The sequence below is a fragment of the Psychrobacter sp. NPDC078631 genome (assembly GCF_050268165.1).
In the GTDB taxonomy this organism is placed as follows: Bacteria; Pseudomonadota; Gammaproteobacteria; order Pseudomonadales; family Moraxellaceae; genus Psychrobacter.
In genome coordinates this window covers 1-56,769 of record NZ_JBNNGG010000004.1, presented here as the reverse complement: position 1 = coordinate 56,769, position 56,769 = coordinate 1, and the positions used below count along the sequence as shown (strand labels likewise).

Genomic DNA, 56,769 nt, shown 5'->3' with positions numbered 1-56,769 from the left:
AATCGGGTGCCCATCGCCTAAAGAGCCACAAAGCGAGCTTGAAAGGATTGGGTTTACGCCGTATTAATCATACTGTAGTAGTAGAAGATACTCCTTCGACTCGTGGTATGGTCAATCGCGTTAACTACATGGTAAAAGTGGAGGAAGCGTAATGGGTCTTAGATTAAATGAATTATCACCAGGTGTTGGCGCAAAGAAAACTGCCCAACGTCGTGGTCGTGGTATCGGTTCAGGTCTTGGTAAGACTGGTGGTCGTGGTGTAAAAGGTCAGAAATCTCGTTCAGGTTCTAGCATTCGCTCAGGATTTGAAGGTGGTCAGATGCCTCTATATCGCCGTCTACCAAAATTTGGTTTTACCAGTAAACTGGCTATGAAGACTGCTGAAGTACGTCTTTCTGAACTGAATAAAATTGAAGGCGATGTAGTTAGCCTTGAAACACTTAAAGCTGCTAACCTTATCCGTCACGATATGAAACGTGCTCGTGTAATGCTATCAGGCGAAGTCACTAAAGCTTATACTTTCAAAGGTATTAAAGTGACTAAAGGTGCTAAGCAAGCTATCGAAGCTGCTGGTGGTAGCATCGAGGAGTAGTAACGTGTCAAAACAATCAATGTCATCGGCTGGTATACCGCTTAATCCATTCGCATTTATACGTAAGTATGATGAGCTATGGACGCGTTTATTATTTTTAATCGGCGCATTGATTGTTTATCGTTTAGGGTCACATATTCCAGTTCCGGGTATTAACCCAGTTAACTTGGCTGATCTGTTTTCGCGCAACGAAAACACCATTCTGAGCATGTTTAATATGTTCTCAGGTGGTGCGCTAGAGCGTATGTCTATCATGGCGCTTGGCATTATGCCATATATCTCAGCATCGATTATCGTACAGATGATGTCTGCAGTATTGCCATCGCTTGAAGCCCTCAAAAAAGAAGGTGAAGCGGGACGACGTAAGTTAAACAAGTATACCCGTCAGGGAACACTTGCTTTAGCACTAGTACAGTCATTAGGAATGTGTGCTGGCTTAATCAGCCAAAACCTTACTTTATCTACTGGTCTTACCTTTTATATTCCAGCTGTTACTTCTTTAGTAGCAGGCGCAATGTTCTTAATGTGGCTTGGTGAGCAGATTACAGAACGCGGCGTAGGTAATGGTATTTCAATGCTCATTTTTGCGAGTATTGTGGCTGGTACGCCAGGTATGATTTCGCAGTCTATTGAACAGGTCAATCAAGGTCAGATGAACTTGATTGTTCTATTTATTTTTGTACTGCTAGGTATCGCGGTTACTGCGGGTATCGTTTATATTGAACGTGCTCAACGCCGTGTTCCTGTGAACTATGCACAAAAACAGCAACAAGGTCGAAAAATTTATGCTCAGCAGCAATCACATTTGCCGCTTAAGCTAAATATGGCAGGGGTTATCCCAGCTATTTTTGCCAGTTCTTTGTTATTGTTTCCTGCAAGTTTAGGGCAGTGGGTTGGTCAATCGACTGATCCTACCTTTGTACAGAAAATACTTCAAAATATGGCATTGGTGTTGTCTCCAGGACAGCCGCTATATTTAGTACTGTTTGGCGCAATGATTATTTTCTTCTGTTATTTTTATACGGCATTGGTATTTAGTCCGCGTGAAGTAGCAGAGAACCTTAAACGTAGTGGTGCGTATATCCCAGGTATTCGCCCAGGACAACAAACTCAGCGTTACCTCGATCATGTATTAAACCGACTGACCTTTATTGGCGCGATGTATATGACGGTTATTTGTTTAATGCCAATGGTCGTCCAGTCATCGTTTGGTGTGCCGTTTCAACTCGGTGGTACGTCTTTACTGATTATGGTGGTTGTGGTAATGGACTTCATCTCGCAAATTCAAGCGCATTTGATGACCCATCAATATCATGATCAGACGTTAATTCAATCGCCCACTCAACCTTAAATGAGCGGTACGATATTTCAAGGAGCATGCTATGAAAGTTCAAGCATCAGTTAAAAAGATTTGTGGTAGCTGTAAAGTTGTGCGCCGTAAAGGCCGTGTACATATTATTTGTACAGCAGAACCTCGCCACAAGCAACGTCAAGGTTAATATTTAGTATTAGAAAACATTTAGTTTTCGCTGCTAATTAAATTAATACTTGAAAAATAACGGCGGATGCGATATCATCCGCCACTTGCCGTGTTTATACAAAATCTTTTATAATAGAATCGATGAGCAGACTTATAGTCAAAACATCGATAATGACTATAAAAGCTCTAGTATTAACAGCAACAAATCTGAAGAGTAAAGCCTTATCGCTAGATAACGCTTATTTTTCTTTAATGGAGAGAAATCAATGGCTCGTATTGCCGGCGTAAACATTCCGGATAATAAGCATGCTGTTATTTCACTAACTTACATCTTTGGTGTAGGTCGTACCACTGCTCAGAAAATCTTAGAAGCAGTTGGCATCGCCCCTACTACTAAAGTCAGTCAGTTAGATGATACACAGTTAGATGCTATCCGTGCACAAGTTGCAAACTACATGACCGAAGGTGACCTTCGTCGTGAAGTTTCAATGAACATCAAGCGTTTAGTTGATCTTGGTTGTTACCGTGGCATCCGTCATCGTCGTAACCTACCAGTTAGAGGTCAGAACACCAAGAACAACGCTCGTACTCGTAAGGGTCCGACACGCCCTCTCAAAAGATAATTAACTTAGGAAGCTAAAAGATGGCAAAAGACACTCGCAGTCGCAAAAAGGTGGCTCGTCGTTCAGTATCGGAGGGCATTGCCCATATCCATGCGTCTTTTAATAACACCATTGTTACGATTACCGATCGTCAAGGTAATGCATTGGCTTGGGCCACTTCAGGTGGACAAGGCTTCCGTGGTTCACGTAAATCTACACCATTTGCAGCTCAGGTTGCAGCTGAAGTCGCTGGTAAAGCGGCCCAAGAATATGGTGTTAAGAATATCGATGTTTTGGTCAAAGGACCAGGACCGGGTCGTGAGTCTGCGGTAAGAGCACTAGGTGCATTGGGTTATAAAGTTAACAGCATCTCTGATGTAACCCCAATCCCACACAATGGTTGCCGTGCGCCGAAAAAGCGCCGCGTCTAATATTAAAGACGAAGCTTTTTATACTAAAAGCTTATAGGAGACATAACAATGGCCCGCTATATTGGACCAAAACTGAAATTATCACGTCGTGAAGGTACGGATTTAGGCCTTAAGTCTGGCGTTAAACCGTATGACGTAAAAACGAAGAAAGCTGGTCGTCCACCAGGTCAGCATGGCGTAAGCCGTAACAAGACCTCAGAATATGCTCTACAGTTGCGTGAAAAGCAAAAAGTTAAGCGTATTTATGGTGTACTAGAGCGTCAATTCGCGAACTACTATAAAGAAGCTGCTCGTAAGCGTGGCGCTACTGGTGAAAACTTGCTAGCAATGCTTGAGAGCCGTCTAGATAACGTTGTATATCGCATGGGCTTTGGCTCAACTCGCGCAGAAGCACGTCAGCTAGTCAGTCATCGTACTGTTATGGTAAAAAAAGCTGGCCGTGATGAGTTTGTTCGTGTGAACATTCCTTCAATTCAGCTTCAAGATGGTGATGTCATCGCTATCCAAGAGAAATCTCGCGAACAGCTACGTATTAAAAACGCTATCGAATTAGCGACACAACGTGGTATTCCAGAATGGCTTGATGTTGACCACAGCAAACTACAAGGCACGTTTAAACATGCGCCTGATCGTATTGATCTACCTGCTGAAATCAACGAAAGCTTGATCGTTGAGCTATACTCTAAGTAATGACGTAATGCTCAATGTTATGAAAATGGCATTGAGCAATTAACGTTAATTAAACCAGTTTAATAAATCGAGGTGACATCATGATGCTAAATGCAACTGAGTTTCTAACGCCGAATGCCATTAATGTGGATACGGTTAACGAAACGATTGCGAAAGTCACGCTCGAACCGTTAGAACGCGGCTTTGGGCATACCCTAGGTAATGCTCTGCGTCGCATCTTGTTATCTTCATTACCTGGTGCTGCAGTCATTGAAGCTGAGATTGATGGTGTTGACCATGAATACTCAACGCTTGAAGGCCTGCAAGAAGATGTACTTGATTTGCTTTTGAACCTAAAAGGCTTAGCAATTACACTTCATGACCAAAATGAAGTATTTTTGACCTTGGATAAACAAGGTCCAGGCACTATTACTGCTGCAGACATCGCGTTGCCGCACAATGTTGACATCATCAATCCAGAATTGGTCTTGGGTACATTGAGCGATCGTGGTCATCTTAAGATGCGTTTGCGTGTAGTGATGGGTCGTGGATATGAGCCAGCAAACCAGCGCCGTGAAGATGGTGATACTAAAGCAATTGGACGCCTAAAGCTTGATGCAAGTTTTAGTCCTGTGCTTCGTGTTGCTTATCAGGTTGAGAACGCTCGTGTAGAGCAGCGTACTGATCTTGATCGTCTTATCATTGAGCTTGAAACTAATGGCACTATAGATCCAGAAGAAGCAATTCGTAAAGCAGCCACTATTTTACAACAACAGATTTCTATCTTTGTTGACCTAGAAGCTGAAGAAGCGCCTGAGCCTGTGAAAGAGAAAGAAGAGGTTGATCCGGTGCTATTACGCCCTGTGGACGATCTTGAACTAACGGTTCGCTCAGCCAACTGCTTGAAAGCTGAAAACATTTACTATATCGGTGATTTGGTACAGCGTTCAGAGACTGAACTTCTAAAAACCCCAAATCTTGGTAAGAAATCATTGACAGAAATCAAGGACGTATTAGCGTCTAAAGATTTAGAGCTCGGTATGCGCCTAGATAACTGGCCACCAGCTGATTTACGTGTTGATGATCGCTTTTCTTATCGTAGCCGTTAAACTTTAAGGATTTTTGACTATGCGCCATCGTAAGAGTGGAGTCAAGCTGGGTCGTACCGGCAGTCATCGTAAGGCAATGTTTCAGAACATGACTAACTCATTATTTGAGCATGAACTGATTAAAACAACTTTACCAAAAGCTAAAGAACTACGTCGCGTTGCCGAGCCATTGATCACTATGGCTAAAGAAGACAGCGTTGCTAACCGTCGTTTAGCATTCAGCCGTATGCGTAGCAAAGCTATGGTAGGCAAATTATTTGGCACGTTAGGTCCTCGTTACCAGACGCGTCCAGGTGGTTATTTGCGTATCGTAAAATGCGGTTACCGTGATGGTGACAATGCGCCAATGGCTTATGTAGAATTGGTTGATCGCGACTAGTTTTACACCTAAGACATATTCCATAAAAAAGCTCCAATGCAATTGGAGCTTTTTTTTGTCTTAAATTTGACTAAATATACTAGTAGCTGTTTAGAGCAATAATTAGCTGCTTAGAGTAATAAGGAATGGACATCAGCCGCACCTTGTCTGATAACTTCAGGAACGCTGCTAGTCATATCTACGATAGTAGTAAGCTTGGTCGTCTTTATACCTGCATTGATCAATCCATCGATTTGGTTACCTAGTAAGTCTTCAATCTCAAACGGGTCATCCAAAATATCGTCTCGATTAGGCAAAATCAGTGAGCTGGTTAAGATAGGTTCATCCATCGCTTCTAATAATGCTTGAGCAATAGGGTTACTAGGCACACGAATACCAATGGTCTTTTTCTTTGCATGCGCCAATTTTCTTGGTACGTCTTTAGTAGCATTAAGAATAAAAGTAATCGGGGCAGGGGTGTGGGCTTTCAACTGTTTAAATTGCACATTATCAACTGTTGCATAATTGGCAATCTCGCTTAGGTCACGGCACAGTAGAGTAAATTGATGCTTATCATCGAGTTCACGGATTTGCTTAAGCTTAGCTAGGGCATCCTTTGCACCCAAACGGCAACCAAAAGCGTAACTGGTATCAGTTGGGTAAATGATTAACTGATCTCTGCGCAATAGGTCAGCGGCTTGCTCAATGAGACGTGGCTGCGGATTATCGGGGTGAATATAGAAGACTTCCATAATGGTTCCTTATTTTATAATTATTGGTTTTTAATTGAGACAAATTCTTCATTGATTAGATGTAGTTCAATCATAAGTTATATTAGAAAAACTATTCTAGAACTAAAGCAGATCGATATCTTCAAAATACCACTTCAGTTACCAGTATAGCTCAAAGTAGATATAAGTTTAGTGGCAAGGCGTTACCAACCGTAGAAAATCGTTAATAAGTAGGAACGCTTAGTAATTTAAACTAAGCGCTGATCTCAGATGGAAAAATGCAAGCGCTAAGTAACGCAGTCAGTAAAGTCTTAGCGTCACGCGGCAGAGTATGAGGTTTGGCTATATAGCCTTCTACCTGCTGATAGACATCAATAGCAAAGGTGCTACTGCTAGTGTCGAAGTCGGCAAACAAGTTATCTTGTGAGACTTGGAAATTTCGCCCACACGCCAAGGTGAATAAACACTCTAATGCTTGAGGTTTGATTTCTACACGCTCAAATGCCTGCTGCTGCGCCGCTGATCGTCCATCTGGAGCATACCAGTAGCCAAAGTCAGATAGTTCTCTACGAGCGTCACCAGCTACGCACCAATGGCTAATTTCATGTAAAGCACTGGCAAAAAAGCCATGAGCGAACTCAATTCTGGCAGGCTTATCATTTTGAGCTGGAAAATACTCGGGTTCGTCATTGCTACGAACCAATATAACTTGCTGATCAGCGAATAAAGTATTAAATAGCTGTATGAGCCAATCGGTAGTTAATCGTTCGCTATCAACTACCAATTCTGCTGTATGAGTATCGTCAGATTGATTACTAGACAATTCTTGCCACTGACTCCTTAATTCATTTAAATACTTATCTTTATCAAGATGCAGTTTGTTATTGGCTGAATTTTCAGTATGATTCCCCAACTGAGTAAGCTGTTGTAGCAACGAACTTGCTTCAGTAGGAGAAAGTAAATCAGAAAAATTAATTTTATTATCGGATAGATTCATAGAGAAGACATTGACTTAATAAATACTAAAGACAAAAAACTTTAGGTAAAAAGGTAAGTAGTAAAAGAGCTTAAACAAATTTATTATCAAAAAATCTTAACATACTAGCGCTAGCAGAATATGGCACTTTCCGTTAGTATGGCAGGCAATATTATACACCGTTTTTATGAATGAGGCCGCGCATGTCAAGCACTCCAGAAACTAAACCGTCAGCACCTCACGCTGACAATAAAAAAGCGCCTGTATCTACTGGCATGCCTGAGCACATCTCTTTAGATAAGTGGGCAGACACTGGTTATGAATGGTCAGGAGAGGTCAAACCAAGCTCGTTTGATCGTCTTGCTACTACTCTGAGCACTGAACATGAGCAGTCAGATATACAGCTCAACGCTAACTTGTATCGTCGCAACAACGTCTTGCATTTAGCATTTACTTTAACAGGTGATGTTTGGCTAACTTGTCAGCGCTGCTTACAACCAATCGCGATAGACTTATCTGATGATTATGACATCGCGCTACTAGAAAACGATAGTCAGGTTCGCCTAGTTAAAGATGAACAAGATTATTTATTGCTGGATGAAATTGTTACCGAGCAATCTCCAGAGCGCCTGTTACCATTTAAGAAGTTGGTAGAAGACGAGATCTTGCTCAAAACACCAATGGCACCAAAGCATGACGATTGTGAGATGTCTGTTGAGCAGTTTGGTGAAATACCAGAAGAAGAGGAAGGTGAAAATCCTTTTGCTGCTTTAGCCTCGCTAAAAGGCAAACTATAAGCGTCAAAATTATCTACTCAATGCATTTAAAAAACCTTTTATCAGCTTTGTACAGAAGAGTGCAAGGCAGGGCTTTATTAATTTAATAAACATGCGTATAATGTCCGGTTTATTGCATTCGAGCAACCTGTTGCTTGCTGATAGAAACTGACTGGGTAAATTTTTTATAGGATTCAGCCTTGGTCAGTGCTTTATGTGAGTGGCAATCTATTTAACTAATGATGCTTAAGACTTAGGTTGTTATGATTATATAGCCTCTGTCAGTATCGACTTAAGCTGAATTTCAAGCTTATCCCTTTTAAGTATAGGAGCTATATCATGGCTGTTCAAAAAAGTCGTAAAAGCCGTTCTCGTCGTGACATGCGCCGTTCACATCACCGTATGGAAATTGCTGAACTAAGCGTAGATGCTACTACTGGTGAAAAACATCGTCGTCATCACATGACTAAAGATGGTTTCTACCGTGGTCGTCAACTGTTCAAAGTCAGCCAAGACGCCTAAGACATTGGCTCTATGATAGCTTAGGCGAAGATAATAATAGTACTGGTGACTATTATTATTTTTGCCTAGTTATCATTAGTCAATAAGCTTTGAGCTGAAAAAAGCCAAGTTATTTCGCTATCATATATTATGTGGCTGGATAACTTGGCTTTTTGTTATTTATAGCTAGACTTATTGCTTAATTCGCTTGTTATGTTTAGTAGATTTAAAAATGTGCTGATATAATCTGCTCCTTTAACTTGGGCAGCGTTACTCTTGCTGTTTGGTTTGCATCCGCTATGATAATCGTGTCTGTCAGTGTATAGTTTACTGACAATCCGTTTTCTTGCATAAATACTTGAAGTAGCGGCTTTGTATAACATCTAATAATATAATACACCCCATTGTTTTTAGGGATATTTCTAATCAGATAAGGAATATTGGTTATGGCTTCTGTACCCGATATGGTAAAAAAGCAACCCGCTCGTATCGCGGTCATTTTTCCTGGACAAGGATCTCAAGCAGTCGCAATGACGAGTGAGCTTGCTGAAATCTATCCAGAGATACGCGATACATTTACCGAAGCGAGTGATGCGCTTGGTGAGGATTTGTGGGCAATCTGTCAGGACGAAGAAAAACTCAATCAAACCCAATATACTCAGCCTGCGCTTTTGACAGCTAGTATTGCTATTTGGCGTGTCTTACAACAAAAAATAGAAGAGACGCCTTGTTATTTAGCTGGTCACTCTCTAGGCGAGTACAGTGCCCTGTGTGCTGCCAATGTGATATCGCTTGGTGATGCCGTCACTTTAGTACATAAGCGCGGTCAGTTGATGCAAGAGGCCGTTGTAGGTGTAGATACTGCTATGGCTGCAGTATTAGGACTAGAAGACAACCGAGTCGAAAACCTGTGTGAACAAGCAACCGAACACGTCGAAGATGCAGTAGTCGGTGCAGCCAATTTCAATAGTCCAGGACAAGTGGTTATCTCGGGTAACGCTGCTGGTGTTAATGCTGTTATTGATAAAGTCAAAAATACTGGCAAAAAATCTGTTCCTCTAAAAGTGAGTGTGCCGTCTCATTGCGCACTTATGGAACCTGCCAGCAATGCATTGGCTGAGATACTAGCGGGTATCAAGTTTGATCAGGCAACCATTCCTGTTATACAAAATCGCTATGCACGCGTCGAAACCAGTGCGGTCGGTATCAAGCAAGCATTGACCGAACAGCTGAGCGAGCCAGTACTGTGGTCAAAAACCATGCAAGAGCTGGCTGACAAGCAAATCAATATCTTAATTGAATGTGGCAGTGGTAATGTACTGAGCAATTTGGCGAAGCGTCAGGCGCAGCCAATCGCCAGCTATCCTACTGACAAGCCTGCCCGTCTAGAAAAATTATTGGAGGTGTTATCATGAGCCGTACGATTACATTAGTGACTGGCGCTAGCCGAGGTATTGGCAAAGCAGTGGCCAAACGTTTTGCCAAAGAAGGACATTTTGTCATTGGAACCGCGACCACTGAAAAAGGCGCTGAGCTTATCGATGACTACCTTCATGACACTGGTGGTATTGGTCGTGTTTTAGACGTACGTGATACTGCTCAAATTGACAAACTGTTTGAAGAGATCGAAAGCGTCTATGGCGCGGTGCAAGTATTGGTTAACAATGCAGGTATCACCCAAGATGGTCTACTGATGCGTATGAAAGATGAAGATTGGGAAAATGTCATCGATACCAATTTGACATCGGTATATCGCATGAGTAAACGTGCCGTACGCGGTATGATGAAAGCACGCCGTGGTCGTATTATCAACATTACCTCTGTCGTCGCTCAAATGGGCAATGCAGGCCAATCTAACTATGCGGCGACCAAAGCTGGCGTAGAAGGGTTTAGCCGTACGCTTGCCCGTGAGATTGGTTCACGCCAAGTGACCATTAACTGCGTGGCACCAGGCTTGATCGAAACGGATATGACAGATGAGCTTGATGAGCGCCTATTGAACTCTATGTTAGATGCTGTACCTATCAGCCGTCTTGGTCAGCCAGAAGACATCGCTGCAGCGGTACATTTCTTGGCTAGCGACGAGGCCAGTTATATCACAGGTGCTGTCATTCCTGTCAATGGCGGCATGTATATGTAGTCAATATACGAGCGTTACATAGTTATAATAAAAAACTGTGTGAACGAGTGTAAACTATAATAAAGGGTGCTATAATGACGGATACTTTTGAGTCAAAGCCCTGTATGATAACAGGGCTTTATTAGACATCAGACAAACTGTATAACATGTCATAGAGTACTCAGACAGCATTGCTGGTCTGGCAAACGCATTTTATATACCATGCTATAGCGTTAAATAAGGCGATATAGCAGTTTATTAAAAATAATAGATGATAACGGAGTGATCTACATGAGTAATGATATCGAGCTAAGAGTAAAAGCAGCAGTAGCTGAGCAACTAGGTATGAATGTTGAAGACATCAACAACGATGCTTCATTCATGGAAGACCTAGGTGCAGATTCTTTAGACCTAGTTGAATTAGTTATGTCATTTGAAAGTGATTTTGGTATCACTATTCCTGATGAAGATTCTGCAGAATTGACTACTGTTCAAAAAGCAATCGATTACGTACAAGCCCAACTATAATTTGCTACTTATTTAGCAGATTTATAATGCCGCTTATCTGATTAGATAGGCGGTTTTTTTATGGGCGTGTGATTATTATCTTTAAACGCAGCAATCGAATTTAACATTGACTACGTCAATTCAACATTATTCAACATACTATTACTATCTACATCGACTCACTTTATCTATACTCGTAACAGTAAGTCGTAGAAAAAGATGCCAGTTAGACATTTAAAATATTGTTTGATTGCGTGTTTTATTAAAAGAATGACAAATAATAATATTTCAAGGAGTAGATATATGGGTATGTTTAGCTTTGCAAAAGATATCGGTGATAAGATTTTTAACCGTGATGACGAAAAACATGATGCTAAGACAGAAACGAAAGCAGATGCTAATACACCAGTACAAAGTAGCGAGCCGAGTGCACAATCAGTGGCTAATATTCTGTTGCGCCGTATTCAGCAGCAAAACCTCAATATCAGTAACCTAAAAATTAAATATAACGGTTCTACAGATACCGCAGAAATCAGTGGTAATGCTAAAACTCAAGCTGATCGTGAAAAAGCAATTATCGCTATCGGTAACGTGCAAAACGTTGCAAAGGTTATTGATAACATCGATATTGAAGAAGATGCGCCTGAATCTACGATGTACACGGTAAAGTCTGGTGACAGCTTATCTAAGATTGCTAAAGAAGTTTATGGTTCATCTGGCGATTATATGAAGATATTTGAAGCAAACAAACCAATGTTATCTGATCCAGATAAAATCTATCCAGGTCAAGTATTACGTATTCCAAAGCCATAATTCTAGAAGAAGCGTATAGAAAGATAATATTTTAAATGTGACATTCTAATCAAAAAAGCCTCTTATTATTAAGAGGCTTTTTTTATGTTGTACACTTCAAATAACCATTTTATCTCAGGGATATTTGATAGTTATTAAGTGCTTGGTTAATTGGTTGAGTCTAGCCTACTATGCTGCTCAGCTAGAGCCCATTCGATATGCTCATCTAGCATGTCATTATGTATGGTTAATTTAGATTTTAACTGTTCAACTATTTCTAAGCTGGCATTAGCATTGCCAAGTCCGATAGCGATATTACGTAAAAAATTCACATAGCCGGTGCGTCTTAGCGGGCTACCTTGAGTGTTCTTCATAAAATCGGCTTCTTGCCACTGCCATAGTTCAAGCAAGCTACTATTATCCAATCTGTGCCTTGGTGCGAAGTCGTCAACGGTCGTAAGATTGGCATAACGATTCCATGGACAGATTAACTGGCAATCATCGCAGCCAAAGACCCTATTGCCAATCGCGCGTCTATATTTGGTATCGATGACGCCATCATGCTCGATAGTCAAATAAGAGATACAAGCAGAGGCGTTGAGCTCATGGGGCGCTACAATTGCTTGAGTAGGACATATATCAATACAAGCGCTACAACTACCGCAATGCTCCTTGACTGGTTTGTCGTCGGGCAGCTTAAGGCTCAAAAATAGCTCACCGAGCACAAAAAACGAGCCAGCTTGCTTATTTATCAGTAGTGTATGTTTACCTGTCCAACCGAGACCTGCTGCATCTGCAATAGGCCGCTCAAAGATAGGCGCCGAATCGCTAAAAGGTCTAAACACAAATTCTTTTTCTAAACCGATTTCCAAATGTTGCCATTCAGGAAGCATTGTTTCTATCTTTAAAGCCAATTGCTTTAAACGACTACGCATTGTTTTATGGTAGTCACGCCCTCTTGCATAACGCGCAATGATGCCTTTATTAGGGTGATCGTTATCAGTGACAGCACGCGGTGTGGGTGCTTGAGTTAGATAGTCCATACGTACGCTAATGATGGTCTTTGCGCCCTCGACTAGCTGATCAGGATGAGCGCGCAGATCATGATTATTATGCATAAACTGCAGTTGACCTTCATAACCTTTATCTAGCCACTTCTGTAGTTGTTCAATCTGCTTAGTAAACAAAGGATGATGTACGGATAAAAAACCACAATCAGCAAATCCTAGTTCCTGTGCTTGTGCTGTAATCCACTGCTTAACATCAGCTGTGGTTGTAAATACAGTTGGATTGGTAATGGTAATTTTGTTTTTATCAGTAGGCATAGAGAGTAGGTGCTTATTAGATGTTTTCTCGTTTGTTTTAATCAGATTATTCATATCTGACAATCAGAGATAATGTAAATACCGCTATGATAAGCCAGTGAGCAATGAGTGCAAGTATAAAAGAAAATAAACTCACATTCATATTGATACATAAGTCGAGGTAAGCTTTTGCTAAGCTGATATGAGAGATGAGCAACCAACTTTAGATAAAATAAAAAATGAGTAGAAACATCAAGGATAAGTTATGAGAAATAATACCAATTTATCACCTATAAAAAATACAAAACCTATTGCGCTATATAATAGTGAGCAGGTTTATGCGATGGAGCACGCTTGGTTTGCACAAGGATACGACAGTTTTGGTTTGATGAAACAAGCCGCTTGGCAAATGACACAGCAAATAGAACAGGTTTATGAGCGAAAAACCGTCAGTGCCAACCATTCTACTAATACTAACGTTTATCACCGTAGTGTTCATCCTCGTCGAGCAAGTATCTGGGTAGGGAAAGGTAATAATGGTGGTGATGGCTGGTTTATCGCTCATTATTTACAGCAAGTTGGCTGGCAAGTAGAAGTAATAACGGTTGGCTTTAGTAAAGATGATTTGATTATCGATGACCAACCAGTAACTTCTAAAACTCCTAGCAATAAAGATAGCGATAGTGGAAATATAACGGACGCGACAAAGGCATTACAGATAGCCCTAGCTAGCAGCTGTCACTATAAATGCTTTGAAGACATTATTAGTCACCATGATGCGGATAAAGGAAACTTGCCAGCTGATGTTTATATTGATGCATTATTTGGTATTGGCTTAGATCGTGCACCAGAAGGTATTTATGAATTAGCTATCAATACCTTCAATAGTCTTACTCAGCAAAATAACGCACTGGCAATAGCAGTTGATATTCCGAGTGGGTTAGTGGCCTCTACTGGTGAAGTTTTCGAGCGCATAGCGATACAAGCTGACGTAACTCTATGTTTGATTGCGCGTAAGTTTGGTCTGCATACTAAAGATGGTACAGACTATAGCGGAGACATAGTCGATATACCGTTGATACCTCATCAAATGGCATGTCCGCAAACAGCTAGCCATTATATGGTAGCTCAGAAAAATGCCAGTCAAGTATTTGAGCCAGTTGCCACGCTGCTGACGGCTGCGCATAGTATGAAGCCACGTCGCCAGAACAGCTATAAAGGTAGCTATGGTCATGTGCTAATTATTGGTGGAAATCGCGTTGATGGCTCTCAAGGTATGGGCGGTGCTGCCATACTGTCTGCGGCCAGTACGATGGCGACAGGTGCTGGTAAAATAACAGTTGCCTGCCATGAGGCTTTTCATGGGTCACTATTGACCTCATTGCCAGATGCGATGACCATTAATCTACATGACGCAAGCGGCATAAAAGGTTTGATTAAGCAGGCTAGTGTCGTTGCCATTGGGATGGGCCTTGGCCGTGATAAAAAAGCCAAAGCATTATTTATTGATTATGTACAGGCTGCTATAGAGAATGAAAAATCAATCGTGATCGATGCAGATGGACTTTATCACTTAGCATCGCTGCACATGGACAGTCATGAACTGGCGACAAAGCTACGAGAATATAGTGCTAATCATCGGGTTTGCTTGACGCCGCATAGTGGGGAAACAGCTAGATTACTTGAGCAAAAGATAAGTGAGATTGAGTCCAATAGACTGCAAGCTATAAAACAGTGCGCTGCAACATATGGTGGTGACTGGGTATTAAAAGGGGCAGGATCGTTAGTGTTAGAACAAGAAGAGGGAAAAGAAAGAGTATATGTCTGTAATGTGGGTAATGCTGGTATGGCAACCGCTGGCATGGGTGATGTGCTATCTGGGGTAACCGCTGGACTATTAGCACAGCAAGATTTATCAGCAGAGGCACGTAGCTTGCATCAAGCGGTTCTTATACATGGGTTTGCAGGAGATGTATTAGTCAATCAAGCGAATAGCGACACCAATACATTGCTAGTGGGGCAACGAGGGCTACAAGCTCAAGATATGCTAGCAGCCATTCGTCATGTAATGCAGCTTATGATAGTTTGATGTATTGCTTGAGATAGAGAGTTAAGTAGAAGAGTTAGCACAGTATTGATCAATCGCCTGCTGTACACGCTCGCGCTTAAGCTCAATTTCACGACCATCTAGATATTGACGCTTACCGTTGGCATCCATTTCATAGATACGGCCGCCGACATTGAGGTTAGTTAAATTGTTACGTAGTGATTGGCAGCGCTGAGCATTTTCTTTTGCATCTTGCTCTTTAATACGTGCTTCTAGTTGTGCAATTCTTTGCTCTTCTGCAGTTTGGGCATTATTACTCTGGTTGGGATCTGTTTTTCCTGCCATTTGGCCTGCGTTACTTTGTCTACCGTCACTACGAAATTCAATCAGTTCGATATTTTTACCGATCTGAGGGGCATGTTGACTATATTTAACTTCGCCATGCGCTCCGATAGACTTATAAACCTGAATAGCCTGACTGGCGTTCATAGACAACATTAGCATACACGCGGTACTCGTTAATAATTTGGCTGCGGTATTTATCTTAGACGCATATGCCATAATAGCAATCCTCTCATGTAGTAAAAATCAAATGTATATAGGTGTAAATATAACACTTGAGCGTTTAATTAGTAGTAATAATGTATCTACTTCTGATTCTAGCAAATAATACTTATCAATGTATATTATTTAATAACTAATAGTTTGGGATAGGCTTTAGAAGTTTTTCTTGACAATAACTCGTAAACCATCGAATATAATAGCAGTTGATTGGTCAGTGAGCGGCTTTTACGATGTTGCCGTGGCACTTGAGAATGAGAACTACGAGTTACTTATCGGTAGCTTACGCAGTTTTATTTCCTTTGTGATAATGATATAGCAAGCATAGTGGCACAACGACTACTATTGATAGCGATACATTGTCTCCGGACTTATCTGTCTACAATGACTAAGATAAACTTATTATTTGAAATGTGCTAAATGTGTTTTTAGCAGTTGTATCAAACGCGATATAGTACGCCGTTAAGAGGTTTCACCAAAGCCTATTGTAAGTTCTAAAGATCTTATAATTTGGCATTGGCTATGAAGTTTTTTTGCTTGTGTATATCGATACATCTGTACAAATAAAGTCACTATAGGTACTTGCTAGTATCGAATCTCAATAATAAGCGTCTTCTTTTATAGATGCACTCGCATCTTGTCACTGTATGTCGATAAACATCCATCACAAAGCTGACCTAAAATACACTGCTATGTTTGATTAGTATTGTCCTATGAGACAGTGTTAATTAAACCTATTGGGCAGATATTCTTGATATGGACAAGAATTAGCGATCATTCAGTAAGTAAAAATAACGACGGTAAGTAGTTATTTTTACTCATGGAATCCCGCAAATTCTCGCCGCAAAAAAAGGTGATGACAGTGACGCAAACCACGCAAAGTCCGAACATGACGGGACATACCCAAACGGGTAATGCCGCCAAAAATTTTGAACAAAAGCAACAACGTCTTGCAGAAGGTAGTGCACAGCCTGTGATGCTATCGGGCGCTGAAATGCTGGTGCAAGCACTGACTGACGAAGGTGTCGAATACATCTTTGGCTATCCAGGTGGCGCGGTCCTACACATTTATGATGCGCTGTTTCAGCAAGAAAATATTGAGCACATCTTAGTACGTCACGAGCAAGCAGCGGGCCACATGGCCGATGCTTATTCGCGAGTGACTGGTAATACTGGCGTCGTCTTGGCCACATCAGGCCCTGGTGCGACCAATACCGTGACAGCTATTGCTACTGCCTTTATGGATTCTGTACCAATGGTTGTAATCGCAGGTCAGGTGCCAAGCAGCCTAATTGGTGAAGATGCTTTCCAAGAAACAGATATGGTAGGCGTATCACGTCCTATCGTTAAGCATAGCTTCCAAGTACGTCATGCTAGCGAAATTCCAATGATTGTAAAAAAGGCATTTTATATTGCCCAGACTGGTCGCCCAGGCCCTGTCGTCATTGATGTGCCAAAAGACATGACTGCGCCTAGCGAAAAATTTGCTTACGAATATCCAGCAGAAGTTTTTATACGCTCTTATCAGCCTTCACTCAAAGGCCATAGCGGTCAAATCAAAAAAGCAATTGAAACGCTATTAGCAGCGCAGCGTCCTGTTGTATATGCAGGCGGCGGTGTGATTTGGAGCAATGCGCACGAAGAGTTAACAGATCTTGCACATCGTCTGAATTTACCAGTGACCAATACTTTGATGGGTCTTGGTACATTCCCTGGCTCTGATCGTCAGTTCTTAGGTATGCTTGGCATGCACGGTACTTACGAAGCCAATATGAGTATGCATCATGCTGATGTGATTTTGGCTGTCGGCGCGCGTTTCGATGATCGTGTGACCAACAACGTCAAAAAGTTCTGCCCTAATGCAACCATCATTCATATCGATATCGATCCTGCGTCAATTTCAAAAACGATTCTTGCGCACATTCCTATCGTAGGTGATGTGAAGTCAGTCTTAACGGACATGCTAGATATTGTTGGTCAAGACAAGCAGTTAGAGCAGCACGCATTGCTCGATTGGTGGTCACAAATTAATGAGTGGCGTAAGCGTCATGGCTTGCGCTATGACACCAGCACAGATAATGGTATTAAGCCACAAAGTGTCGTGCAAGCTTTAGATAAAGTGACTAACAGTAACGCTATTATCACAAGTGACGTCGGTCAGCATCAGATGTTTGCGGCGCTTTACTATACTTACAATGAGCCACGTCAATGGCTGAATTCAGGTGGTCTTGGTACCATGGGTGTTGGTCTGCCATATGCAATGGCTGCCAAACTTGCCAATCCTGAGCGTGATGTGGTTTGTATTACTGGTGAAGGCTCTATTCAGATGAATATCCAAGAGCTATCGACCTGCTTGCAATATAACTTACCAGTTAAAATTCTGAACATTAACAATGCGCAGCTTGGTATGGTGAAGCAGTGGCAAGATATGCTGTATGAAGGTCGTCATGCCCAGTCTTATATGAACTCCTTACCAGATTTTGTCAAATTGGCTGAAAGCTATGGTCATGTCGGTATCAAAATTACTGACCCTGCGACTATGGAAGCACAATTGGCTGAAGCAATGGCTATGAAAGACAAACTGGTATTTATCGATGTTTACGTCGATCGTAATGAGCATGTATATCCAATGCAAATCGCTGGACAGGCCATGCGTGATATGTGGTTAACAAAAGGGGAGCGTACCTAATGCAACAACAACATCTGATTTCGGTATTGATGGAAAACGAAGCGGGTTCGTTGTCGCGGTTAGTCGGCTTGTTCTCACAACGTGGCTACAATATCGAAACTTTGAACGTCGCGCCTACTGATGACCCAAGTATTTCACGTCTAACGGTTACGACCATTACGTCACCTGAAAGAATTGAGCAGATCACCAAACAATTGCATAAATTGATTGAAGTGGTTAAAGTGCTTAATCTGACGGAGAACGTACACGTTGAGCGTGAATTGATGCTCATTAAAGTCCGTGCAACAGGCGGTGTTCGTGAAGAGATCAAACGTAGCGCAGATATTTTCCGCGCACAAATCGTCGATGTAAATTCGAACTTATATACGATTCAAATCGTGGGCGACAAAGCCAAACTTGATGGTTTTATCGATGTGATTGGCCGTGAGCGCATTATGGAAGTGGTTCGCTCAGGTGTTATCGGTATTGCCCGCGGTGAAAAAACCCTAAGCATTTAATTATTTATCAAAACCAGTTTAAACCAATAGTTATTTATCTAATCAACAAAGCGCTTATCTTAGTTATTATATCGACTACAGCATAAGCGTTTACTATCCATGGCAAGCCATGATTGAGAACAAGGACTCTATTTATGAACGTTTATTATGACAAAGATTGTGACCTATCTATTATCCAAGGTAAAAAAGTTGCTATTATCGGTTACGGTTCACAAGGCCATGCACACGCGCTTAACCTACAAGATTCAGACGTCGATGTAACTGTTGGTCTACGTGCAAACTCAAGCTCATGGAAAAAAGCTGAAAATGCTGGTTTAAAAGTCGCTGAAGTAGAAGAAGCGGTAAAAGCTGCTGACGTTATCATGATTTTGACGCCTGATGAGTTCCAAAAAGAGCTTTATAATGATGTGATCGAGCCAAACATTAAAGAAGGCGCGACATTAGCTTTTGCTCACGGTTTCGCAATCCATTACAACCAAGTTGTCCCACGTGGCGACCTTGATGTCATCATGGTTGCACCGAAAGCACCAGGTCATACTGTACGTTCAGAGTTCGCTAAAGGCGGCGGTATTCCTGATCTTATCGCTATCTATCAAGACGCTTCTGGTCAAGCCAAACAGTTAGCATTATCGTATGCTGCTGGCGTTGGTGGTGGTCGTTCAGGCATCATCGAAACAACGTTCAAAGATGAGACTGAAACGGATCTATTCGGTGAGCAAGCCGTACTTTGTGGTGGTGCAGTAGAGCTGGTTAAAATGGGCTTTGAGACGCTAACAGAAGCGGGCTATGCACCAGAAATGGCTTATTTCGAATGTCTACATGAGCTAAAGCTTATCGTTGACTTGATGTATGAAGGCGGCATCGCTGACATGAACTACTCAATCAGTAACAACGCTGAATACGGCGAATACGTTACTGGCCCTGAAGTTATTAACGAGCAGTCACGTGAAGCCATGCGTAATGCACTAAAACGCATCCAGTCTGGTGAATACGCGAAGATGTTCATCTCTGAAGGCGCAACCAACTATCCATCAATGACTGCGCGTCGTCGTAACAACGCCGATCATCAAATCGAAATCACTGGTGCTAAGCTACGTGGCATGATGCCATGGATCGGTGGTAACAAAATCATCGATAAAGACAAAAACTAAGTTTTATACAGATAAAAGTCTTATTCAGATAAAAATCTGATTTAGATGAAATAGCCCATGTTATCACTTGATAGCATGGGTTTTTTTATGCAAAGTATTTGATAGATACTTTTCGCTTTGATTTGAATCTGGGTTATCGGTTGAAAACCATTAATTGCTGCCCAATATAAGCAGGCACCTTAACATTGGCCAAAGCGCCTTTGCGATTAACATTCATCATTGTTCTTACCCGTTTCTAAGTATTCGAAGCGGGCGGATGCTTCATTCTCACTTTCTATAAATAATAGGTTGTATGCTGTGCAAATATCTTATTCAGACTGGCTAACGCCGCAATTCGTATATATTACTCTTAGCGCTGTGGTAGCAGTTTTAATTTGGATAGAAGGGGAGATGCTCAAACAGACCGATGGTAAACTGCCTCAATCTAAATTCTTCAAAGTCAGTTCATTGTTAGATACTCTATGGTTCTTTATATCGGTAGTGATTTTATACGTTATTGATTTGACCCCGTTAGCTATCGCAGTGCCTGCTGCATATGGCATATACACGACCTTTGGTTGGATATATGGCACCAAGCTACTGAAACGCAAAGGCATCCCTGACTCTCCTAAAGACTTGGTCATTCCAACCAAGTATATTGCCTATAGTCAGTCGTTTTCACTGGTGTTTTTTGCGTTATGTTTGCTCGTATTGAGTTCAGCATGGCTACCAACATCGCCATTGCAGTGATTGACATTCCAACCTACTATCATCTATGTTGACTTATTTAATTAGTGGTTTACTGATGAATTTGTATTACGTCTATAAATAAAAACTATTTTATATCAATAAGATATGGAACTGATTACTATCGATGTTAACTTGCAACAATGGTTAGTATTTATTTACAAAAATCAGCAATTTAGACTGTTCCTACCATGGAAAACTGTTATAATCAGACTGTACTCAAAATATTTGAGGCAAAAAATCCAAATTTTCTTTAAGATTATTTAGCATTTTTGGTCGCCGCATTTAGCAGAAAATATTAGGGTATATATCAATTAATCGGTGATGACACAAGTCTCGCCAACAGTTAAAGAGTCAGGAAAATTTATGTCAGATAAAGTTGAAGGCACTGTAAAGTGGTTTAATGAAGCTAAAGGTTTTGGTTTTATCGCTCAAGATAACGGCGGACAAGACGTATTCGCTCACTACAGCGCTATCCAAGGTAACGGTTTCAAAACTCTAGCCGAAGGCCAAAAAGTGTCTTTCATCTTAGGTGATGGCAAAAAAGGCCCACAAGCTGAGCAAATCGAAGCTATCTAATCTCATTTATTATCAAGCTAACTGTTTGCCAGTAAGCTTGATAACAACAAGATTATCAATATGCATTGATTACTTTGTTTGTTAAAACAATAAAAATACTGTATCGACTTTAAAAAGAAGCAACCTCTTATCAGGTTGCTTTTTTTATGGGATTTTTTTGGTATGCCAAAGTGTTGCTAATGTAAAGTGCTATTGATTTTGACAGTCAATATCATCAGGTAATAACGAACAATAATTTAATAAAGATGAAATAGATAAGGTTGTATTATGAAGTGGGAAAACTGGCTTTCAATTGACTGGCAACAAGTGCTCGGTATTTCTTTATCTGCAGTAGGCTTTTATGTAGGGCTGATGTTGTTTACTCGATTGATGGGTTTACGCAGTTTTTCCAAGTTATCAAGCCATGATTTTGCAATGACCGTTGGTATTGGTAGTATATTGGCGTCGACGGTATTGTCAGATAAACCCTCTCTATTTCAAGGGTTATTTGCTGTTGCGGTGTTATTTTTAATTCAGGGCGTTATCTCAGTTATCAGACGTAAGATAAAGCCATTAAAAGCTCTGATAGATAATCAAGCTATTATCCTAATGGCTCATGGTGAGTATCTAAAAGACAACTTAAAAGAGGCCAATCTTAGCACCAGCGATGTCCAAGAAGTGCTGCGTAAAAATGGTATCAAAGCGAAAACAGAAGTGTTTGCAGTGATTATGGAGACGACAGGTGATATGAGTGTCATCAAGAATAATGACGTTGAACCTGATTGGTCTTTATTTGATGATATACGTGATAGTGAATTATTGCTTGGTGCTAGTAAGAATGGTAATTCGCAGATCTGACTCGATTAACTATTCTTATCCGTTAACTTTGAAGAGATAAATAATAACAAAATATTAAGTAAAGCTAAGTCTTAGAATGCTATAAAGGGTATGAGTATTTTAAGCTACTGAACCATGAAAATCATGAAATGATGCGCTTATAGACTATTTATTATAGAGTGTTGACAAATTTATGACGCATTATTCACGGCGTTGTCTTGACCTTATCTGCCTGCTGACGCAAGATACATAGGTCTGATAATAACGGTTGGCTTAGCTTTAGCAGATTTCATTAGTAAGAGATACAATGCTAATATGCTCTTAGATATTGGCTCATCTTTCTTAGTTAACAATATTCTGTTGATGTAATAATAACCTTGAGCAGTATTTTGAACGACAATTTGAACCACAACGAACCTTTGGTTCTTAACTGACAATTTTTAACTCATAACATTAATAAACGAGGAACGTATGAAAGCATTAGTAGCGGTCAAGCGTGTCATTGATTATAACGTAAAAGTTCGTGTAAAAGCCGACAACTCTGGCGTTGACTTATCAAACACTAAAATGTCAATCAACCCTTTTGATGAAATCGCAGTAGAAGAAGCGGTTCGTCTGAAAGAAGCTGGCGTCATTGATGAGATCATTGTTGCTTCAATCGGTCCAAAAGAGTCACAAGAGCAGATTCGTGCAGCCCTAGCGCTAGGTGCAGACCGTGGTGTGTTAGTCGTAAGTGACGAAAAACCATATCCACTACAAGTTGCTAAGATTCTAAAAAGTATTGCTGAAGCTGAAAGCACTGATATTATCTTATTAGGTAAGCAAGCGATTGATGATGACAACAACCAAACTGGTCAGATGCTAGCGGCATTGATGGGTATCGGTCAGGGTACATTTGCATCAGAAGTAAAAGTTGAAGGCGACAAAGTAAACGTAACGCGCGAAATCGATGGTGGCCTACAAACTGTTGCTCTTGATTTGCCGGCGGTTATCACGACTGATCTACGTTTGAATGAGCCACGTTATGCTAAATTGCCTAACATCATGAAAGCGAAGAAAAAGCCACTTGATGAGAAAACGCCAGCAGATTTCGGTGTTGATATGACATCTAAGCAAGAAATTATTAAAGTCGTGCCACCTGCTGACCGTAAAGCTGGTATTACAGTAGGGTCAGTTGATGAGTTGGTCGATAAGCTAAGAAACGAAGCAAAAGTCATTTAATGTTTTAATGATTGGATACTTCGCTACGGCATATCCTGTACAAGGCTATGAGTTTGACTGCTTTATCTTAGATTAAACGATAGTTGCTCAAGCAGCTTTGTACACAAACAACCGCATGAATAGATAATACGAATATATAAAGGATTAAAACCATGGCAATTTTGGTATATGCAGAACATGACAATGCCAGTCTAAAAAAGGCAACTTTAAACACGATCGCTGCTGCTAAACAAATGGGTGATGATATCCATGTATTGGTTGCTGGTAGTGGTAGCCAAGCTGTAGCTGATGAAGCGGCAAAAGCAGAAGGCGTGACTAAAGTACTATTGGCTGACAATGCTGCTTATGAGCATCAATTGGCAGGTAACGTGGCGCTGTTGGTTGCTGATATCGCTGGTGATTACAGCCATATTCTAGCGGCTGCGACCACGACTGGTAAAAACTTTATGCCACGCGTTGCTGCGTTACTTGACGTCAGCATGTTGTCTGAAATCTCCGGTGTGGTAGATGCGCAAACGTTTGAGCGCCCTATCTATGCAGGTAATGCAACAGCGACAGTCAAAACGACAGAAGATAAAGTCGTACTAACAGTACGTACTACTGCGTTTGACCCAGTGGCAAGCGAAGGCGGTTCAGCTACTGTTGAAACTATCGATAACGTACAAGAAACTGGTAAAGCTAGCTTCGTTAACGAAGAAATGGCTAAGTCTGATCGTCCAGAATTGACCTCAGCTGGTATCGTTGTTTCTGGTGGTCGTGCATTGGCAAACGGTGAAAACTTCACCAAGTATATTGAGCCATTGGCTGACAAGCTAGGCGCTGCTGTTGGTGCATCACGTGCTGCTGTTGATGCAGGATATGTACCAAACGATATGCAGGTCGGTCAAACGGGTAAAATCGTTGCACCGCAGCTATATATCGCAGCTGGTATCTCGGGTGCAATTCAGCATTTGGCTGGTATGAAAGATTCTAAAGTCATCGTTGCTATCAACAATGATCCAGAAGCACCTATCGCTAGCGTTGCTGATTACTTCTTAGAAGCTGATTTGTTCGAAGCATTACCTGAGCTAACTAGCAAGGTTTAATATATAGTCACAGAACTACTAAACGGCTACAGCGTTACCTTCCTTAGATGTACTACTTGTATAATCTGCAGTTGGTTGCCTTGTATCCGTTTTAGACTTCTTTAACTATATCAGTAGTAGACAGATAATAAAAAACCCACTATCAATTGATAGTGGGTTTTTTTATGCTTGATAGATAGGGTTTTAATAGCAATTACAAATGGAGACTAAGAGTATCGTCTTTGGCGTAAGGTTTCATACAGACATAAAGACCCTGCAATCGCTACATTTAAGCTCTCTTGACCATTTGGCTGCGGTAAGGCTATTGGCGTGGCACATTGCATTAGCTCATCGCTAACGCCTTGACCTTCATGACCCATAATCCATGCCACAGGCGCAGATAAATCGTGCTCGTAGATGATAGTATCTGTATGTGAGCTAGTCGCCAAAAGCGGCACTTGTACGTGATCCAAAATATCTTGCGTACTCAAGTCTTCATAAATAGTCAGCGCAAACTGTGCCCCCATACCTGCTCGTAGCGTCTTGGGAGACCACGCTTGAGCGGTCGCACTGGTGCATAGGATGTTTCGGATACCAACGGCTGCTGCTGTGCGTAGTAGCGTACCAACATTCCCACTATCCTGCACGTCGTTCAAGATTAAGCAGTCTTCATCGATCATCGATAGACTAGGCGTTGGTACTTTGATTATCGCCATGATATCGATGCCAGTACCCAAGCTACGAATACTCTCATAGAGTGCGTCTGACAAAGCAAGAATAAGCGTATAAGTGGGCAGGCGAGTCAATACCTGTTGAACTTCAGGATGGTTATGCGCTGACTCAGACAATAGTATCTGAGCGAAAGGATAGTCACTACGTAGCGCAGCATCTATCAAATGGACGCCTTCTATGACTGTCTGACCGTTCTTTTTACGCTGGCGTGCTTGGGACAACAGTGCTTTTACAAGCTTCACTGTTGTGTTCTTATCTGAGGTAATCAGCTCGGTGGGATTTAATACCATAGTGGATCGCTTAGAGAAGAGTAAAGGAGTTGTTTAAATAACCAGCATAATGCCTATTATTGATTTAGCATTATGTTGGCTACTCTTAACAGGTGCGTCAATCAATTATTTTTCAGAATAATTTACGTGTAAGTCTTTCACGTAATTGACTTCGTTTTTGCTACCGAGTACCACAGGAACACGCTGATGAATATCAGTCGGTTCGATATCCAGGATACGATTGACGGCGTCTGTCGCACCGCCACCTGCACGTTCAATCAATAGGCTCATTGGGTTGGCTTCATACATCAAGCGTAGTTTACCCGCTTTATGAGCATATTTGGTATCAAACGGATAGGTGAACAGACCACCTCGGCATAAGATGCGATGAACGTCACCAACCATGGCAGCTACCCAACGCGTATTGAAATCGCGTCCACGTACACCTGTCTCGCCAGCGATTAACTCATCAATGTACTGTTGCATCGGTGCACGCCAGTAGCGATAATTTGAGCTATTGATAGCATACTCGCTGGTATCGGCATCGATTTGCACGTTGTCTTCTATTAGCACATAGTCAGAAGTCTCTGGATCTAGGCTAAACATCACGACTTTATCAGCGATGGTTAGCGCTAGGACAGTAGAGGTACCATATAGCAGATAACCGGCTGCTAGCTGTTTATTGCCTGCTTGCAAATAGTCGCTATTTTCACTGGTTTGACCTTGGCGCTCATACGGTAAGATAGAAAAAATCGTACCCACTGCCATATTGATGTCGATATTTGATGAGCCGTCTAATGGGTCAAATAGTACCAATAGGCTACCATCGTCATTAGCAGGGGTGGCATCATCGAGCTCTTCTGACGCAACACCGGCACAATGTGTATTTTTTGCCAATGCATCTAGCAATAAGTCATTAGCCAGTACATCTAGTTTTTTCTGATCTTCGCCTTGGACGTTTTGATTACCAGCTTCGCCCAAAATGTCTGCTAAAGCACCTTTTCTGAGCAATTGTGAAATTGTCTTGCCGACATCAGTGACGGTGGTAATCACGTCGTTAAGTGCAGGGCTAGTGGCATGTTGGTTTAGATAGTCTGCTAAGGTCGTCATAAGGCTTCCTAATAAAGGGTATGGAAAGTAAAAGAATGGATAGGTGTCAAAGTAAAGAAGTAGGAGGCATTTAGCACACCTGAAATAGGTAAATTCTTAAATAGCTAATACGGCATCTTTGTCCCGACCACAAAATCGGCTACACTATATCTATTGTTATTCATTTATAGTTTTGTCAGAATTATTCTCTATGAGAGTACAGCATGTCTACTCACGCTTTCTGATTGTCTGCTGAGGCTATTTTTCGGTCGAATTTGATTACGGTAAATTGTAGCAAATAAGCGTCAAAATGTCCTTTGTATCTATGCCTATCAGTGATAAATGATCGAACAAAGATGAATAAGTGATTACTATAGACTCATATAAACCCACAATAAAGACTCGCCATTATGTCAAATTCTATCGATAGTAGCGCTACACAACCAGTCTCACCGACTGATTATGCAAAATTTGATCCCAATACGATTCATCAAAGGCTCAATACGTCACTAAGTCGTCCGCAGCTCAATACCGATGGCAGTATCAGGCATTTCTTAGGTGTTGAAGGTCTTAATAAAGCACAGCTCAAAGCAATTATCGCAAAAGCAGAGACTTTTTTTGATGAAAATGGACAGCTAATCAATCGTCCTGAGTTAGACGGCTATACGGTCATGAATTTGTTCTTTGAACCATCGACGCGTACCCGGACGACATTCGAGGTCGCCGAAAAACGCTTGGGTGCCAATGTACTCAATATCGATATCGAACGTTCTAGTACTAAAAAAGGCGAGAGTCTGCGCGATACGCTGTGGAATCTACAGGCGATGACGGCAGATATTTTTGTGGTACGCCATTCAGCATCAGGTGCCGCGCATTTTATGGCGACAGAAGTGACGCCTGATATCGCTATCATTAATGGCGGTGATGGCTGGCATGCGCATCCTACTCAAGGAATGCTCGACATGTTGACCATTCACCGTGAAGCTCCGCGCCCATTTGAAGAGCTGTCTATCGCGATCGTTGGTGATATTAAGCATTCACGCGTGGCACGCTCTGATATCAGTGCACTGCAAACACTAGGTGTGACAGACATCCGTGTTTGTGCGCCGCGCACTTTACTGCCCAAAGGTATTGAGCGTTTCGGTGTACAAGTATATGAAAACATGGATGAGTGTGTCACTGACTGCGATGTGATCATGGGATTAAGAATACAAAATGAGCGTATCGGTTCGCCGCTATTGGCTTCATCAAGTGAATATTACAAGCATTATGGAATCACGCCAGAGCGAGTAGCTCTTGCCAAGCCTGATGCACTGGTGATGCATCCGGGGCCGATGAATCGCGGTGTTGAGATTGCCTCTAGTGTGGCTGATGGCGCACAATCCGTTATCTTAAAGCAAGTAAATAACGGTATTGCCATTCGCATGGCGGTCTTATCGCTTGCGATGGAAGGTCAACGTGCTCATCAAGCGGCTGGCAAGTAACAGGCTGCCGAGCGACTTATTCTCATTTATTTCATTTTATTGATACGGTAATAACGTTATGTCTACCATGCTTAATACGGATGCACCCATTCTTGACCATTTACCAAAAGTATTTAAAGATGCATTGCCGCAAACTGCAACAGAAAAACTGTCTACACTCGATTCTGACCGTGAGATGTGGTTATTGCCACCACTAGTAGATCTATGCGCGCGCTTGCGTGAGCCAGGCCAGCAGCAACACGGCACGCTAAAATCAGAAGGCAGCGCAGCTCGTGGTAATGGATTTTTGCATGTAGTCACACCTCCTGATACCAATCCTATTTTAGAAAATGGTTCACTTTTAAAGGGCTTGCGTGAGCGTGCCTTAAGTGATGGCGGGATTTACTTACATATTTTGGGTGCATTGACCACAGGGTTAGAGGGCGAACGACCGTCTAACATTGCAGGGCTTAAAAAGGGCGGCTGTATCGCAGTATCCAATGCGCGTAGACCGTTTCGCAATGATTTGGTGCTGTTACGTACCCTAGAATATGCAGCGACCTTTGGTATGAAGGTGTTCTTTTATCCTGATGAGGCAAGCCTGTCTGGAGATGGGGTTGCACATGAGGGCTATATTGCTTCTTATCATGGTCTGCAAGGGATTCCTTGGATTGCGGAAACGGTTGCATTGTCTACGCAGCTACTGATGGTTGAAGAGACCGGAATCGCTGCTCATTTTAGTCAGTTATCATGTAAGTCTTCGATTGAGCTCATGCGCTGGGCAAAAGACAAAGGTCTGCCTGTTACGTGTGATGTTGCGATGCATCAGCTTTACTTAACCGATGATAACTTGGAAGGCTTCAATGCTCAGGCGTATGTGTTGCCACCACTGCGTAGTAATACTGATCAGCAGGCAATCCGCCGTGGCTTAAAAGATGGCACTATCGATGCCATTTGTAGTCATCATGAACCATTAAACAGTACGGCCAAAAAAGCACCGTTTGCTGAAAGTACACCAGGTATCTCAAACTTCGATACGTTTATGGCGCTGGCTTGTCAGCTGGTAAATGATGAGGTATTAACACTCTCGCAATTAGTAGATAAAATTTGCCTGAATCCTGCAAAAATCGCAGGTATTAGCGAGCAGTATGAAGCTATCGGCGGTGCAGTGTTGGTCGATCCTAATCTTGAGTGGCAAGTAACCGCGCAATCTATGCTATCGAGTGGTAAGAACACGCCGTTTTTTAATCAGCAGTTGCAAGGACGTGTTGTGGAGACATTTTTTGGCTAATTTGCCCCGACAGGATGACCGTCTGCCGCCACCCTCGAAGGATAAAGGGGTTGCTATGAATGGTCAACAAGAAAAATCGCGCAGTACGGCGAGTGAGTCTATCAAAGCAGTGGCCATTTATGAGGTGGTGAAAGGTGTTGGTGCGTTACTAGGAGCAGGGGCATTATGGTGGTGGCATACCAATCTTGAGCATTGGCTGACGACGGCAACGGTTACTTGGCAGCGCAGCTTCGGGCATATGCTTGCCCCGCAAATAGACAGTGCCGTACGTATTGCTCAGCAGGCAAGTAAAAACTGGCCGATGTTTTTATTATTGATATTTGCTTATGCCAGTTTGCGTTTCCTCGAAGCCTATGGCTTATGGCATGACAAAACATGGGCGTATTGGTTTGGGGTATTAGGCTACGGGGTATTTATTCCTATAGAAATTTATTATCTGATCGTTAGCCCATTTGACTGGTTTAAGCTTGGGATACTGGTTTCTAATCTGCTCATTATTATTGTGGTTTATCGTAATATGAAACGAAAGGGCTTGATATAACGTTTAAATTTAAGTTAAAAAATCCAGCATAAGACAAGTATCTGATGCTGGATTTTTTGTGCCTGCTATATTTTTAGTCTATACGTCTACTGTTTTTTCATCCGTACGAATGCTTTTAGCGACTTTTCCAACGCTCAGACCTTGCACCAAGATAGAGAAAATCACCACCGCATAAGTGAGTGCCAATAAAATCTCTCGTTCAGCCCCGATTGGTAGCTGTAATACTAACGCGACTGAGATACCTCCGCGTAAACCGCCCCAAGTCAGAACTTTCCATGCGCCCGTAGGCAAATCAAGCTGACGGTGAAAGGTTTTGGTCGTCATGCCTACCACGATAAATCGAGCAACGAGCGCAATCAGAATCGTCAAACCGCTCGCTATAAATAAATTGCCTGAATAAGCAATCATCACCACTTCTAAACCGATGAGCACAAACAAAATGGCGTTTAAAATCTCGTCAATCAATTCCCAGAACAAATCAATATAGTGCCGTGTCTTGTCACTCATGGCTAGCTCGCGACCACGATTACCAACCATCAGACCCATCATGACCATGGCGAGTGGCCCTGATAAATGCCAATGGCTGGCTAGCGCGTAGCCACCGATGACGCCTGCTAATGTTAATAACACTTCTTCTTGATAGCTATCAATGCTTTTGAGCAAGTAATACAAAATCGCCCCAAGTACCAGTCCGAATACAACGCCGCCACCAGCTTCAACCGCTAATGTATGTGCGACATAGTTGGCAGTAGGAATATCACCGCTAGATAAAATCCCTAGCAGTAAGACAAAAATAACCACGCCGATACCATCATTGAACAATGACTCGCCAGCGATGACGGTCTCGATGCTCTTTGGAGCGCCTGCTGACGACAGGATACCCATGACAGCAATAGGATCGGTAGGGGAGATAAGCGCACCAAATAACAGGCACCAGAGAAACGGCAGGCCGAAACCGAAGAGCGGCAGCATAAAATAAATCGCAGTCGCAATGAGCATCGCCGATATAATCGTACCAAGTCCGGCAAGGATGCCGATAGGTAACTTGTAGCGTCTTAAGTCACCAATATTAACGTGTAATGCGCCTGCAAATAGCAACATCGATAGCATACCGTCTAAAAGTACTTCGGTAAAATCAAGCTGCTCCAATAAGCTGACTTCGTAATCGATCAGCTGATCAAACCCTAAGAAGCCTAAAAATATCGCACCGATTGACAGTAAGATAGAGATGACCATGACACCGATAGTGGTCGGCAGACCAATAAAACGGTGATTAATATAAGTTAACGAAGCAGTAATCGACAAAAATATGGCGCTGATTTCTAGGATGGTAAGACTGGTTGCAGATGCCATAAAAAGTAGGTCTCATATGAATATAAAAAGTATCTAAAGCGCAGGGCTTATAGGGATGTTATAAGTGTTGTTGGCTATAGGGGTTGTGATTATAAGTAATGTGTTTATAAAGACTGATATTGCCATCTATTTAAACAGTTAATTGGTCATATCATTAACTAGACTGTGTCTGTAACGCTTGACGAATATCCGCTTCAAACTCACTCACGTAATTAAAATGCTTGTGTTGCGCATCGTTATCAAGGATAAATTGCTTGGCTTGTTCGCACATAGCGACCAAGTCATCGACTAATTCTTGATAATTTAAATTCTCTTCACCAGCGCGCTGAATCAGATGCAATTCATGTAATAGCGTTTGCTGCTGTGCGCTGTTTACCCGTGCATAGTTCAAATTGACCATTGCCTGACATAATGCTTTTAAGACCATGAGGTCAGCAGCTGCATAACGACGTATCTCACCGAGTGATACATTGATAAAATCAGAAATCTTTGGGATATGAGTGACTAGTGCCAATATGGCCAGACGCTTCTGTTTGATAGTAGTTTCAGAGCTATCGTTAGTGTCTGATTGCGGTATGTGAAAGTGATAAGGGCTCGGTGGCTGGCGACGCATCATAATACTCAGACAGCTGGTTAGAGACTGAACGCAATTGACCGCAGTCTTTGGGTCATTGATACCAGGGGATAGAGCGCGTACAGCAATCTCCGTCATCTGACCTAGGCTATAGGCGATGTCGTTAGAGTGCGCTAATCGTTGCTCAAGTCGTAGGCAACCTGCAAGACGTTGCCAAAACAGTCCATCAGGCGCTCGCGGTATTACTGCCAGATGCGGGGTTGCTGTCCTTTGGCGGTTATTTGGATGAGATGCAGGTCGCTGATAAAAGTAACCAATGACGTTTTTGTCAGTGACGTAATTACCAAGGTTGACATGCATTTGTACCACGCCACCATAATCTTGTGACAGCGTAATCAATGACTCAAGATAAATCTGCTGTAGATAACCTGAATTTGGTGAATAAATCGGCATAGCAGGCCAGTTTTGGAACTGCTCGATATCATGGTGCTCAGCATCGCGTTGATGTTGAATATCACATCGATCGTTATACCAATAGTAAATGTTTGCAATTGCATCATTGCTAGCATTTTGAATGACATGTGACGCCTGAATAGCATGCACCATATGCTGTACAAAATAAACTAAAAGCAGCGCACAGATAATCGCCATGATAATGGCAAAAGTTACTGCCAATTGCGGTACACCAAAAGCTACGTCAGACTTATGGATAGACTTTAGTACCAGTAAACTATAGCTAAATGTACCGATAAAAGCGCCAAGGACAAACTGGTTTGGAGTGTCAGTCAAAAAGTTACGTAGCAGTCTTGGACCAAACTGTGAGGATGCCATCGACAGGACGGCGATTGTAATCGAGAACGTCGTACCTGCCACGCCCAGTACCGCACCAGCGATGGCTGTCATAATCGCGCGCGCCGCCTCGTCATCACCAGTAAAGGCAAAGGAGATTTCTTTTACCGTTTCACGATCAAAATGCTGATCAATCGCGACTAGTAAAGGAGCAAGTAAAATACCGACAATGACGCAAGCGGTTGGAATAAACCAGTAGGAGCCAATCAGCCATTGCCACAAGTTATTTAAACGATCAGGCAAGTCGGTCAGCGTTTGTATCGACCACAACTTAGTGAACTGCTTAAGCCTGTTTTGACCTGCATTGATCGTACGTGTCCAGATGCTGTCTCCGTCATTTTTATTCACTGTGATGAGCCTTAGGGTTATCTGCTTCTGTAATAATAGCGTTTTTATGCGTACGTCTGGTCATATCTGTCTCAGCATGACTCTCACTAGTCCCTAGAGGTATGATGGCCTCATTGTCGTGATCGTCATATTCAATATCACTGTCTTTGTCATAAGCCATAGGCTCTAGGTGTGGTGATGCTTCTAGATGTGGATCATTACCGTTGTAAGCACTCTCACCATGTCTATCTAGATTATCATGTCGTTGTACATTTTCAGTGGCGGCAGAGGTTTTTCTAAATAGTTTACGGTCATCGCCATGCTTACTAGTAGATTGTTTGCGCGGTTCACTATTGGCAAAAATAGCATTTAGCGGCAGATGCAGTTGCTGTTTGGCGTACGCTTCAGTATTCTCAAAGCGTTTTACCAGTAAACTTAGCCAAGGCTTTTGACCTTCCAGTTTCATCTCATCCAACTCGTCCTTGATAGGAAGTGGGTAGGGCAAGGTACGATAAAAGTCCCATAACGTCATTCTACTCAGGTCTCTTTTGAGTACGTAGTCATCATCATCTGTCATGGTGATAAGATTGCTGTCTTGCAGGTAGTTGATATAGGTATACCATTTCGGCAGCTCTTTGCGACCTAAGACATTGCGCAGTGCTTGTTCGCTAACGGCTTCACCTTTTAAGTGGTGGGTATAAACCAAGTTCAACATATCTAACAAGCTGAGTAACGGGTGACGAGGGTAGACTTCTTCTGTCTCAAAAATCGTCAAGGTATAGCTGATCTCAACGCCTAATAAAATCAAATTCCACGACAGATAAATCCATAGTAGAAAGATAGGCAAGGCAGCAAAAGCGCCATAAATCGCTTCGTAGCTGGTAAAGTTAGCCATCACTGTACCAAACAGATGCTTCATCAATTCAAAGACAATGGCCACGAACACGCCAGCGATGGCTGCATTTTTTGCTGGTACGCGCGCCTTTGGAATAAACCAGTACATACCGATAAAGCCTGCCATCGTAATACCAATCGATGCCATTTGTACCCAAAAGCTCCAATCGATACCGTAGCCTGCAATTTGACGATTGAGAAAGCTCAGACTCTGTACGGTACTTGAAGCGATAAAAGCGGTACCCAACACCAGCGGCCCTAGGGTAACGATAGTCCAATAACGCAGCATGCTTTTGATGCCACCAGAGCGGTCTTCTACTCGCCAAATCTGGTTAAACGCGCGCTCGATAGTGGTCAAGGTCATGATAGTCGTAAAGAATAAAATCATGGCACCGATAATGGTTAGGTTAGATGACTTTTCAGCAAAGCTATTAATGTACTCACTAACTTGCATGCTCGACTGCGGCAATAGATTGCTATAAATGACGTCATAAATCTGCGCTCTAACCGATGCGAGAGCTGGTACAGATGACAAAATCATCAGTAATACCGTTAATACAGGCACAATCGACAGCATAGTGGTGTATGTCAGTGAAGCTGCCTTCTGTTGGCAATTATCTTCAAAAAAATGCCGAGTCAAAAACCGTAAGAACTGAAACCAGTGCTGTTGTAAAAACGGGAGTTTTTGAGATAGTTTTTCCATGTCGACCATTAAGCAAAAGTAAGAGTGACAATAGTGTAACAAAGATGGACGGTTATCATCTGCGGTTTAATTGTGTCAAAATGCACCACGTAGCACATCAGATACAATATAAGTCAGGTTATCAATCATGGTTATTTGCATGACAGTGAAGGACTCGGGCATAATGTGCACATATTCTACAATGCCAGTTAGTTGTATATTTCGCCGCATTTTTGGTGGCCAGTACGACTGACGTTTTTATAAGGAAGCTTTGCTAATGAGTCAGACCGACCCTTATGTTTTGGTGCTTTATTATTCTAATTACGGTACGACTAAGACATTAGCATATGCTATCGCTCAAGGTATTGAAGATGCTGGCATGACTGCGCGTATCCGTACGGTACCGACAGTGGCACCTGAAACCACGTCAAGCAAGCCTGCGATACCTGATGAAGGCGACTTGTACTGTACGATGGACGATCTAAAAGACTGTAGCGGTCTAGCGCTTGGTAGCCCAACGCATTTTGGTAATATGGCCGCACCCATGAAGTATTTTTGGGATAATACCGTGACTTTATGGCTGGCAGGGAACCTACAGAACAAACCAGCCTCAGTATTTACCGCGACAGGTTCCATGCATGGTGGCCAAGAAACGACATTGTTGACGATGATGTTGCCGTTGATGCACCATGGTATGGTCATCGTAGGGGTGCCTTATGCAGAGCCAGCATTGAACCGCACTCATCGCGGTGGCACGCCTTATGGTGCCAGTCATGTCAGCGGAGCATCGCATGATCAGCCAGTATCTGCTGATGAGCGAGATTTGGGTATTGCGCAGGGACGCCGTTTAGCGATTACTGCGGCTGCATTAGCACAGGCTAATTGGAACCGATAAGTAACTTTTATAAACCTGCGGTCTAGAAGCGTCTGTGTCTCAAAGTCTATGATTCAATGCTTATGACCACTTGATTATAAGCAAGCACTAACTATTCATATTCAGCAGTATATTATTCATTTAGGAAATCAAAATATCTAATGGCCACAACCCGCTCTAATACAAAGCCTCTTAAAACGGTTAAGCCTATCGCACCTATTGCACAGCGCTTGAAGATTACGTGGTTAATTTGGCTCGTTTATAGACTGCTCGGATTGCCTATGTTTATCAGTATCTTTAATCCTAGTAGCCCTGATATCGTTGGCGGTATTGCTTGGCAGGCGTTATGGCTAGTGCCAGCGTTGATTTTGACGCCATGGATATTGCGCGGTCGTTCCCCTTATGCGTTGTTGATAAGCAGTATGTTTACCTTAGTATATTTGGGTGCAAGTGGCGTGGTGCTGTTTACTCGTATATATGGCAGTAGCTGGGCTGAAATCGCTGTGTATTTAGCGGATTTCTTACTATTGCTTGCTATCAATGTTTGGCTATTTATTCTGCTTAAACGCCTGCCTTCGATGAACAACGTTGTGAAGAAACCTCGTCAATAATTGAGTTTACCTGAAGCCTAATAAGTTATACCTATCAATCTAAAACCATAAAAAAGCGGCGCCCCATCTGGGGCGCCGCTTTTCTGTTTATAACTTTCAAGATAAGTAGATTAGTTAATCTTAGTTAATTCTAAATCCATTTTCTTACCATCGTTAATTTGGCTAACTTTAACTGGCATATAGTCCAAGCTTGGGGCTAACCAAAAGCTAGTAGAGCGGCTATCGTCATCGTGGACGCGGTCAACACGTACTGTATCAAAGGTACCCGCTGGTACGGTAATCTTAGTACTGCCTGATTTTTTAAACGGCGTCTTCTCGATTTTATCTTTTTTTGCCATGTAATAATTACCAGAGAATTTACCGTTTAATAAATCCTGACGAATCTGTACCTCAAGGCTCAAATCATCAAAGGCTTGTTGCGACATATTCATAGTCGTCGACTTACCCTTATAGTTACTGGTGACTTTTTTGCTGCTTGGGTTAAAGTCTAGTTTGTGCGTGCGACCCATGCCAAGTAGTTTGTAAGTGGTGCTCGCCTGCGTGGGACTGACATTGTTGCCATTAAGCGTAAAAGTGCTGTTTTGCGAGGCGCTAGCCACACCAGCGACGCGAGCCTTAACGTTATATTTCCACGTATTACCAGATTTGCTTAGCGTACGAGTTGCTGTGCCTTTGTATTTGTCCTCAACGGTAAAACTATAATCGGCAGTTGATGGTTGGACAGTTTTTGCACTGGCAAGGGTAGGTGTGGTCATACTCAAAGCTCCAACGGTAGAGATACTGATTCCTGTTACTAAGGCAGATAAAAATTTAGATGGACTACGTTTTGCGTTATTAGCATTATTAACATTGTCGCTTGTTGACTCTTTGTGCATTGATGAAAAACTCATAGATACCCCTTCATTAATTTATTGCCGTTATAGCAATTTTTTTCGTTCGTTCTTATTATGTTTACCAGACCTATAATGGTCATACGCTGTTACATTTTCAAGCATGGTGTCATACCGCTTCGTGTAGTGCTTGTAGCAAATGTTTCTATAATTGATTTGGCATTGGCCAAAATATAAATTCAGCTCGCTAATATTTTAAATATTTCTACTTCTTGTTCCTTATTTGAGTAGCATCTTGGCTTTACTAAACCTCATTCATTTATATGAAACGTCGGTTGATCAATTTTTGCAAAATAATCTTGTAAATTTTTGGGCTTTACACTTGAACCGAACTCACCTTGCCCCCACTTTTTGTTACAAGCTCAAGGCTTATCTATAAAGCGTTGTTTTTGGCAGCGTTTCCTATAGACACTGGTATTGAGACCATTAATTCAAATAAACCCTTAATTTTATTAACCAACTTTTGGAGTCATATCGATGAACATTCGTCCTTTACATGACCGTATTGTCGTCCGCCGCATAGAAGAAGAAACAAAGACTGCTGGTGGTATCTTGCTTCCTGGTTCAGCACAAGAGAAACCTTCACAAGGTGAAGTGCTTGCAGTTGGTAATGGCCAAGTTCGTGACAATGGTGAAACTCGTGCGTTAGATGTAAAAGCTGGCGACAAAGTTTTGTTCGGTCAATATGCTGGTCAAACCGTAAAGGTTGACGGTGAAGAACTATTGATTATGAAAGAGTCTGATGTATTGGGTGTGTTAGAAGGCTAGTCCTTTTGAGTATTATTTTATACTCAGCACATTTTGATAGCAGTTTCTAATAATCGCTTTTGATAAGCAACTATCAAATCAATCAATTGTATTCTCATACTTATAATAGTGGAGTAATTTAACATGGCAAAAGACGTAAAATTCGGCATTGATGCCCGTAAACAAATGATGGACGGTGTAAACGTTCTAGCAAACGCAGTACGTGTAACATTAGGCCCTAAAGGTCGTAACGTTGTTATCGACAAATCATTTGGCGCACCTACCATCACTAAAGATGGTGTATCCGTTGCCAAAGAAATCGAGCTAGAAAACAAATTTGAAAACATGGGTGCACAGCTGGTACGTGAAGTAGCTAGTCGCACTAATGATGTCGCTGGTGATGGTACAACAACTGCGACTGTATTGGCTCAGTCAATCCTACAAGAAGGCATGAAGTCAGTTGCTGCTGGCATGAATCCAATGGATCTTAAACGCGGTATCGACAAAGCGGTACGTGAAGCGGTTAAAGAAATTCATAAACTATCAACGCCAGCTGACGATCACAAAGCAATCGCTCAAGTTGGTTCTATCTCTGCAAACTCAGACACCAAAATCGGTGAGCTGATCTCGCAAGCGATGGAAAAAGTAGGCAAGCAAGGCGTTATCACTGTTGAAGAAGGTTCAAGCTTTGAAGATACCCTAGAAGTTGTAGAAGGTATGCAGTTTGACCGTGGTTATATCAGCCCGTATTTTGCTAATAAGCAAGACAGCCTCACTGCTGAATTTGAAAACCCATATATCTTGCTAGTTGACAAAAAAATCAGCAACATTCGCGAAATCGTGCCATTACTTGAGCAAGTAATGCAGCAGAGCAAGCCGTTGCTAATCATCGCTGAAGATGTAGAAAATGAAGCACTAGCAACTCTAGTTGTAAACAACATGCGTGGCGGCTTGAAAACTTGTGCCGTTAAAGCACCAGGTTTCGGCGATCGTCGTAAAGCAATGCTAGAAGACATCGCAACGCTAACTGGCGGTACTGTAATCTCTGAAGAGATTGGTCTAAGCTTAGAGACTGCTACCCTAGAGCAACTTGGTACTGCTAAGAAAGTGACTGTCGGTAAAGAAAACACCGTTATCGTTGATGGCGCTGGCAACAAAGCTGACATCGAAAACCGTGTTGAGTCTATCAACCGTCAAATCGAAGAGTCTACTTCTGACTATGACAAAGAAAAGCTACAAGAGCGTGTTGCTAAACTGGCAGGTGGCGTAGCAGTAATCAAAGTCGGCGCAGCAACTGAAACTGAAATGAAAGAGAAGAAAGACCGTGTTGACGATGCGCTACATGCAACTCGTGCAGCGGTTGAAGAAGGCGTTGTACCTGGCGGCGGTGTTGCCTTAGTTCGTGCGATGAATGCATTGTCTGAACTACGCGGTGATAACGACGACCAGAACGCTGGTATGAACATCCTACGTCGCGCGATGGAAGCACCACTACGTCAAATCGTAACCAACGCTGGCGAAGAAGCTTCAGTTGTGGTTAACGAAGTGAAGAGTGGCAGTGGTAACTACGGTTATAACGCAGCGACTGGCGAATATGGCGATATGCTAGAGATGGGTATCCTTGATCCAGCTAAAGTTGCTCGTTCAGCACTAGAAAACGCTGCATCTGTTGCAGGCCTAATGCTAACGACTGAAGTTATGATCACTGATTTACCGCAAGGTGATGACGGTATGGCTGCTATGGGCGGCGGTGCTGGAATGGGCGGTATGGGTGGAATGGGCGGCATGATGTAATTTATGCCTCGACTAAATTTGTACGACGTTGTTAACCTCGCTCGATGTACTATCAGTACAATCTTCACTTGGTTGCCTAGTCGTACGGCTTTAGTCAACTCATAAATCGCTTTTCGCTATAAGTATGATTTTGTCATAAAATCTATTTGACTATTAAAAGCTCTGTTATCGAAAGATAGCAGGGCTTTTTTGTGTCTAGTCTAATAGGGTAGTGGATTCATATAGAAAAACCCTTATAGGCTGAGCTTATCGTGATTTTTTAGGGTTGAAAGATAAATATTGATCATTGGTTTGAAACTCTTAAAATTAACAGCCATAATGTAGAAACAAAACAGTTGTTAAACTTACACATAAGATTGTAATCTTATTTATATTTTTGGAAAGTTAATGAAGAAAGTATTATTCACCGCTCTCGTTTCGCTTAGTGTCATGTTCGTTCCATACAGTTCTAGTATTGCTCAAAGTAATAAAATGAACGATCTCGCGAGTATTGATCAGATGTATAGCTCTAAGTTAGTTGGTACTTGGAACTGCAATCCTGTCGAAATGGAAGTTGAAGATGCAACTGTTACTATGAAAGGAAAAGCTTCGTATTTCACTAATAAACGAAGTAATACATTTGGTACGATGATAATAGATTATCCTAAAGAAAAAATTACGCTTGAATACGATTATTTCGGTACAGGCACTTGGGAGATAAACAATAAAAAATTAGTTGAAATATTAGAAGATATTAAGTTGACTAATATAAGTCATCCATACATGGACCAGTCATTCAATATGACTGATATGTTCCCAAAAAATATAAGTGCATCTTCCTCAATTATATCTTTGTCACAATCAAGTATGACTTTGAAAGAGGATACTGAGGGCGTAATATTTACTTGTTCAAAAAATAATTAGATAAAGAACTTCTCTCATGAGCACAAATTATCTATACAAATAAACCTCTAGTTTTAACCCATATAGAAAAACCCTAGCGAGCTGAGCTTGCTAGGGTTTTTCTATAAAATTTTAGTCTATTTTAGCTAATGATTACGCATCTATCGCATCCCTTCTAAAAATCCACGTCTTATCATCAGACACTTCTTTATAATAGCAATATTCTGTCAAATTCAAATGAACTCATTATGGGCCTTGCTACTCACGAATGATCGAGTGAGACATTGTTCTCCTAATCGGTATAAAAGAATCTCACACAAAAATAGGTAGAGTCGTCTTATTGATTACCTTTCTCACCGATAAATGAGTGTGTATATCTTTTACGCTAGCAAGCTTGTGTAGCTTACGGGTGAACCGCTCATAGCCATCAAGATTTGGGCTCACTACCTCTAATAAATAATCGTAAGAACCCGATACCACATGTCCATTAATCACCTCATCCATGTTGGATAGAGCTCGTTCGAAGGCTGCGATAGATTCTTCTTGGTGGCTGTTGAGACTGACCTCCACAAAGAAACTCATCGCAATACCCGCTTTGGCTTTGTTTACGTTTGCTTGATAGTTCTCTATATAGCCTTCGTCCTCCAAACGCTTTAGGCGTCGCGCGCAAGGAGAAGGCGATAGCCCTATACGTTCGGACAGTTCGGCTGTAGATAAGCGCGCTTCTTTCTGGAGCACTTCCAAGATATGGCGATCGATTTTATCCATAATTTACCTTTTGACTTTTTAAGCCAATAATTTTAATTTAATTGGCATTATCCACCAAATATTTGCAAAATTGCAATGAATAAATAGAGATAAAAGCGCGTATTTTAATCGATAATTGGTCTTTGTATAGCAGGATAAGACACGACTATGAATACGATATTCCACCCCTCATCGCGCAAAAATCCTTTGTTCATTATGTCGCCACTGACCAAAGGCTATGTGGCTATGAGCGTCGTATTATTGATTTGGTCAGGATTTGCGTTGACTGTGCGAGCGGTTGGAGCATCGTCGCTAAGTATTGCCGATGTCATGCTCATTCGCTTCAGTGTACCGCTGGTCTTGTTGACTCCTTGGGTACTCTCTAGTTGGCATGAAGTCAAAAACATAAGACTGCCAGATATCATGTTTATTTTACTTGGTGGCGTACCTTTTCTTTTATTGGCTGCTTTTGGCGCAAGTACGGTGCCAGCAGCTTACGTTGGTACTATTTTGACAGGTACGCCAGTTTTCTTTGCCGCATTATTGTCTTTTATTTTTTATCGTCAGCGAATATCATTAAGAAAATTTGCCGCATTAATCCTTATTCTCTTCGGTATCGCTACGATGATTGGCGGGCGTGCACAGTCAGTGCCTAGCAGTCTTCTGTACGGTGTGGGGTTACTGTTGATGGCAAGCCTGATTTGGGCGGGTTATACCTTGGGGTTAAAAAGCACCAAGTTGAGTCCAATCGCTATTGCTATCGTGCTCTCTTATACCTCGTTTTTTCTGACATTAGTGATGGTTCTGTCTGGTATTGTGGAGACCAATATAGGTTCTGTATCTTTTGATGAAGCGCTTCCGTTCATCCTAGTACAAGGGCTTGGTGTAGGGGTGGTATCAACCATTGCGTTTTCTTATGCAGTAAAACAGCTGGGCTCCATTCGTACCTTATTACTTGGCTCTTTATCCCCAGGATTAACCGCTATACTGGCTATGCTGATACTCAGTGAGTCTCTATCAGTCATTATGATATGCGGCATCGTACTCAGTACTATTGGTGTTATCTTGTCCAATCGAGCGCAATAAATTAATTAAGGAAGTATCATGATGTTAAACAATATGCCTATCATCAGTGGCGATCCACTGTGGGCGTTGTTAGGTAGGTTTCGCGCTGACCAGCGTAAAAATAAAATAGATCTATTGGTTGGTGTTTATCGAGATAAGCATGGCAATACGCCCGTGATGAAAACAGTGCAAGACGCAGAAGTACATCTTGCTCATGAAGCTCATTCGAAGGCTTATGGCATGCTATCGGGTAACGCTAATTTTAACCAGCAAATGGCAAAATTTGTACTGGGTGACAGTCCAAGTCTAAAAGACCAGTGCACGATTCAGACGGTTGGGGCATCAGGTGCATTACGACTCATTGCTGACTTTATTGCCACGCTCTCTCCAGATTCAACTGTTTGGATCAGCGACCCTGGCTATATCAATCATCGTCCGCTGATGGAAGGTGCTGGGTTAGCGGTTAATACGTATCCTTGGCAAAATAAAAATGGTCAGTTAGACATTGATGCGTGTTTTGCCGCGCTAGAAAAAGCACAAGAAGGAGATGTGCTGTTATTACATGCGTGCTGCCATAATCCTACTGGTATAGATCCTTCTTTAGAGCAGTGGCAACTGTTTTCTGATAGGTGTAAACAGAAAAATATTGTTCCGTTTATTGATATGGCGTATCAAGGTTTTGGAGGTGATCCTGATACCGATGCTGCAGGGCTTCGTTTAATCATTGAAGACTCTGACTTTGCATTTATTGCCGCTAGCTGTTCAAAAAACATGGGGCTGTACAATGAGCGGACGGGTATTGCCACGGTGATGACGACGAACCATGAGCGTCACGCAGATATACAGACACTTTTAGAAACTATCACACGCGCCAATTACTCCATGCCGCCCAATCACGGTGCCGCAGTGGCTTCTTATTTGCTAGACAGCCCAGACGCTTGGCTAGACGAACTGACAAGCTACCGTAGTAGGGTAGATACTATTCGACAAGCATTAGGCGCAGCATTAAAAGATATGGGTGCACCTGCAGAGTTTTTGGACATTTCGCACCAAAAAGGCATGTTTTCTCTATTGCCGCTAACAGAAAATCAAATGCTGTTATTGCAAAATGAGTTCGCGATTTACGGTATGCCAAATGGTAGAATTAATATTGCAGGTTTGAAAATGACGGAAATCCCTCAACTAGCGGACGCTATCATGTCGATTATTTCACGTTAGAGAATAATCTTTATAACTCAGTGCAATGGTTTTATCTATTAATTGCCACAGCAAGAAGGACACGATTATTTATACTTTATATTGGGATAAGGGTGGCGCTAACATGGCCACCCATGCTGTCTTCGAGGAGCTAGGCGCATCTTATGAGATGATAGAAATAGACCTGTCTAAGAACATGCAAAAATCAGCTGAGTATCTAGCCATCAATCCAAATGGCAAAGTACCTACGTTGGTGCATCAGGGGCAGGTCATTTATGAGTCTGCGGCAATTTTAATGTATGTGTTAGATCAGCACCCAGAGTCTGGGCTAGCACCTGACACAGGATGCCCCAAGCGCGGGGTTTATTACCAGTATTTATTTTGGATGTCTTCTACACTGCAAGAAGCCGCTAATCACTGGGCACATCCCGAGCAGTACATTAGCGGTGAGCACAATTTGCAACAAGTGAAAGATAAAGCAAATGATGTGTTAACCCACTGCTGGGGTATTGTTGAAAAAGGATTGGCGAATAATGGTCCATGGTTATTAGGCGATAAATTAAGTGGGGCTGATTTTCATTTATTTATGATTGCTTACTGGAGTCAGCGATATGCGAGTCGAGCACAAGACTGGACACATTTAAACGCACATTATCAAGCCATGCTAAACCGCGCCTCGGTACAAGAAATGATGGCACAAGAAGGGTTGTTGTAATCTGTTCATATGTTCAACTAAAAGATATTAAATGACTGGGCTAGAAGCACTGAATGCAATGCTCCTAGTGGCTTCTAACGATTGTAGTAAATGTATTTTATATCAAGCTACTGATCTACCGCATCTCTTCTAAACATCCATGTCTTATCCATCAGACGCCTCGATGCAGTAGTAATATCCTGCCAAATCAAACTGCTTTAGCTGCTCAACCTTTCACTTTATATTGACCATTTTCTTACCTTTCTCGATAAATCGCTTTTCGCTAAAAGTATGATTTTGTCATAAAACCTATTTGACTATTAAAAGCTCTTTATCGGAAGATAGCAGGGCTTTTTTGCGTCTGATTTTAACGCTGCGCTCTGTTTAACGTTTATTAATATATATGCTATTATAAGAATATATAATGGAATGATAATTTACTTAAAAGGAATTTGGACACGTGTTACGGGTCAGAATGCGCGAAATATCGTGTGCCATTTAATGTGATAACGATGAAGAAGATTAGGCTTGGAATCCTTGTAGAAGATAAGACCTTGGCGTGGTACAACTTTGAACCACTTAAGTCATTAGTGGATGAAGGAGTTGTCGAGGTTTGTATCGCTATTCAACGAAATATAAAACAAAAACGCAGTGTACTAAAGTCTATTCCCCTAATTAATCAAAAAATATTCTCTTCTCTTTCTCGAACTAAGAGTAATGCTAAACATTATTCTATCCACGACTTATCAGAAAATGGCTCAATGCCTACTATCATGTCTATACCGAAGCAGGGTGAGTACACTGAAGAAATTGAAGATTCAGTGATTGAGAAAATCGAAGCTGCGGATTTAGATTACCTGCTTAATATTGGTTTCGGAGCGCTGACAGGAAAAATTTTAAGTATTACAAAAAATGGCGTGCTTTTTTTTCATTATGGCAACAATGCAATACAACATGATAAGCCTACGTTATATTGGCAGTTTGCTGAACAATGGGAAAGTAGCGTCGTTACTTTGCAATTATTAAATGAACACCTTAATGTAGATAAAGTAGTAGGGGAAGGTTATGGCACGTTATTTTACTGGGATTATAACTTAACTAAGCGTAAGTCAAATGGGATAGCAGCATCGATATTATATTGGTACTTCCACAGGAATAGAGTTGGAGTTAATACCGGAAAGTCTATTAAGACAACTGACGAACACACGGTTCATCATAAACCTGACTTATCAATGACCATCAAACACTTACCTAGATTCTTAAAATACTATACTGTCAAAACTTTTTATAAGAGTTTTTATCTCAATCAGTGGAGCCTTTTTATTGGATCTGTTGATCAACCAATACACACATATACAGAAATACCGCCTGCGAAAGGCTGCTTTTGGGCTGATCCCTTTTATATTGAACACGACTCAAGACGTTACATATTTTTTGAAAGCTTGAACTATAAAGAGAATATTGGTCGAATAGAGTGGATAGAACTAAATAAAAACCGTCAAATTATTGACACTGGTCCCGCAGATTTAGGTATTAGCACGCACTTAAGCTTTCCCAATGTGTTTGAGCATAAGGGTGCGGTATATATGATTCCAGAAGCTGCAGATACTCATTGTATCAACTTATTGAAGGCAGTAGATTTTCCCCGAAAGTGGAAGAAAGTTAATGATTTAGTTTCGGGCATTCAGGCAGCAGATAGTGCAGTCATAGAGCACAATGGATTATGGTATCTTTTTACAACGCATGGTTCAGTTTCAAATATGACAATAGATTTAGAGCTGCATATCTATACTTCTGACAGCTTAGAATCAGATAACTGGGTCATTCATCCTTGTGCACCATTCAAGATTGATGTGCGTGGCTCACGACTAGCGGGAGCACTATTTCGAAAAAATGGTCAGTTATTTCGTACTGCTCAAGATGGAACCATTAGATACGGGCGTAGGATTGCTTTATACCTAGTAGAAGAGCTAACACCGACGTTTTATAAAGAAACCTTTGTACGTTATATTGAACCTGATTGGGAGACTGATATTGATCGTCTCCATACCTATAATGTTTATAATGAAATAGTGGTACTGGATGTATCAAGGGATAAATTGCGCTTTAGAGTATAGGATATAAAGCGTTTAGTGGTTGGAGGATAAAAAACCCATCATAAGTTTCGGCTTATGATGGGGTTTTTATAATTTTGACTCGTATTATATCAAGCTACTGATCCGCCGCATCTCTTCTAAACGTCCACGTCTTATCATCAGACGCCTCGATGCAGTAATAATATCCTGCCAAATCAAACTGCTTTAGCTGCTCAGCATTGGTCAGCTTATTATCAGCAGCATATTTAACCATCAGTCCACGGGCTTTTTTGGCATAAAAGCTAATCACTTTATATTGACCATTTTTCTGGTCTTCAAATCTTGGCGTGATGATGTCTGCCTTCAGTGCTTTTTTCTTTAACGCCTTAAAGTATTCATTGGAAGCCAAATTAACCAATGTTTTGTCATCGCTGTCAGCCATACGCGCATTGATAACGTTAGTCACTTCCTCACCCCAAAACTCATAAAGATTGTCACCGCGCTCATTTTTCAGCTTGGTGCCCATCTCTAAACGATATGGCTGGATCAGATCTAGTGGCTTTAGTACTCCATACAGTCCAGACAAAATACCTAAGTGCTCATTGACATAAGTAGCGGTATCTTTGTCCATATGATACATATCAAGTCCAGTATAGACATCGCCATCGAATAAATAGCCTGCAGGCTTAGCGGCATTATCAGAGGCATCGTTAGTAAATGGTTGCTCTTCGCTCCAATGCCATTGTTGATTGCGCGTAGCATTAAGCTGAGCCAAATCGTCAGATATACTCATCAATTCTTGTAGGTCAACGGGCTCTTTTGACTTCAGTACTTTCATCAATTCTTGTGAGCGCTCGATTAGCTCGGGCTGGCTATAGTAGTTGCCTAAGTTTAGTGGTATAGCGTCTGTTTCGTTCAGAGATTTTGCAGGGGAAAGCAAAAAATACATAGTTATTCCTTATTATAATGAATCGATGACGAGTTTTTTCGAGTGTCAAGTATTCTTATTATACGGTATGCATGGGTGGAACTTGACTTAACCTTGCTTATTTTATGTTTATTGACGTTATTTGTTTAATAAAAGAACGGATTTAACATTAGGAAATAAATGGAGGTAGGCCTGTATCTGTAAGGGTTAAGCGTTTTTTGGAAAAATAAAAGGCTTTAATATACCAACAAAAAGTATGCCAATGGTGTAAATACCTAAATTTTTATTTTACTTGTGGGTCATCATTAGACAATGAAACTTGACGAACGATATCTCTATAATAAAAAGGCATGATGGTAAAGTAGCTATCATTTATTAAATTGATAACCTTTGGTCGCTGTAATGGATTAATCATGATCAATGGGTTTTGTCCCCTGTGCTTTTTAGATGTGCGTTGAGGGTATTAAAGGTAGTCGTGAGACGTAAATATAGTCATTGGACGTAAGTAAGGAGACGGTATGAAAATCGGTGTAATCAGTGCAGATATCACGAGCGAGAGCCGTGTAGCCATAACCCCAGACGCAGTCAAAAAATTGCGTAAACTTGGGTTTGAAGTCGTCATTCAGTCAGGTGCAGGCCAAGCAGCATACTATGCTGATGAGTTGTATCAGGCTGCGGGCGCCGACATTGCCAGTAGTCGTACCGAGGTGATTACCCAGTCTAATATTATTACCACCGTCAATGACCTACCAGCGGAAGCCACTGAAAGCTTATCGTCTGGTCAGATCGTCATTGGCATGCTCGACCCGTATCGCAACACTCAGCTTGATACTTATGCAGCCAAAGGCGCAACAGTATTTGCGATGGAGTTATTGCCTCGTACACTGTCACGCGCACAGAATATGGACGTATTGTCGTCACAAGCCAACCTTGCTGGTTATAAAGCAGTATTGCTCGCGGCCAATGAGTATTCACGTCCTTTCCCGATGTTTATGACGTCGGCGGGTACGGTTAAGCCAGCCAAAGTCGTTATCCTAGGTGTTGGTGTTGCAGGTCTACAAGCGATTGCGACAGCAAAGCGTCTGGGTGCAGTAGTAGAAGCCAGTGACTTACGTCCGACTGCTCGCGAGCAAGTGGAGTCACTCGGTGGTAAATGGCTTGATGTACCGATGAGCGCAGAGGAGGCTGAAACAGCTAAGTCTACCGGTGGTTATGCATGGACGCCATCAGAGCAATATGTCAAAGATCAAGCAGCTGTCGTGGACAAAGCATTGAGCAACGCTGACATCGTTATTACCACGGCGCAGATTCCTGGTCGTAACGCACCGCGTTTGGTACATGGCGCAACGCTTGCCAAAATGAAAGCAGGTTCCGTACTGATCGATATGGCGGCCGGTACGGGTGGTAACGTCGAAGGCAGTGTGCCTAACGAAACCATTACCACAGACAACGGCGTACGTATCGTTGGTGCCGCCAATATTCCATCTATGCTAGCCGCACAGTCTTCAGATTTGTATGCCAATAACCTTGTTAACTTTATTACGACATTGATTGCACCTGCTGGCAATGACGCATCAGCTAGCTTGGCACTTAACTTAGACATGGAAGACGAGATTCAGGGTGCACTGGCAGTGACACATGACAGTCAGGTACGACTAGCCAAACGCTAGTTTGAACAGTTTATTACCACATATTTTGTCACTACACATTTGCCAGTAATGAATAAATTTTTAGGAGGATTAGATGATTGCCACTATTTTAGCTGCAGCGCCAGCCGGTGCGGCCATGAGTAGCACACCATTTGTAGCGATTTTCACTGTATTTGTGCTCGCTATTTTTGTCGGATACTACGTGGTTTGGGGCGTTACGCCTGCATTGCATACGCCATTGATGGCGGTAACCAACGCTTTATCAAGTATCGTCATCGTGGGTGCGATGCTACAAACCGTCACGATTGATGGTTCAATGTTTACACCGACCAGTTTGCTTGGTGCCTTTGCGGTATTTTTAGCCAGTATCAATATTTTCGGTGGCTTTGCTGTGACTGAGCGTATGCTTGCGATGTTTAAACCGAAAGTAAAAAAAGCACCAGTAGCAACCACTGATGTTGGAGGTGACGCATGAATGATTTCTCAGCAATGATTGCAGCAAATGCAGATTGGTTCTATTTAGTCGGTGCTATCCTCTTTGTTTTAACGTTACGTGGTTTATCTAGCCCAAAGACAGCGATTCGCGGTAACCGTTTTGGTATGGCAGCGATGGCGATTGCTGTCGTCACGACGTTCTTCTTAGCAGAAGGCCCTGTGCTTTGGTTGATTATCGGGGCGATGGTGTTGGGTGCCCTCGTTGGTATGTGGAAAGCGAAAACAGTCGCGATGACTCAAATGCCAGAAACGGTTGCTTTGATGCATTCATTCGTCGGTTTGGCAGCGGTTGCGATTGCACTTGCGACAGTATTACACACTGAACAGCAGCATGGCGCCGTTGCTCGCATCGAGCTATTTATCGGTTGCTTCATCGGTGCGATTACGTTCTCAGCTTCAGTCTTTGCCTTTGGCAAATTGGCAGCGAAAAGCTGGGCGAAAACATTGGTTGGCGGCTGGGTAAAACCAGTTCAAGCGCTACTATTCATTGCGATGATTGGTTTCGGTGGAGTGTATTTCGTCACTGACTCATTACCGGCGTTTTATGCGATGGCTGTGATTGCCGTTATCTTCGGCTGGATGTGGATTGCGCCAATCGGTGGCGGTGACATGCCAGTAGTTGTATCACTACTGAACTCATTCTCAGGTTGGGCAGCAGCAGGCATTGGTTTTACCCTTGGCAACTCGATGCTGATTATCGCAGGTTCTCTGGTCGGTTCATCAGGTGCGATCTTGTCTTACATCATGTGTAAAGCCATGAACCGCTCACTACTTAATGTCTTGTTTGGTGGCATGGGTACGTCAGCTGTTGCCGCAGGCGGCGATGATGGGGCACCGAAGAACTACAAAGCGGGCTCAGCAGAAGACGCGGGGTTCCTCATGTCTAATGCTAGCAGTGTGGTCATTGTACCAGGTTATGGTATGGCACAAGGCCGTGCACAGAATGCAGTAAAAGAGCTATATGAGCTATTAAAAGAAGAAGGTGTTAACGTTCGCTTTGCTATCCATCCAGTTGCTGGTCGTATGCCAGGTCATATGAACGTCCTATTGGCTGAAGCTGATGTACCTTATGATGACATTTTAGAAATGGACGAGATTAACTCAGACTTTGCGAGTACAGATGTGGTCTTGGTTATCGGTGCAAACGACGTTGTAAACCCATCTGCGAAAGATGATCCTACCTCGCCAATCTTTGGTATGCCGATTTTAGAAGTCAGCAAAGCCCAGACGGTTATGGTCATCAAGCGTTCAATGAGTACTGGTTATGCGGGTCTGGATAACAGCTTATTCTACATGGACAAAACGATGATGATCTTTGGTGATGCCAAGAAAATGGTAGAAGAGATGGTACGTACTATCAATGGCGGCGGTCATTAATCTCTAAGCTATGTTTTTAACCATTATTATTTGCAGATAAGTTTTTAGATAAAGAAAGTCACTGAGGTGGCTTTTTTTGCGTTAAAGTGGGCGGCATTTATGAACCGACTATGGACTGAGATTATTTCCAATTATGGTGAGTTTTTAATGATCATAATATTAACTGTGCTTTATGTACTCACTATACGGTATGCGCCTGATTAACCTTTTAACCCATCTGAACAGCTTCAACGATAGACAATCACCAATTATAAATACGATGAAATAAGAGAAAGATTTATGAACATGTTACTGCGTTTTTTTATTATGGTCAGCTTACTTAAACAACAGCTCAAGCATCAATCGACGAGCGAAACTATCAGTCTAGAGACATTGACTGCACCGACCGTCCGCCATTATCGAATTTTGCCACACGATATGGGATTTCGCGATCATTTACCCAATTATCGTTATTTATCATTTATTGAGCTAAACGTGACACGCTGGGTAAAGGCGTGTTGTCACGAAAAAGGCATTAAACCGCTGAATTGGGTGATTGCCATGCAAGAGATGATTTATCTCAAGCAAATTAAATTTTTGGATAAAATGACGCTTAGCAGTGCAGTCGCAGGATGGGATCATAAATACGTGTATTTTGAGCATCGGTTTTTTGTCAAAAATCAGCTGATGGGCGTTGGTATGACCAAGTTTGTTTTTACAGATAGTAAAGGTATGCGCACACCAGAAGTATTAGATATGATGGGTGAGCAGTTGACGGATACCATTAACACATGGAATGAGCACCAAGTCGCGGTAAAATCGACTAAATCAGCCTAAGCCATATCGCAAAACAGTATTGAAAGACAACATCGTAAAATAACTTGGCTATAATCATTTGCTGAATTTTGGTAGGATAGAGCCCATCAAGTCGTCAGTATTAGGACGATGGCATCGTTTTTAATATGATGATTCTCAAAACGACTAAAAAAAGGTACCGTTATGACCCCACAAAAATTAAAATGGACAGACAGCTTAGATATCGCGATTGAGCTTTATGAGAAATTCCCAGAAACAGATCCGCAGTACATTCGCTTTACTGATTTGCATCGCTGGGTAACTGAGCTTGAAGGCTTTGATGATGATCCACAAAAATCAAATGAAGGCATCTTAGAAGCCATTCAAATGAACTGGATTGATGAAGCCGATTAATCGATTCGGTCTGCCAGCATTGCTACAAACAGAAAACTAAATAAACAGATAGAAAAGGCCGCATCATGACATCACAAATTAAAGAGCTACCAGAAGCGATAGCTTGTAGCGGTATCAGCGTTCGTACCACCAATAATGCTGAGATAAGCCATGACACTGCCAAACTTGGTAGATTATGGCAGAAGTTTTATCAAAATCACGCGGGTGAACTCCCTGAAGGTGAAGATATTTATGGTGTCTATCACAACTATGAAAGCGATGATCTGGCAGGAGCCTTTGACGTTGTGGCCAGTTGGAAAGTAGCCAGCGAGCAAGATGCACAATCAGAAAGCGACAGTGTAGCCAGTACTAGTAACGTAGTGACGGTTGATATTCCTGCGGGAAAGTACTTGGTATTTTCTGAAGAAGGTTATATGCCTAACACTGTGATGAATGCATGGGAAAGTGCTTGGGAATATTTCAATACGCCAGATTGCGAGCATACCCGCACTTTTAATGTAGACTTTGAGCATTATATCGGTGGTAACTTAGAATACGGTCAAGTTGATGTCTATATTAGTATCGAGTAAAGTTAGTAATTGGCTTAAGTAACTTAAGCTGCTCGATCCATTATCGACAAAAATAATGACAAAAAAAGCGCTAACCTAAATCAGGTAGCGCTTTTTCTTTGGCCAGATGTCATAAATTAGACAAGTGCGATTAATCTTGAAATCAATCCAACAGTAGATTTTCCAAAATACCTTCGTAAATTTGGGCAAGCTTTCCTAGATCATCGACTTCTACTTTTTCATCTACTTGGTGAATCGTCGCATTACGCACACCCAGTTCGACCACTTGGGCACCAGTTGGTGCGATAAAGCGTCCATCGGAGGTACCACCAGAAGTTGATAGTGTGGTATCGACATCGGTCACTTTTTTGATGGCGTTCTGACAGGCCGAAACCAATTTTCCTTCAGGGGTCAAAAATGGCTGACCAGATAATTTCCAATGAATATCGTAGCTTGCTTTACTGTTGGCAAAGTGCTTATCAAAGATAGCATGCGTTTTTGCTTTTAGTTCATCTTCAGTCGTTTCAGTTGAAAAACGGAAGTTAAAAACCACGTTTAGCGTTTCAGGGATGACATTCGTTGCACCTGTGCCACCATTGATGTTTGATATTTGCAATGATGTGGCTGGGAAATAGTCATTGCCATTGTCCCATGCGGTAGACGTCAGTTCAGCAAGGGCAGACATCGCCGCATGAATCGGATTAGATGCCAGATGTGGATAGGCGACATGGCCTTGTTTACCTGTAACGGTAAGCTCTGCACCTAGCGAGCCACGACGACCGTTTTTGATGATATCGCCTAACGTATCGGTACTCGATGGCTCACCAACGAGACAATAAGTGATTTTTTCTTGGCGAGCTTCTAAAGTCTCGATTACTTTAACCGTACCATTAATTGACGGGCCTTCTTCATCTGAAGTAATTAAAAAAGCAATAGAGCCATTGTGCTCAGGATGATTGGCGACGAAACGTTCGGCTGCGACAGTAAAAGCTGCAATACCAGTTTTCATATCGGCGGCACCGCGTGCCCATAAATACCCATCAGCGATGGTCGGGGTAAACGGAGGATAGGTCCAGTTTTTTTCGTCACCCGTTGGCACGACATCAGTATGTCCAGCAAAACAAATAACTGGATCGGTAGTACCGCGGCGTGCCCATAAGTTTTTAACTTCGGCATGTTCGCCACTTTGTTTTCTATCACCGAAATACATAAACTCGCAATCAAAGCCTGACTGTTCCAACCGTGCTGACAACATATCTTGGCAACCATCGTCATCGGGCGTCACTGAAGGGCGCTCTAACAGTGCAACACTTAAATCTAAGGTTTCTTGCTGATGAGTCGTTTGTTGAGACGCGCTTGATTGGTTATGAGAGTCAGACATGAATAAGCCTTTTGTATAATAAATTGAAATGGTAAATATAAATAAAGAGTAGAGGATAAATGCTAAACGGCTACTTCGACAAAGGGTACAAGACCGTCACGGCGCATCCAAGTAGCGATAGAGTAGCGTTGACGATGTGCAGTTTGTACTTGATGACGTAAATCGCTATCAAAAATAATCAGTCTATTGGCAACTGGCATCACTTCATGATGAACACCATGTTTATCCACGACTTCTAGCGCACCGCCGTCAGCTGTTTCCCAATCATCATTGAGATAAAACACTGCTGAGATAACCCGTTCATCACGTCCAGCAGGGTTGTCACTGTGCCATTGATAGCCAAAGCCAGTCGGATAGCACGCATAATGCGCTTCACTATGGCGAATACCAGCGAATAAACTACGATTGAATAGCGAGGCCAAAGCATTGATGCTTTGCAGATAATAGTAGCCTGCAAAAAAGTCTTCAGTAATCCAGCGTATTCTATCACCGCGAATATCACTGATGCGAACACCAGCGGTCAGCTCTGCATCACGATAGTCAATAAAACCGCTTTCTGCTTGTAGTGCTAATAAGGCAGTACTATTAAATACGTCATCAATGATGAGCCAGCCGTCAGTGACAAAGGTATCAAGCTGTTTATCCGTCAGCTTATCTTCCCAGTCCACCGCAAAGTCAGACATCTGCAATATGTGCTGAGTAGGAATTTCTTGGCTATCATTATGAGTATCTAGCAGCAGTAATGGTGGATTATCCTGACCTATCGGATGATCAACGACCAACGCTGTCTTGTTAAGGTTGCTAATAATCTGCGTCATTTCATCTCATTATTATCAATCAGCTGTCAATATACCGTCATTCAATACGTTTTTATTGAAAGCACTTACTAAAACCACATTATCTTTTACTCTGCCTATGCTACCATAGATGCAATTTTTCTTATTTAAACTTTTGAGATTATGAACTATAAACACGCCTACCACGCTGGTAACTTTGCTGATGTGGTTAAACACATTTTATTGGTACAACTGCTTAATCAACTGGGGCAGAAAAACAAACCTTTTTATGTGCTTGACGCTTATGGCGGTCGTGGACTGTATTCACTAAGCAGTGAAGAAGCGCGCAAAACAGGTGAGGCCAAAGGCGGTATTCAAGCTTTTCTAAAAGCAGATACCGAAAAAGCCCCAGCTGCTGTCAAAGATTATATGGAAGGCATTAAGCAAGCCAAATTCACTTACGACAATAAAGTCTATCCTGGTTCGCCGTGGTGGGTTGCCCATCATGTCGAAAAAACTGCGGCTAAAAAGCCTGATGCTGGCGTGCGTGCTGAGGCTTTTGAAGCCAAAGCGACTGAATACGATGCGTTGAACTATCAGCTACATAAGTTGCCAATTGGTATCCAGCATCGTGACGCTTTTGAAGGTATTACCGCTGTTATTCCACCAAAAGAAAAGCGCGGTTTGATTTTTCTTGATCCCCCTTATGAGCAAGAGCACAAAGATTTTACGCGCCTGATCGATTTATTAGTCGCAGCTTATAACAAATGGCCACAAGGAACTTACGCACTTTGGTTCCCAATCAAAAACATCGAAGCCGTAGAGCTCTTCTATAAAAAGCTCAAACGTACTGAAATGAGACGTCAGCTGGTTTGTGAGCTAAACATTTATCCTAATGATGTTGCGGTTGGTCTGAACGGTACAGGTCTACTGGTTATCAATCCGCCGTGGCAGTTTGATAATCATGCGCGTGAGATATTACGTTTCTTACAGCCAGTACTAAAAGTAGAAGACGCGCCAAACTTGACGCCTGATAGTGCGACCAATGTGCGCTGGCTTGTCGGCGAATAGCAATAACGGCCAATAAGGATATTAAGATGACGACTCAGCCACCTATCGGCCAGCCGAATAATGCACCTTTGAACAATTCGTCCTCAAATGACGGCTCGTTGCAAGATAATGTAGCGACTCAGCCACCGTTTATTGATGAGCATGAGTTTAATATCCGTCTAGCGGATAACGACAGCTATGATGGTTTGACATTTGAGGTGATTGAAGCTGAAGTAGCCGAAGGTAAGCGAGTGGTTAGTCGCGGTGTCTATTTGGCACCCAATCTAATCACCACCTTATCGCTACTGTCAGGCTTTTACTCGATTTTGGCGAGTACCCAAGGCGAGTTCTATAAGGCGGCTTTGGCTATCTTTTTATCCGCTATTCTTGATGGCGCAGATGGACGTGTCGCACGTATGCTCAATGCGCAAAGTCCATTTGGTGAGCAATATGACTCTTTAGCAGATATGTTAGCGTTTGGTGTTGCTCCTGCTATTTTGATTTATAGCTTTGCTCTGGAGCCGTTGGGTCGTATCGGTATTGGCTGTGCGTTTGTCTTTACCGCTTGTGCTGCTTTTCGCCTTGCACGCTTTAATGTTCAGGTCGGCATCGTCGATAAAAAGTACTTTGTTGGCTTGGCAAGTCCGCTGGCTGCTATATTGGTGACATCTGCTGTAATGGTCGCAGTCGATCATAATGAGTGGATTGGTCAATACGATACAGCCGTCATGCTACTGTTTGCAGCTTGGGTCGTGACTTGCGGTCTACTGATGGTCAGCAATGTCAAATACTATAGCTTTAAAGAATTTGACAAAAAGAAAGTGCCTTTTGTAGTGCTTATCATTGGGGTGCTAGTCATGAGCATCGTGCTCTATGATATTCCTGTTGGTATCTTAGCGATCGGTATTATTTATGCGTTATCAGGTATCGTGACTACGATCAGAACAAAAGTAAAAGGTTAGACACTGTATTCAGATTCTACAAAAAGGAACTTACCGTCAGGTAATTTCCTTTTTTAATACGCTCTGTATACTGCTGAAATACGTCAACCACTATGAAAAAGCTAAATCTGTAAATATAAAAGACAGCATTTAAAGTTTGATAGTGATAACAATGGGTTAGGTTGATAGGATATCACTAATAGAAAATAACAGAGATTATTTATAGAGTTTCCTTGTTTTCTATCTAAAACTCCGTATAATGCCACCCAGTCGAAAGGGAAGTGGATTACTGATTTGGACGATGTAAATTGTTTGAATTAAATAGAAAATACTTCTTGACTAAATAAATATAGCGTCTATAATACGCACCTCATCAAGACGAGCTGGAAGTAGCTAGTGTGTTATTACACATTAATAACTCAGTTAACTTGTTGAAACAAATTAAAAAAAGAAGTTGACAGACTATTAAAACATGATATGATGGTCAGCTCGCTAAAT

The 56,769-nt window shown here is 42.0% G+C and carries 58 protein-coding genes (1 of these 58 only partly in view); 44 read left to right on the top strand and 14 right to left on the bottom strand.

Going from position 1 to position 56,769, the window contains the following annotated elements; all coding sequences use genetic code 11:
• The 9 genes from rpmD to rplQ form a co-directional block, all read left to right on the top strand.
• Nucleotides 1–152, top strand: partial view of a 50S ribosomal protein L30 gene (rpmD, locus tag ACQKCP_RS11300; RefSeq protein WP_057758718.1) — the 3' portion only. The gene continues 28 nt to the left of window position 1, outside the view; the window shows 152 of its 180 coding nt (coding positions 29–180); the start codon falls outside the window, past its left edge; it ends in the stop codon at nucleotides 150–152.
• On the top strand, nucleotides 152–592 hold the full coding sequence (rplO, locus tag ACQKCP_RS11295; protein ID WP_057758719.1) for a 50S ribosomal protein L15: 441 nt from the start codon (nucleotides 152–154) through the stop codon (nucleotides 590–592). Before rpmD ends, rplO begins: the two co-directional genes overlap by 1 nt.
• A 19-nt stretch (nucleotides 593–611) precedes the next feature.
• Nucleotides 612–1,943, top strand: a complete 1,332-nt coding sequence (secY, locus tag ACQKCP_RS11290; protein ID WP_166739245.1) for a preprotein translocase subunit SecY — start codon at nucleotides 612–614, stop codon at nucleotides 1,941–1,943.
• Between the two features lie 31 nt (nucleotides 1,944–1,974).
• Nucleotides 1,975–2,091 carry a 50S ribosomal protein L36 gene (gene rpmJ / locus ACQKCP_RS11285; RefSeq protein WP_010196721.1) on the top strand — a complete coding sequence of 39 codons (117 nt, stop codon included), beginning with the start codon at nucleotides 1,975–1,977 and terminating at the stop codon, nucleotides 2,089–2,091.
• 247 nt (nucleotides 2,092–2,338) lie between these two features.
• On the top strand, nucleotides 2,339–2,695 hold the full coding sequence (gene rpsM, locus ACQKCP_RS11280) for a 30S ribosomal protein S13 (RefSeq protein ID WP_021813384.1): 357 nt from the start codon (nucleotides 2,339–2,341) through the stop codon (nucleotides 2,693–2,695).
• A gap of 20 nt (nucleotides 2,696–2,715) precedes the next feature.
• On the top strand, nucleotides 2,716–3,105 hold the full coding sequence (rpsK, locus tag ACQKCP_RS11275; RefSeq protein ID WP_010196728.1) for a 30S ribosomal protein S11: 390 nt from the start codon (nucleotides 2,716–2,718) through the stop codon (nucleotides 3,103–3,105).
• Nucleotides 3,106–3,153: 48 nt separating this feature from the next.
• Nucleotides 3,154–3,795 (top strand): 30S ribosomal protein S4, encoded by a 642-nt coding sequence (gene rpsD, locus ACQKCP_RS11270; protein WP_057758723.1) that lies wholly within the window; start codon nucleotides 3,154–3,156, stop codon nucleotides 3,793–3,795.
• 80 nt (nucleotides 3,796–3,875) lie between these two features.
• Complete coding sequence (locus ACQKCP_RS11265; RefSeq protein ID WP_021813386.1) at nucleotides 3,876–4,883, top strand: DNA-directed RNA polymerase subunit alpha; 1,008 nt, start codon at nucleotides 3,876–3,878, stop codon at nucleotides 4,881–4,883.
• 19 nt (nucleotides 4,884–4,902) lie between these two features.
• A complete protein-coding gene (gene rplQ / locus ACQKCP_RS11260; protein ID WP_021813387.1) occupies nucleotides 4,903–5,262 on the top strand; it encodes a 50S ribosomal protein L17 in 360 nt (119 codons plus the stop codon).
• Between the two features lie 110 nt (nucleotides 5,263–5,372).
• On the opposite strand, the gene ACQKCP_RS11255 is transcribed toward rplQ, so the two are convergent.
• Nucleotides 5,373–5,993: an L-threonylcarbamoyladenylate synthase gene (locus ACQKCP_RS11255; RefSeq protein ID WP_427612385.1), complete on the bottom strand. Its 621-nt coding sequence runs from the start codon at nucleotides 5,991–5,993 to the stop codon at nucleotides 5,373–5,375.
• A 232-nt stretch (nucleotides 5,994–6,225) separates the two neighbouring features.
• Nucleotides 6,226–6,969 carry an elongation factor P hydroxylase gene (locus ACQKCP_RS11250; RefSeq protein ID WP_427612384.1) on the bottom strand — a complete coding sequence of 248 codons (744 nt, stop codon included), beginning with the start codon at nucleotides 6,967–6,969 and terminating at the stop codon, nucleotides 6,226–6,228.
• A gap of 182 nt (nucleotides 6,970–7,151) precedes the next feature.
• Here ACQKCP_RS11250 and ACQKCP_RS11245 point away from each other — a divergent pair, with 182 nt between their 5' ends.
• From ACQKCP_RS11245 to lysM, 6 genes are all read left to right on the top strand, one after another.
• Nucleotides 7,152–7,745, top strand: a complete 594-nt coding sequence (locus tag ACQKCP_RS11245) for a YceD family protein (RefSeq protein ID WP_102077932.1) — start codon at nucleotides 7,152–7,154, stop codon at nucleotides 7,743–7,745.
• Nucleotides 7,746–8,063: 318 nt separating this feature from the next.
• Nucleotides 8,064–8,246: a 50S ribosomal protein L32 gene (gene rpmF, locus ACQKCP_RS11240; RefSeq protein ID WP_057758809.1), complete on the top strand. Its 183-nt coding sequence runs from the start codon at nucleotides 8,064–8,066 to the stop codon at nucleotides 8,244–8,246.
• 425 nt (nucleotides 8,247–8,671) lie between these two features.
• Entirely contained in the window at nucleotides 8,672–9,640 is a 969-nt protein-coding gene (gene fabD / locus ACQKCP_RS11235; RefSeq protein WP_191114795.1) for an ACP S-malonyltransferase, read from the top strand.
• Entirely contained in the window at nucleotides 9,637–10,365 is a 729-nt protein-coding gene (gene fabG, locus ACQKCP_RS11230) for a 3-oxoacyl-ACP reductase FabG (protein WP_057758813.1), read from the top strand. The genes fabD and fabG overlap by 4 nt, the downstream gene beginning before the upstream one ends.
• Nucleotides 10,366–10,635: 270 nt before the next feature.
• Nucleotides 10,636–10,872, top strand: a complete 237-nt coding sequence (acpP, locus tag ACQKCP_RS11225) for an acyl carrier protein (RefSeq protein ID WP_057758815.1) — start codon at nucleotides 10,636–10,638, stop codon at nucleotides 10,870–10,872.
• A gap of 282 nt (nucleotides 10,873–11,154) precedes the next feature.
• The gene (gene lysM, locus ACQKCP_RS11220) at nucleotides 11,155–11,664 is read left to right on the top strand and encodes a peptidoglycan-binding protein LysM (RefSeq protein ID WP_057758817.1); all 510 of its coding nucleotides are present in this window, start codon (nucleotides 11,155–11,157) and stop codon (nucleotides 11,662–11,664) included.
• Nucleotides 11,665–11,810: 146 nt separating this feature from the next.
• Here lysM and queG read toward each other — a convergent pair whose 3' ends face one another.
• Nucleotides 11,811–12,968: a tRNA epoxyqueuosine(34) reductase QueG gene (gene queG / locus ACQKCP_RS11215; protein ID WP_427612383.1), complete on the bottom strand. Its 1,158-nt coding sequence runs from the start codon at nucleotides 12,966–12,968 to the stop codon at nucleotides 11,811–11,813.
• 244 nt (nucleotides 12,969–13,212) lie between these two features.
• Here queG and ACQKCP_RS11210 point away from each other — a divergent pair, with 244 nt between their 5' ends.
• Nucleotides 13,213–15,036, top strand: coding sequence for an NAD(P)H-hydrate dehydratase (locus ACQKCP_RS11210; protein ID WP_427612382.1), 1,824 nt, complete (start codon nucleotides 13,213–13,215; stop codon nucleotides 15,034–15,036).
• A gap of 21 nt (nucleotides 15,037–15,057) precedes the next feature.
• On the opposite strand, the gene ACQKCP_RS11205 is transcribed toward ACQKCP_RS11210, so the two are convergent.
• Nucleotides 15,058–15,555, bottom strand: coding sequence for a DUF4124 domain-containing protein (locus ACQKCP_RS11205; RefSeq protein WP_379543847.1), 498 nt, complete (start codon nucleotides 15,553–15,555; stop codon nucleotides 15,058–15,060).
• Between the two features lie 976 nt (nucleotides 15,556–16,531).
• On the opposite strand from ACQKCP_RS11205, the gene ACQKCP_RS11200 reads away from it, so the two are divergent.
• From ACQKCP_RS11200 to ACQKCP_RS11165, 8 genes are all read left to right on the top strand, one after another.
• The gene (locus ACQKCP_RS11200) at nucleotides 16,532–18,244 is read left to right on the top strand and encodes an acetolactate synthase 3 large subunit (protein WP_427612435.1); all 1,713 of its coding nucleotides are present in this window, start codon (nucleotides 16,532–16,534) and stop codon (nucleotides 18,242–18,244) included.
• Nucleotides 18,244–18,741 (top strand): acetolactate synthase small subunit, encoded by a 498-nt coding sequence (gene ilvN / locus ACQKCP_RS11195; RefSeq protein WP_057758828.1) that lies wholly within the window; start codon nucleotides 18,244–18,246, stop codon nucleotides 18,739–18,741. The genes ACQKCP_RS11200 and ilvN overlap by 1 nt, the downstream gene beginning before the upstream one ends.
• Before the next feature lie 134 nt (nucleotides 18,742–18,875).
• Complete coding sequence (gene ilvC / locus ACQKCP_RS11190; protein WP_101204856.1) at nucleotides 18,876–19,892, top strand: ketol-acid reductoisomerase; 1,017 nt, start codon at nucleotides 18,876–18,878, stop codon at nucleotides 19,890–19,892.
• Nucleotides 19,893–20,189: 297 nt separating this feature from the next.
• On the top strand, nucleotides 20,190–20,621 hold the full coding sequence (locus ACQKCP_RS11185) for a hypothetical protein (RefSeq protein ID WP_427612381.1): 432 nt from the start codon (nucleotides 20,190–20,192) through the stop codon (nucleotides 20,619–20,621).
• A gap of 363 nt (nucleotides 20,622–20,984) precedes the next feature.
• On the top strand, nucleotides 20,985–21,197 hold the full coding sequence (locus tag ACQKCP_RS11180; protein ID WP_057758834.1) for a cold-shock protein: 213 nt from the start codon (nucleotides 20,985–20,987) through the stop codon (nucleotides 21,195–21,197).
• Between the two features lie 267 nt (nucleotides 21,198–21,464).
• Entirely contained in the window at nucleotides 21,465–22,034 is a 570-nt protein-coding gene (locus ACQKCP_RS11175) for a DUF421 domain-containing protein (protein ID WP_427612380.1), read from the top strand.
• Between the two features lie 450 nt (nucleotides 22,035–22,484).
• A complete protein-coding gene (locus tag ACQKCP_RS11170) occupies nucleotides 22,485–23,234 on the top strand; it encodes an electron transfer flavoprotein subunit beta/FixA family protein (RefSeq protein ID WP_057758837.1) in 750 nt (249 codons plus the stop codon).
• A 152-nt stretch (nucleotides 23,235–23,386) separates the two neighbouring features.
• A complete protein-coding gene (locus tag ACQKCP_RS11165) occupies nucleotides 23,387–24,319 on the top strand; it encodes an electron transfer flavoprotein subunit alpha/FixB family protein (protein WP_057758839.1) in 933 nt (310 codons plus the stop codon).
• Nucleotides 24,320–24,525: 206 nt separating this feature from the next.
• On the opposite strand, the gene ACQKCP_RS11160 is transcribed toward ACQKCP_RS11165, so the two are convergent.
• Together ACQKCP_RS11160 and ACQKCP_RS11155 are read right to left on the bottom strand one after the other, a co-directional pair.
• The gene (locus ACQKCP_RS11160; RefSeq protein ID WP_427612379.1) at nucleotides 24,526–25,320 is read right to left on the bottom strand and encodes a TrmH family RNA methyltransferase; all 795 of its coding nucleotides are present in this window, start codon (nucleotides 25,318–25,320) and stop codon (nucleotides 24,526–24,528) included.
• 105 nt (nucleotides 25,321–25,425) lie between these two features.
• Nucleotides 25,426–26,409, bottom strand: a complete 984-nt coding sequence (locus ACQKCP_RS11155; RefSeq protein ID WP_102093279.1) for a class 1 fructose-bisphosphatase — start codon at nucleotides 26,407–26,409, stop codon at nucleotides 25,426–25,428.
• Nucleotides 26,410–26,798: 389 nt separating this feature from the next.
• Between ACQKCP_RS11155 and ACQKCP_RS11150 the strand changes: the two genes are divergently transcribed.
• Genes ACQKCP_RS11150 through ACQKCP_RS11140 form a run of 3 tightly spaced genes read left to right on the top strand, consistent with a single transcriptional unit; the run spans nucleotide 26,799 to nucleotide 29,683 of the window.
• A complete protein-coding gene (locus tag ACQKCP_RS11150) occupies nucleotides 26,799–27,872 on the top strand; it encodes an aspartate carbamoyltransferase catalytic subunit (RefSeq protein WP_114701674.1) in 1,074 nt (357 codons plus the stop codon).
• Nucleotides 27,873–27,930: 58 nt separating this feature from the next.
• Nucleotides 27,931–29,142 (top strand): dihydroorotase, encoded by a 1,212-nt coding sequence (locus ACQKCP_RS11145; RefSeq protein WP_427612378.1) that lies wholly within the window; start codon nucleotides 27,931–27,933, stop codon nucleotides 29,140–29,142.
• A gap of 55 nt (nucleotides 29,143–29,197) precedes the next feature.
• Entirely contained in the window at nucleotides 29,198–29,683 is a 486-nt protein-coding gene (locus ACQKCP_RS11140; RefSeq protein WP_379544943.1) for a DUF2127 domain-containing protein, read from the top strand.
• A 78-nt stretch (nucleotides 29,684–29,761) separates the two neighbouring features.
• On the opposite strand, the gene ACQKCP_RS11135 is transcribed toward ACQKCP_RS11140, so the two are convergent.
• The 3 genes from ACQKCP_RS11135 to ACQKCP_RS11125 all read right to left on the bottom strand — a co-directional run bounded on the left by ACQKCP_RS11135 (nucleotide 29,762) and on the right by ACQKCP_RS11125 (nucleotide 34,383).
• Nucleotides 29,762–31,036: a cation:proton antiporter gene (locus ACQKCP_RS11135; RefSeq protein ID WP_101204848.1), complete on the bottom strand. Its 1,275-nt coding sequence runs from the start codon at nucleotides 31,034–31,036 to the stop codon at nucleotides 29,762–29,764.
• Nucleotides 31,037–31,190: 154 nt separating this feature from the next.
• Nucleotides 31,191–32,807, bottom strand: a complete 1,617-nt coding sequence (locus ACQKCP_RS11130; RefSeq protein ID WP_427612377.1) for a DUF2254 domain-containing protein — start codon at nucleotides 32,805–32,807, stop codon at nucleotides 31,191–31,193.
• A complete protein-coding gene (locus ACQKCP_RS11125) occupies nucleotides 32,800–34,383 on the bottom strand; it encodes a YihY/virulence factor BrkB family protein (RefSeq protein ID WP_427612376.1) in 1,584 nt (527 codons plus the stop codon). Before ACQKCP_RS11125 ends, ACQKCP_RS11130 begins: the two co-directional genes overlap by 8 nt.
• A 256-nt stretch (nucleotides 34,384–34,639) precedes the next feature.
• Between ACQKCP_RS11125 and wrbA the strand changes: the two genes are divergently transcribed.
• Both wrbA and ACQKCP_RS11115 read left to right on the top strand, forming a co-directional pair.
• Nucleotides 34,640–35,257, top strand: a complete 618-nt coding sequence (wrbA, locus tag ACQKCP_RS11120; RefSeq protein WP_160022606.1) for an NAD(P)H:quinone oxidoreductase — start codon at nucleotides 34,640–34,642, stop codon at nucleotides 35,255–35,257.
• Nucleotides 35,258–35,397: 140 nt separating this feature from the next.
• Entirely contained in the window at nucleotides 35,398–35,847 is a 450-nt protein-coding gene (locus ACQKCP_RS11115) for a hypothetical protein (protein WP_427612375.1), read from the top strand.
• A 110-nt stretch (nucleotides 35,848–35,957) separates the two neighbouring features.
• Here ACQKCP_RS11115 and ACQKCP_RS11110 read toward each other — a convergent pair whose 3' ends face one another.
• A complete protein-coding gene (locus ACQKCP_RS11110; protein ID WP_427612374.1) occupies nucleotides 35,958–36,737 on the bottom strand; it encodes a DUF3108 domain-containing protein in 780 nt (259 codons plus the stop codon).
• A gap of 477 nt (nucleotides 36,738–37,214) precedes the next feature.
• Here ACQKCP_RS11110 and groES point away from each other — a divergent pair, with 477 nt between their 5' ends.
• The 3 genes from groES (at nucleotide 37,215) to ACQKCP_RS11095 (ending at nucleotide 40,181) form a co-directional block, all read left to right on the top strand.
• Nucleotides 37,215–37,505 carry a co-chaperone GroES gene (gene groES / locus ACQKCP_RS11105; RefSeq protein WP_057758860.1) on the top strand — a complete coding sequence of 97 codons (291 nt, stop codon included), beginning with the start codon at nucleotides 37,215–37,217 and terminating at the stop codon, nucleotides 37,503–37,505.
• A 123-nt stretch (nucleotides 37,506–37,628) separates the two neighbouring features.
• Nucleotides 37,629–39,278 (top strand): chaperonin GroEL, encoded by a 1,650-nt coding sequence (gene groL / locus ACQKCP_RS11100; protein ID WP_101204842.1) that lies wholly within the window; start codon nucleotides 37,629–37,631, stop codon nucleotides 39,276–39,278.
• A gap of 387 nt (nucleotides 39,279–39,665) precedes the next feature.
• A complete protein-coding gene (locus ACQKCP_RS11095) occupies nucleotides 39,666–40,181 on the top strand; it encodes a hypothetical protein (RefSeq protein WP_427612373.1) in 516 nt (171 codons plus the stop codon).
• A gap of 291 nt (nucleotides 40,182–40,472) precedes the next feature.
• Here ACQKCP_RS11095 and ACQKCP_RS11090 read toward each other — a convergent pair whose 3' ends face one another.
• On the bottom strand, nucleotides 40,473–40,928 hold the full coding sequence (locus ACQKCP_RS11090) for an Lrp/AsnC family transcriptional regulator (protein ID WP_057758867.1): 456 nt from the start codon (nucleotides 40,926–40,928) through the stop codon (nucleotides 40,473–40,475).
• 147 nt (nucleotides 40,929–41,075) lie between these two features.
• Here ACQKCP_RS11090 and ACQKCP_RS11085 point away from each other — a divergent pair, with 147 nt between their 5' ends.
• From ACQKCP_RS11085 to ACQKCP_RS11070, 4 genes are all read left to right on the top strand, one after another.
• Entirely contained in the window at nucleotides 41,076–41,993 is a 918-nt protein-coding gene (locus ACQKCP_RS11085; RefSeq protein ID WP_427612372.1) for a DMT family transporter, read from the top strand.
• Nucleotides 41,994–42,011: 18 nt separating this feature from the next.
• Nucleotides 42,012–43,190 carry an aromatic amino acid transaminase gene (locus ACQKCP_RS11080; RefSeq protein WP_427612371.1) on the top strand — a complete coding sequence of 393 codons (1,179 nt, stop codon included), beginning with the start codon at nucleotides 42,012–42,014 and terminating at the stop codon, nucleotides 43,188–43,190.
• A gap of 25 nt (nucleotides 43,191–43,215) precedes the next feature.
• Complete coding sequence (locus ACQKCP_RS11075; RefSeq protein ID WP_427612370.1) at nucleotides 43,216–43,884, top strand: glutathione S-transferase family protein; 669 nt, start codon at nucleotides 43,216–43,218, stop codon at nucleotides 43,882–43,884.
• Nucleotides 43,885–44,375: 491 nt separating this feature from the next.
• The gene (locus ACQKCP_RS11070) at nucleotides 44,376–45,980 is read left to right on the top strand and encodes a glucosamine inositolphosphorylceramide transferase family protein (RefSeq protein WP_427612369.1); all 1,605 of its coding nucleotides are present in this window, start codon (nucleotides 44,376–44,378) and stop codon (nucleotides 45,978–45,980) included.
• 94 nt (nucleotides 45,981–46,074) lie between these two features.
• On the opposite strand, the gene yaaA is transcribed toward ACQKCP_RS11070, so the two are convergent.
• Nucleotides 46,075–46,887, bottom strand: coding sequence for a peroxide stress protein YaaA (gene yaaA / locus ACQKCP_RS11065; protein ID WP_427612368.1), 813 nt, complete (start codon nucleotides 46,885–46,887; stop codon nucleotides 46,075–46,077).
• Nucleotides 46,888–47,384: 497 nt separating this feature from the next.
• On the opposite strand from yaaA, the gene ACQKCP_RS11060 reads away from it, so the two are divergent.
• The 6 genes from ACQKCP_RS11060 to ACQKCP_RS11035 all read left to right on the top strand — a co-directional run bounded on the left by ACQKCP_RS11060 (nucleotide 47,385) and on the right by ACQKCP_RS11035 (nucleotide 52,144).
• Nucleotides 47,385–48,536 (top strand): Re/Si-specific NAD(P)(+) transhydrogenase subunit alpha, encoded by a 1,152-nt coding sequence (locus ACQKCP_RS11060; protein ID WP_427612367.1) that lies wholly within the window; start codon nucleotides 47,385–47,387, stop codon nucleotides 48,534–48,536.
• Nucleotides 48,537–48,651: 115 nt separating this feature from the next.
• A complete protein-coding gene (locus ACQKCP_RS11055; RefSeq protein WP_298810598.1) occupies nucleotides 48,652–48,990 on the top strand; it encodes a proton-translocating transhydrogenase family protein in 339 nt (112 codons plus the stop codon).
• Nucleotides 48,987–50,387, top strand: a complete 1,401-nt coding sequence (locus ACQKCP_RS11050; RefSeq protein WP_101204835.1) for an NAD(P)(+) transhydrogenase (Re/Si-specific) subunit beta — start codon at nucleotides 48,987–48,989, stop codon at nucleotides 50,385–50,387. Before ACQKCP_RS11055 ends, ACQKCP_RS11050 begins: the two co-directional genes overlap by 4 nt.
• 279 nt (nucleotides 50,388–50,666) lie before the next feature.
• Nucleotides 50,667–51,203 carry an acyl-CoA thioesterase gene (locus ACQKCP_RS11045; protein WP_261871124.1) on the top strand — a complete coding sequence of 179 codons (537 nt, stop codon included), beginning with the start codon at nucleotides 50,667–50,669 and terminating at the stop codon, nucleotides 51,201–51,203.
• A gap of 162 nt (nucleotides 51,204–51,365) precedes the next feature.
• Nucleotides 51,366–51,575 (top strand): Fe-S cluster assembly protein IscX, encoded by a 210-nt coding sequence (gene iscX / locus ACQKCP_RS11040; protein WP_021812734.1) that lies wholly within the window; start codon nucleotides 51,366–51,368, stop codon nucleotides 51,573–51,575.
• 65 nt (nucleotides 51,576–51,640) lie between these two features.
• Complete coding sequence (locus ACQKCP_RS11035; protein WP_427612366.1) at nucleotides 51,641–52,144, top strand: GyrI-like domain-containing protein; 504 nt, start codon at nucleotides 51,641–51,643, stop codon at nucleotides 52,142–52,144.
• 142 nt (nucleotides 52,145–52,286) lie between these two features.
• Here ACQKCP_RS11035 and dapE read toward each other — a convergent pair whose 3' ends face one another.
• Entirely contained in the window at nucleotides 52,287–53,504 is a 1,218-nt protein-coding gene (dapE, locus tag ACQKCP_RS11030) for a succinyl-diaminopimelate desuccinylase (RefSeq protein WP_427612365.1), read from the bottom strand.
• Nucleotides 53,505–53,566: 62 nt separating this feature from the next.
• Nucleotides 53,567–54,322, bottom strand: a complete 756-nt coding sequence (locus tag ACQKCP_RS11025) for a 2OG-Fe(II) oxygenase (RefSeq protein ID WP_427612364.1) — start codon at nucleotides 54,320–54,322, stop codon at nucleotides 53,567–53,569.
• Between the two features lie 141 nt (nucleotides 54,323–54,463).
• Between ACQKCP_RS11025 and ACQKCP_RS11020 the strand changes: the two genes are divergently transcribed.
• A complete protein-coding gene (locus tag ACQKCP_RS11020; RefSeq protein WP_057758888.1) occupies nucleotides 54,464–55,351 on the top strand; it encodes a 23S rRNA (adenine(2030)-N(6))-methyltransferase RlmJ in 888 nt (295 codons plus the stop codon).
• Nucleotides 55,352–55,377: 26 nt separating this feature from the next.
• Complete coding sequence (pssA, locus tag ACQKCP_RS11015) at nucleotides 55,378–56,292, top strand: CDP-diacylglycerol--serine O-phosphatidyltransferase (RefSeq protein WP_427612363.1); 915 nt, start codon at nucleotides 55,378–55,380, stop codon at nucleotides 56,290–56,292.
• The last annotated feature ends 477 nt before the right edge of the window (nucleotides 56,293–56,769 follow it).

Excerpts from the sequence above, each read along its gene's own strand:
- groES (WP_057758860.1), top strand. The coding sequence starts at position 37,215 with ATGAACATTCGTCCTTTACATGACCGTATTGTCGTCCGCCGCATAGAA.
- fabD (WP_191114795.1), top strand. The coding sequence starts at position 8,672 with ATGGCTTCTGTACCCGATATGGTAAAAAAGCAACCCGCTCGTATCGCG.
- ACQKCP_RS11055 (WP_298810598.1), top strand. The coding sequence starts at position 48,652 with ATGAGTAGCACACCATTTGTAGCGATTTTCACTGTATTTGTGCTCGCT.
- ACQKCP_RS11150 (WP_114701674.1), top strand. The coding sequence starts at position 26,799 with ATGTCAAATTCTATCGATAGTAGCGCTACACAACCAGTCTCACCGACT.
- ACQKCP_RS11020 (WP_057758888.1), top strand. The coding sequence starts at position 54,464 with ATGAACTATAAACACGCCTACCACGCTGGTAACTTTGCTGATGTGGTT.
- ACQKCP_RS11085 (WP_427612372.1), top strand. The coding sequence starts at position 41,076 with ATGAATACGATATTCCACCCCTCATCGCGCAAAAATCCTTTGTTCATT.
- ACQKCP_RS11180 (WP_057758834.1), top strand. The coding sequence starts at position 20,985 with ATGTCAGATAAAGTTGAAGGCACTGTAAAGTGGTTTAATGAAGCTAAA.
- dapE (WP_427612365.1), bottom strand. The coding sequence starts at position 53,504 with ATGTCTGACTCTCATAACCAATCAAGCGCGTCTCAACAAACGACTCAT.
- ACQKCP_RS11060 (WP_427612367.1), top strand. The coding sequence starts at position 47,385 with ATGAAAATCGGTGTAATCAGTGCAGATATCACGAGCGAGAGCCGTGTA.
- ACQKCP_RS11025 (WP_427612364.1), bottom strand. The coding sequence starts at position 54,322 with ATGACGCAGATTATTAGCAACCTTAACAAGACAGCGTTGGTCGTTGAT.
- fabG (WP_057758813.1), top strand. The coding sequence starts at position 9,637 with ATGAGCCGTACGATTACATTAGTGACTGGCGCTAGCCGAGGTATTGGC.
- yaaA (WP_427612368.1), bottom strand. The coding sequence starts at position 46,887 with ATGTATTTTTTGCTTTCCCCTGCAAAATCTCTGAACGAAACAGACGCT.
- ACQKCP_RS11045 (WP_261871124.1), top strand. The coding sequence starts at position 50,667 with ATGAACATGTTACTGCGTTTTTTTATTATGGTCAGCTTACTTAAACAA.
- ACQKCP_RS11165 (WP_057758839.1), top strand. The coding sequence starts at position 23,387 with ATGGCAATTTTGGTATATGCAGAACATGACAATGCCAGTCTAAAAAAG.
- acpP (WP_057758815.1), top strand. The coding sequence starts at position 10,636 with ATGAGTAATGATATCGAGCTAAGAGTAAAAGCAGCAGTAGCTGAGCAA.
- ACQKCP_RS11170 (WP_057758837.1), top strand. The coding sequence starts at position 22,485 with ATGAAAGCATTAGTAGCGGTCAAGCGTGTCATTGATTATAACGTAAAA.
- queG (WP_427612383.1), bottom strand. The coding sequence starts at position 12,968 with ATGCCTACTGATAAAAACAAAATTACCATTACCAATCCAACTGTATTT.
- rpsD (WP_057758723.1), top strand. The coding sequence starts at position 3,154 with ATGGCCCGCTATATTGGACCAAAACTGAAATTATCACGTCGTGAAGGT.
- ACQKCP_RS11075 (WP_427612370.1), top strand. The coding sequence starts at position 43,216 with ATGGTTTTATCTATTAATTGCCACAGCAAGAAGGACACGATTATTTAT.
- rpmJ (WP_010196721.1), top strand. The coding sequence starts at position 1,975 with ATGAAAGTTCAAGCATCAGTTAAAAAGATTTGTGGTAGCTGTAAAGTT.
- ACQKCP_RS11095 (WP_427612373.1), top strand. The coding sequence starts at position 39,666 with ATGAAGAAAGTATTATTCACCGCTCTCGTTTCGCTTAGTGTCATGTTC.
- rpsM (WP_021813384.1), top strand. The coding sequence starts at position 2,339 with ATGGCTCGTATTGCCGGCGTAAACATTCCGGATAATAAGCATGCTGTT.
- ACQKCP_RS11035 (WP_427612366.1), top strand. The coding sequence starts at position 51,641 with ATGACATCACAAATTAAAGAGCTACCAGAAGCGATAGCTTGTAGCGGT.
- ACQKCP_RS11145 (WP_427612378.1), top strand. The coding sequence starts at position 27,931 with ATGTCTACCATGCTTAATACGGATGCACCCATTCTTGACCATTTACCA.
- ACQKCP_RS11115 (WP_427612375.1), top strand. The coding sequence starts at position 35,398 with ATGGCCACAACCCGCTCTAATACAAAGCCTCTTAAAACGGTTAAGCCT.
- lysM (WP_057758817.1), top strand. The coding sequence starts at position 11,155 with ATGGGTATGTTTAGCTTTGCAAAAGATATCGGTGATAAGATTTTTAAC.
- ACQKCP_RS11125 (WP_427612376.1), bottom strand. The coding sequence starts at position 34,383 with ATGGAAAAACTATCTCAAAAACTCCCGTTTTTACAACAGCACTGGTTT.
- ACQKCP_RS11175 (WP_427612380.1), top strand. The coding sequence starts at position 21,465 with ATGAAGTGGGAAAACTGGCTTTCAATTGACTGGCAACAAGTGCTCGGT.
- rpsK (WP_010196728.1), top strand. The coding sequence starts at position 2,716 with ATGGCAAAAGACACTCGCAGTCGCAAAAAGGTGGCTCGTCGTTCAGTA.
- ACQKCP_RS11160 (WP_427612379.1), bottom strand. The coding sequence starts at position 25,320 with ATGGTATTAAATCCCACCGAGCTGATTACCTCAGATAAGAACACAACA.
- ACQKCP_RS11110 (WP_427612374.1), bottom strand. The coding sequence starts at position 36,737 with ATGAGTTTTTCATCAATGCACAAAGAGTCAACAAGCGACAATGTTAAT.
- ACQKCP_RS11070 (WP_427612369.1), top strand. The coding sequence starts at position 44,376 with ATGAAGAAGATTAGGCTTGGAATCCTTGTAGAAGATAAGACCTTGGCG.
- wrbA (WP_160022606.1), top strand. The coding sequence starts at position 34,640 with ATGAGTCAGACCGACCCTTATGTTTTGGTGCTTTATTATTCTAATTAC.
- ACQKCP_RS11265 (WP_021813386.1), top strand. The coding sequence starts at position 3,876 with ATGATGCTAAATGCAACTGAGTTTCTAACGCCGAATGCCATTAATGTG.
- ACQKCP_RS11090 (WP_057758867.1), bottom strand. The coding sequence starts at position 40,928 with ATGGATAAAATCGATCGCCATATCTTGGAAGTGCTCCAGAAAGAAGCG.
- pssA (WP_427612363.1), top strand. The coding sequence starts at position 55,378 with ATGACGACTCAGCCACCTATCGGCCAGCCGAATAATGCACCTTTGAAC.
- ACQKCP_RS11050 (WP_101204835.1), top strand. The coding sequence starts at position 48,987 with ATGAATGATTTCTCAGCAATGATTGCAGCAAATGCAGATTGGTTCTAT.
- groL (WP_101204842.1), top strand. The coding sequence starts at position 37,629 with ATGGCAAAAGACGTAAAATTCGGCATTGATGCCCGTAAACAAATGATG.
- ilvC (WP_101204856.1), top strand. The coding sequence starts at position 18,876 with ATGAACGTTTATTATGACAAAGATTGTGACCTATCTATTATCCAAGGT.
- ilvN (WP_057758828.1), top strand. The coding sequence starts at position 18,244 with ATGCAACAACAACATCTGATTTCGGTATTGATGGAAAACGAAGCGGGT.
- ACQKCP_RS11205 (WP_379543847.1), bottom strand. The coding sequence starts at position 15,555 with ATGGCATATGCGTCTAAGATAAATACCGCAGCCAAATTATTAACGAGT.
- ACQKCP_RS11210 (WP_427612382.1), top strand. The coding sequence starts at position 13,213 with ATGAGAAATAATACCAATTTATCACCTATAAAAAATACAAAACCTATT.
- ACQKCP_RS11245 (WP_102077932.1), top strand. The coding sequence starts at position 7,152 with ATGTCAAGCACTCCAGAAACTAAACCGTCAGCACCTCACGCTGACAAT.
- ACQKCP_RS11200 (WP_427612435.1), top strand. The coding sequence starts at position 16,532 with ATGCTATCGGGCGCTGAAATGCTGGTGCAAGCACTGACTGACGAAGGT.
- rpmF (WP_057758809.1), top strand. The coding sequence starts at position 8,064 with ATGGCTGTTCAAAAAAGTCGTAAAAGCCGTTCTCGTCGTGACATGCGC.
- ACQKCP_RS11140 (WP_379544943.1), top strand. The coding sequence starts at position 29,198 with ATGAATGGTCAACAAGAAAAATCGCGCAGTACGGCGAGTGAGTCTATC.
- ACQKCP_RS11250 (WP_427612384.1), bottom strand. The coding sequence starts at position 6,969 with ATGAATCTATCCGATAATAAAATTAATTTTTCTGATTTACTTTCTCCT.
- ACQKCP_RS11155 (WP_102093279.1), bottom strand. The coding sequence starts at position 26,409 with ATGACGACCTTAGCAGACTATCTAAACCAACATGCCACTAGCCCTGCA.
- rplQ (WP_021813387.1), top strand. The coding sequence starts at position 4,903 with ATGCGCCATCGTAAGAGTGGAGTCAAGCTGGGTCGTACCGGCAGTCAT.
- rplO (WP_057758719.1), top strand. The coding sequence starts at position 152 with ATGGGTCTTAGATTAAATGAATTATCACCAGGTGTTGGCGCAAAGAAA.
- iscX (WP_021812734.1), top strand. The coding sequence starts at position 51,366 with ATGACCCCACAAAAATTAAAATGGACAGACAGCTTAGATATCGCGATT.
- ACQKCP_RS11080 (WP_427612371.1), top strand. The coding sequence starts at position 42,012 with ATGATGTTAAACAATATGCCTATCATCAGTGGCGATCCACTGTGGGCG.
- ACQKCP_RS11135 (WP_101204848.1), bottom strand. The coding sequence starts at position 31,036 with ATGGCATCTGCAACCAGTCTTACCATCCTAGAAATCAGCGCCATATTT.
- ACQKCP_RS11255 (WP_427612385.1), bottom strand. The coding sequence starts at position 5,993 with ATGGAAGTCTTCTATATTCACCCCGATAATCCGCAGCCACGTCTCATT.
- secY (WP_166739245.1), top strand. The coding sequence starts at position 612 with ATGTCATCGGCTGGTATACCGCTTAATCCATTCGCATTTATACGTAAG.